Annotated in this window: 60 protein-coding genes, 1 tRNA gene and 1 pseudogene (2 of these 62 cut by a window edge); 30 read left to right on the forward strand and 32 right to left on the reverse strand. The window is 60.5% G+C overall.

What is annotated here, in order from left to right; all coding sequences use genetic code 11:
- Nucleotides 1-274, reverse strand: the 5' portion of a protein-coding gene (gene pcsA, locus EPK99_RS17140) for a phosphatidylcholine synthase (protein ID WP_342633745.1). It extends 455 nt beyond the left edge of the window; 274 of the gene's 729 nt are visible here — the first part of the coding sequence; it begins with the start codon at nt 272-274; its stop codon lies beyond the left edge, outside the window.
- Between the two features lie 189 nt (nt 275-463).
- Here pcsA and EPK99_RS17145 point away from each other — a divergent pair, with 189 nt between their 5' ends.
- A complete protein-coding gene (locus EPK99_RS17145) occupies nt 464-1666 on the forward strand; it encodes a UbiH/UbiF family hydroxylase (RefSeq protein ID WP_128444316.1) in 1203 nt (400 codons plus the stop codon).
- Here the strand turns inward: EPK99_RS17145 and EPK99_RS17150 are convergent.
- Entirely contained in the window at nt 1643-2605 is a 963-nt protein-coding gene (locus tag EPK99_RS17150; protein ID WP_128444317.1) for an AEC family transporter, read from the reverse strand. The two genes, EPK99_RS17145 and EPK99_RS17150, sit on opposite strands and share 24 nt — an antisense overlap.
- Nucleotides 2606-2642: 37 nt before the next feature.
- The gene (locus EPK99_RS17155) at nt 2643-3398 is read right to left on the reverse strand and encodes a cytochrome c biogenesis CcdA family protein (RefSeq protein WP_128444318.1); all 756 of its coding nucleotides are present in this window, start codon (nt 3396-3398) and stop codon (nt 2643-2645) included.
- A 203-nt stretch (nt 3399-3601) separates the two neighbouring features.
- On the opposite strand from EPK99_RS17155, the gene EPK99_RS17160 reads away from it, so the two are divergent.
- A tRNA-Lys gene (locus EPK99_RS17160) sits at nt 3602-3677 on the forward strand.
- A gap of 137 nt (nt 3678-3814) precedes the next feature.
- Here EPK99_RS17160 and EPK99_RS17165 read toward each other — a convergent pair.
- The 7 genes and pseudogenes from EPK99_RS17165 to EPK99_RS17190 all read right to left on the reverse strand — a co-directional run bounded on the left by EPK99_RS17165 (nt 3815) and on the right by EPK99_RS17190 (nt 10050).
- A complete protein-coding gene (locus EPK99_RS17165) occupies nt 3815-5110 on the reverse strand; it encodes a hypothetical protein (protein ID WP_128444319.1) in 1296 nt (431 codons plus the stop codon).
- A gap of 165 nt (nt 5111-5275) precedes the next feature.
- Complete coding sequence (locus EPK99_RS17170; RefSeq protein ID WP_128444320.1) at nt 5276-5995, reverse strand: anti-sigma factor; 720 nt, start codon at nt 5993-5995, stop codon at nt 5276-5278.
- Nucleotides 5996-6178: 183 nt separating this feature from the next.
- The gene (locus tag EPK99_RS17175; RefSeq protein ID WP_425374221.1) at nt 6179-6577 is read right to left on the reverse strand and encodes a DUF2177 family protein; all 399 of its coding nucleotides are present in this window, start codon (nt 6575-6577) and stop codon (nt 6179-6181) included.
- Nucleotides 6558-6656 (reverse strand): annotated as a pseudogene (locus EPK99_RS26095) (hypothetical protein); the annotation flags it as partial. The pseudogene EPK99_RS26095 and the gene EPK99_RS17175, both read right to left, overlap by 20 nt.
- A complete protein-coding gene (locus tag EPK99_RS17180) occupies nt 6619-7881 on the reverse strand; it encodes an SAM-dependent methyltransferase (RefSeq protein WP_128444321.1) in 1263 nt (420 codons plus the stop codon). The pseudogene EPK99_RS26095 and the gene EPK99_RS17180, both read right to left, overlap by 38 nt.
- Nucleotides 7868-8689 (reverse strand): DUF1365 domain-containing protein, encoded by an 822-nt coding sequence (locus EPK99_RS17185; RefSeq protein ID WP_128444322.1) that lies wholly within the window; start codon nt 8687-8689, stop codon nt 7868-7870. Before EPK99_RS17185 ends, EPK99_RS17180 begins: the two co-directional genes overlap by 14 nt.
- The gene (locus EPK99_RS17190) at nt 8686-10050 is read right to left on the reverse strand and encodes an NAD(P)/FAD-dependent oxidoreductase (RefSeq protein ID WP_128444323.1); all 1365 of its coding nucleotides are present in this window, start codon (nt 10048-10050) and stop codon (nt 8686-8688) included. Before EPK99_RS17190 ends, EPK99_RS17185 begins: the two co-directional genes overlap by 4 nt.
- Before the next feature lie 180 nt (nt 10051-10230).
- On the opposite strand from EPK99_RS17190, the gene EPK99_RS17195 reads away from it, so the two are divergent.
- A complete protein-coding gene (locus tag EPK99_RS17195) occupies nt 10231-11010 on the forward strand; it encodes a DUF1295 domain-containing protein (protein WP_128444324.1) in 780 nt (259 codons plus the stop codon).
- A 21-nt stretch (nt 11011-11031) separates the two neighbouring features.
- On the opposite strand, the gene EPK99_RS17200 is transcribed toward EPK99_RS17195, so the two are convergent.
- Nucleotides 11032-11274, reverse strand: a complete 243-nt coding sequence (locus tag EPK99_RS17200; protein ID WP_128444325.1) for a hypothetical protein — start codon at nt 11272-11274, stop codon at nt 11032-11034.
- Nucleotides 11275-11514: 240 nt separating this feature from the next.
- Between EPK99_RS17200 and EPK99_RS25930 the strand changes: the two genes are divergently transcribed.
- Together EPK99_RS25930 and EPK99_RS17205 are read left to right on the forward strand one after the other, a co-directional pair.
- The gene (locus EPK99_RS25930) at nt 11515-11640 is read left to right on the forward strand and encodes a hypothetical protein (RefSeq protein ID WP_281033478.1); all 126 of its coding nucleotides are present in this window, start codon (nt 11515-11517) and stop codon (nt 11638-11640) included.
- Between the two features lie 110 nt (nt 11641-11750).
- Nucleotides 11751-11933, forward strand: coding sequence for a hypothetical protein (locus EPK99_RS17205; RefSeq protein ID WP_128444326.1), 183 nt, complete (start codon nt 11751-11753; stop codon nt 11931-11933).
- 40 nt (nt 11934-11973) lie between these two features.
- Here EPK99_RS17205 and EPK99_RS17210 read toward each other — a convergent pair whose 3' ends face one another.
- Nucleotides 11974-12234, reverse strand: coding sequence for a DUF2171 domain-containing protein (locus EPK99_RS17210; protein ID WP_128444327.1), 261 nt, complete (start codon nt 12232-12234; stop codon nt 11974-11976).
- Between the two features lie 262 nt (nt 12235-12496).
- On the opposite strand from EPK99_RS17210, the gene EPK99_RS17215 reads away from it, so the two are divergent.
- Genes EPK99_RS17215 through EPK99_RS17225 form a run of 3 tightly spaced genes read left to right on the forward strand, consistent with a single transcriptional unit; the run spans nt 12497 to nt 15705 of the window.
- On the forward strand, nt 12497-13789 hold the full coding sequence (locus EPK99_RS17215; protein WP_128444328.1) for an efflux RND transporter periplasmic adaptor subunit: 1293 nt from the start codon (nt 12497-12499) through the stop codon (nt 13787-13789).
- Entirely contained in the window at nt 13767-14510 is a 744-nt protein-coding gene (locus tag EPK99_RS17220; protein ID WP_128444329.1) for an ABC transporter ATP-binding protein, read from the forward strand. Before EPK99_RS17215 ends, EPK99_RS17220 begins: the two co-directional genes overlap by 23 nt.
- The gene (locus EPK99_RS17225) at nt 14500-15705 is read left to right on the forward strand and encodes an ABC transporter permease (RefSeq protein WP_128444330.1); all 1206 of its coding nucleotides are present in this window, start codon (nt 14500-14502) and stop codon (nt 15703-15705) included. The genes EPK99_RS17220 and EPK99_RS17225 overlap by 11 nt, the downstream gene beginning before the upstream one ends.
- Nucleotides 15706-15749: 44 nt before the next feature.
- Here the strand turns inward: EPK99_RS17225 and sufA are convergent, their stop codons facing one another.
- From sufA to EPK99_RS17260, 7 genes are all read right to left on the reverse strand, one after another.
- Entirely contained in the window at nt 15750-16139 is a 390-nt protein-coding gene (sufA, locus tag EPK99_RS17230) for a Fe-S cluster assembly scaffold SufA (RefSeq protein ID WP_128444331.1), read from the reverse strand.
- Between the two features lie 77 nt (nt 16140-16216).
- Nucleotides 16217-16597 (reverse strand): SUF system Fe-S cluster assembly protein, encoded by a 381-nt coding sequence (locus EPK99_RS17235; RefSeq protein ID WP_128444332.1) that lies wholly within the window; start codon nt 16595-16597, stop codon nt 16217-16219.
- Between the two features lie 25 nt (nt 16598-16622).
- On the reverse strand, nt 16623-17864 hold the full coding sequence (locus EPK99_RS17240) for a cysteine desulfurase (RefSeq protein WP_128444333.1): 1242 nt from the start codon (nt 17862-17864) through the stop codon (nt 16623-16625).
- A 25-nt stretch (nt 17865-17889) separates the two neighbouring features.
- Nucleotides 17890-19176, reverse strand: coding sequence for a Fe-S cluster assembly protein SufD (sufD, locus tag EPK99_RS17245; RefSeq protein WP_128444334.1), 1287 nt, complete (start codon nt 19174-19176; stop codon nt 17890-17892).
- Between the two features lie 18 nt (nt 19177-19194).
- A complete protein-coding gene (gene sufC, locus EPK99_RS17250) occupies nt 19195-19950 on the reverse strand; it encodes a Fe-S cluster assembly ATPase SufC (protein WP_128444335.1) in 756 nt (251 codons plus the stop codon).
- Nucleotides 19951-20208: 258 nt separating this feature from the next.
- Entirely contained in the window at nt 20209-21678 is a 1470-nt protein-coding gene (gene sufB / locus EPK99_RS17255; protein WP_128444336.1) for a Fe-S cluster assembly protein SufB, read from the reverse strand.
- 145 nt (nt 21679-21823) lie between these two features.
- On the reverse strand, nt 21824-22990 hold the full coding sequence (locus EPK99_RS17260) for a cysteine desulfurase family protein (RefSeq protein WP_128444337.1): 1167 nt from the start codon (nt 22988-22990) through the stop codon (nt 21824-21826).
- Between the two features lie 226 nt (nt 22991-23216).
- On the opposite strand from EPK99_RS17260, the gene EPK99_RS17265 reads away from it, so the two are divergent.
- Complete coding sequence (locus EPK99_RS17265) at nt 23217-23894, forward strand: alpha/beta hydrolase (RefSeq protein WP_128444338.1); 678 nt, start codon at nt 23217-23219, stop codon at nt 23892-23894.
- Nucleotides 23895-23998: 104 nt separating this feature from the next.
- On the opposite strand, the gene EPK99_RS17270 is transcribed toward EPK99_RS17265, so the two are convergent.
- A complete protein-coding gene (locus EPK99_RS17270) occupies nt 23999-25156 on the reverse strand; it encodes a GGDEF domain-containing protein (RefSeq protein ID WP_128444339.1) in 1158 nt (385 codons plus the stop codon).
- A 266-nt stretch (nt 25157-25422) separates the two neighbouring features.
- On the opposite strand from EPK99_RS17270, the gene tyrS reads away from it, so the two are divergent.
- Entirely contained in the window at nt 25423-26676 is a 1254-nt protein-coding gene (tyrS, locus tag EPK99_RS17275; protein WP_128444340.1) for a tyrosine--tRNA ligase, read from the forward strand.
- A gap of 43 nt (nt 26677-26719) precedes the next feature.
- On the opposite strand, the gene EPK99_RS17280 is transcribed toward tyrS, so the two are convergent.
- Entirely contained in the window at nt 26720-30133 is a 3414-nt protein-coding gene (locus tag EPK99_RS17280; protein ID WP_128444341.1) for a YhdP family protein, read from the reverse strand.
- 127 nt (nt 30134-30260) lie between these two features.
- Here EPK99_RS17280 and bcp point away from each other — a divergent pair, with 127 nt between their 5' ends.
- The 5 genes from bcp to EPK99_RS17305 all read left to right on the forward strand — a co-directional run bounded on the left by bcp (nt 30261) and on the right by EPK99_RS17305 (nt 35175).
- A complete protein-coding gene (gene bcp, locus EPK99_RS17285) occupies nt 30261-30728 on the forward strand; it encodes a thioredoxin-dependent thiol peroxidase (RefSeq protein ID WP_128444342.1) in 468 nt (155 codons plus the stop codon).
- Nucleotides 30729-30744: 16 nt separating this feature from the next.
- Entirely contained in the window at nt 30745-31572 is an 828-nt protein-coding gene (locus EPK99_RS17290) for a ferritin-like domain-containing protein (protein WP_128444343.1), read from the forward strand.
- A 102-nt stretch (nt 31573-31674) separates the two neighbouring features.
- Complete coding sequence (locus EPK99_RS17295; protein ID WP_128444344.1) at nt 31675-32973, forward strand: M23 family metallopeptidase; 1299 nt, start codon at nt 31675-31677, stop codon at nt 32971-32973.
- Nucleotides 32974-33179: 206 nt separating this feature from the next.
- Nucleotides 33180-34754, forward strand: coding sequence for a DEAD/DEAH box helicase (locus EPK99_RS17300; protein WP_128444345.1), 1575 nt, complete (start codon nt 33180-33182; stop codon nt 34752-34754).
- Nucleotides 34755-34761: 7 nt separating this feature from the next.
- Nucleotides 34762-35175, forward strand: a complete 414-nt coding sequence (locus EPK99_RS17305) for an NUDIX domain-containing protein (protein WP_128444346.1) — start codon at nt 34762-34764, stop codon at nt 35173-35175.
- 36 nt (nt 35176-35211) lie between these two features.
- On the opposite strand, the gene EPK99_RS17310 is transcribed toward EPK99_RS17305, so the two are convergent.
- Genes EPK99_RS17310 through EPK99_RS17340 form a run of 7 tightly spaced genes read right to left on the reverse strand, consistent with a single transcriptional unit; the run spans nt 35212 to nt 40923 of the window.
- On the reverse strand, nt 35212-35535 hold the full coding sequence (locus EPK99_RS17310) for a TfoX/Sxy family protein (RefSeq protein ID WP_128444347.1): 324 nt from the start codon (nt 35533-35535) through the stop codon (nt 35212-35214).
- Between the two features lie 2 nt (nt 35536-35537).
- Nucleotides 35538-37172, reverse strand: coding sequence for an NTP transferase domain-containing protein (locus EPK99_RS17315; RefSeq protein ID WP_128444348.1), 1635 nt, complete (start codon nt 37170-37172; stop codon nt 35538-35540).
- A gap of 4 nt (nt 37173-37176) precedes the next feature.
- Entirely contained in the window at nt 37177-37872 is a 696-nt protein-coding gene (locus EPK99_RS17320; RefSeq protein ID WP_128444349.1) for an XdhC family protein, read from the reverse strand.
- Nucleotides 37872-38198 carry an XdhC family protein gene (locus EPK99_RS17325; protein ID WP_128444350.1) on the reverse strand — a complete coding sequence of 109 codons (327 nt, stop codon included), beginning with the start codon at nt 38196-38198 and terminating at the stop codon, nt 37872-37874. Before EPK99_RS17325 ends, EPK99_RS17320 begins: the two co-directional genes overlap by 1 nt.
- Entirely contained in the window at nt 38195-39475 is a 1281-nt protein-coding gene (locus EPK99_RS17330; protein ID WP_128444351.1) for a vWA domain-containing protein, read from the reverse strand. Before EPK99_RS17330 ends, EPK99_RS17325 begins: the two co-directional genes overlap by 4 nt.
- 4 nt (nt 39476-39479) lie before the next feature.
- Nucleotides 39480-40409: an AAA family ATPase gene (locus EPK99_RS17335; RefSeq protein WP_128444352.1), complete on the reverse strand. Its 930-nt coding sequence runs from the start codon at nt 40407-40409 to the stop codon at nt 39480-39482.
- 13 nt (nt 40410-40422) lie between these two features.
- Nucleotides 40423-40923, reverse strand: a complete 501-nt coding sequence (locus tag EPK99_RS17340) for a flavin reductase (RefSeq protein WP_128444353.1) — start codon at nt 40921-40923, stop codon at nt 40423-40425.
- Nucleotides 40924-41080: 157 nt separating this feature from the next.
- Between EPK99_RS17340 and EPK99_RS17345 the strand changes: the two genes are divergently transcribed.
- The 4 genes from EPK99_RS17345 to EPK99_RS17360 all read left to right on the forward strand — a co-directional run bounded on the left by EPK99_RS17345 (nt 41081) and on the right by EPK99_RS17360 (nt 44853).
- On the forward strand, nt 41081-42160 hold the full coding sequence (locus EPK99_RS17345) for a branched-chain amino acid ABC transporter substrate-binding protein (RefSeq protein WP_128444354.1): 1080 nt from the start codon (nt 41081-41083) through the stop codon (nt 42158-42160).
- Between the two features lie 59 nt (nt 42161-42219).
- Nucleotides 42220-42891 carry a ribulose-phosphate 3-epimerase gene (rpe, locus tag EPK99_RS17350; RefSeq protein WP_128444355.1) on the forward strand — a complete coding sequence of 224 codons (672 nt, stop codon included), beginning with the start codon at nt 42220-42222 and terminating at the stop codon, nt 42889-42891.
- A 68-nt stretch (nt 42892-42959) separates the two neighbouring features.
- Nucleotides 42960-44267, forward strand: a complete 1308-nt coding sequence (gene purB, locus EPK99_RS17355; protein WP_128444356.1) for an adenylosuccinate lyase — start codon at nt 42960-42962, stop codon at nt 44265-44267.
- Nucleotides 44268-44298: 31 nt separating this feature from the next.
- The gene (locus EPK99_RS17360) at nt 44299-44853 is read left to right on the forward strand and encodes an RBBP9/YdeN family alpha/beta hydrolase (RefSeq protein ID WP_128444357.1); all 555 of its coding nucleotides are present in this window, start codon (nt 44299-44301) and stop codon (nt 44851-44853) included.
- Between the two features lie 42 nt (nt 44854-44895).
- Here the strand turns inward: EPK99_RS17360 and EPK99_RS17365 are convergent, their stop codons facing one another.
- Entirely contained in the window at nt 44896-45210 is a 315-nt protein-coding gene (locus EPK99_RS17365) for a DUF1476 domain-containing protein (protein ID WP_164901808.1), read from the reverse strand.
- A 239-nt stretch (nt 45211-45449) separates the two neighbouring features.
- On the opposite strand from EPK99_RS17365, the gene purC reads away from it, so the two are divergent.
- The 11 genes from purC to EPK99_RS17420 all read left to right on the forward strand — a co-directional run bounded on the left by purC (nt 45450) and on the right by EPK99_RS17420 (nt 53364).
- Entirely contained in the window at nt 45450-46214 is a 765-nt protein-coding gene (gene purC, locus EPK99_RS17370) for a phosphoribosylaminoimidazolesuccinocarboxamide synthase (RefSeq protein ID WP_128444359.1), read from the forward strand.
- A 19-nt stretch (nt 46215-46233) separates the two neighbouring features.
- A complete protein-coding gene (gene purS, locus EPK99_RS17375; RefSeq protein ID WP_128444360.1) occupies nt 46234-46476 on the forward strand; it encodes a phosphoribosylformylglycinamidine synthase subunit PurS in 243 nt (80 codons plus the stop codon).
- Between the two features lie 16 nt (nt 46477-46492).
- Nucleotides 46493-46699: a hypothetical protein gene (locus tag EPK99_RS17380; protein ID WP_128444361.1), complete on the forward strand. Its 207-nt coding sequence runs from the start codon at nt 46493-46495 to the stop codon at nt 46697-46699.
- Nucleotide 46700: 1 nt separating this feature from the next.
- Nucleotides 46701-46949, forward strand: a complete 249-nt coding sequence (locus EPK99_RS17385) for a hypothetical protein (protein WP_245582504.1) — start codon at nt 46701-46703, stop codon at nt 46947-46949.
- Complete coding sequence (gene purQ, locus EPK99_RS17390) at nt 46946-47620, forward strand: phosphoribosylformylglycinamidine synthase subunit PurQ (RefSeq protein WP_128444363.1); 675 nt, start codon at nt 46946-46948, stop codon at nt 47618-47620. The genes EPK99_RS17385 and purQ overlap by 4 nt, the downstream gene beginning before the upstream one ends.
- 45 nt (nt 47621-47665) lie before the next feature.
- Complete coding sequence (locus EPK99_RS17395) at nt 47666-48061, forward strand: hypothetical protein (protein ID WP_128444364.1); 396 nt, start codon at nt 47666-47668, stop codon at nt 48059-48061.
- A gap of 209 nt (nt 48062-48270) precedes the next feature.
- Entirely contained in the window at nt 48271-48834 is a 564-nt protein-coding gene (locus EPK99_RS17400; protein ID WP_128444365.1) for an acyloxyacyl hydrolase, read from the forward strand.
- 141 nt (nt 48835-48975) lie between these two features.
- A complete protein-coding gene (gene purL, locus EPK99_RS17405) occupies nt 48976-51183 on the forward strand; it encodes a phosphoribosylformylglycinamidine synthase subunit PurL (RefSeq protein ID WP_128444366.1) in 2208 nt (735 codons plus the stop codon).
- A gap of 145 nt (nt 51184-51328) precedes the next feature.
- Nucleotides 51329-51565 (forward strand): BolA/IbaG family iron-sulfur metabolism protein, encoded by a 237-nt coding sequence (locus EPK99_RS17410; protein ID WP_128444367.1) that lies wholly within the window; start codon nt 51329-51331, stop codon nt 51563-51565.
- 133 nt (nt 51566-51698) lie between these two features.
- Nucleotides 51699-52034: a Grx4 family monothiol glutaredoxin gene (grxD, locus tag EPK99_RS17415; protein ID WP_128444368.1), complete on the forward strand. Its 336-nt coding sequence runs from the start codon at nt 51699-51701 to the stop codon at nt 52032-52034.
- 124 nt (nt 52035-52158) lie between these two features.
- Entirely contained in the window at nt 52159-53364 is a 1206-nt protein-coding gene (locus tag EPK99_RS17420) for a multidrug effflux MFS transporter (RefSeq protein WP_128444996.1), read from the forward strand.
- Nucleotides 53365-53447: 83 nt separating this feature from the next.
- On the opposite strand, the gene EPK99_RS17425 is transcribed toward EPK99_RS17420, so the two are convergent.
- The 3 genes in view from EPK99_RS17425 to alaS are tightly spaced (at most 26 nt apart) and all read right to left on the reverse strand, a layout consistent with a single transcriptional unit that may run on beyond the window.
- Nucleotides 53448-54272, reverse strand: coding sequence for an inositol monophosphatase family protein (locus tag EPK99_RS17425; RefSeq protein ID WP_128444369.1), 825 nt, complete (start codon nt 54270-54272; stop codon nt 53448-53450).
- 21 nt (nt 54273-54293) lie between these two features.
- On the reverse strand, nt 54294-55160 hold the full coding sequence (gene ttcA, locus EPK99_RS17430) for a tRNA 2-thiocytidine(32) synthetase TtcA (RefSeq protein ID WP_128444370.1): 867 nt from the start codon (nt 55158-55160) through the stop codon (nt 54294-54296).
- A 26-nt stretch (nt 55161-55186) separates the two neighbouring features.
- A protein-coding gene (alaS, locus tag EPK99_RS17435) for an alanine--tRNA ligase (RefSeq protein ID WP_128444371.1) crosses the window boundary here: on the reverse strand, nt 55187-55397 show its 3' end. 2444 nt of this gene lie beyond the right edge of the window; the window shows 211 of its 2655 coding nt (coding positions 2445-2655); its start codon lies beyond the right edge, outside the window — the gene reads right to left on this strand; its stop codon occupies nt 55187-55189.

The following is a 55397-nucleotide window of genomic DNA, read 5'->3' on the forward strand; positions in this document are numbered from 1 at the left end:
CATAGGTCACATAGTCGATGATATTGTCGAGCGTATCGCCTGACCAGTTCGGCAGCACTTCCTTGACCTTTACCTTGCGGGCAATCGGGCCATCGATTCCGTCCACCAACAGGGCAAGCCCAAGCCACCAGAACATATCGACGAAGCGATGTTCCGCCGCGGCGACGACCCCAAGAAAGGCAAGGAATGAGCCGGATGCGGTCAGCAGGTGGACCGAAAAGGCGCGCATTTCCGCGTAGGGAACTTTCCGATAGTTGAAGATTCGCCTTATCACGCGTCGACCCGCCTTTCCGTGAGCCTGCGAGGTATGGGACCAATCGGCCCGCTTTGCAACCGCACTGCCTGCACACAGCTGAATTAGCATGGGGAAAGACAGGAGGTCGGCAGTGACGGAACGCCCCATGGATTAGAGGCCAATTAGGCTCTACATAGCAATGCGACACATATCCTGCGGGAGAAGATCATGCAGCATTTCGAAGTAGCGGTCGTGGGCGGTGGGCTTACCGGATCGGTGGCGGCGCTGGCGCTGGCGCGCGCCGGACGCAAGGTCGTGCTTGTCGCACCCGCCGCGGAAGAAGCGGACCAGCGGACCACGGCCCTGATGGATCAGTCAATCCGTTTCCTGGAGCGTCTCGGTCTATGGGACACGATCGAACCGAGTGCCGCGCCGCTTTCGACCATGCAGATCATAGACGGTACGAAACGGCTTTTGCGCGCTCCGACCACGCAGTTCCGCGCGATGGATGTTGGGCTGTACGCCTTTGGCTACAATATTCCGAACCATGCTCTTCATGCCACGCTGAACGCCGCTGTCTCCGCCGAAGCCAACATCACTGAGGTCAACCAGCGTGTCGATCTGTTCGATTTCGGTTCGGATCGGGTGGCGCTGACGCTCACCAGAGGTGAATCTCTTACAGCCGATTTCGTGGTCGCAGCCGACGGGAAAAATTCGGCGACGCGCGAAGCCGCGGGGATCGGCGTGCGGCGTTGGTCTTACCCCCAGACGGCGCTGGTGCTGAACTTTTCGCACACCGTGCCGCACGGGAATATATCCACCGAGTTCCATACGGAAACCGGACCGTTCACGCAGGTCCCCCTGCCCGGCTCTCGTTCCAGCCTTGTCTGGGTTGTCAAACCGGAAGAGGCGCAGCGCCTCTCCGTCCTGCCGGGAGAGGAACTGGCGACCGTCATCGAGGCGCGGATGCAGTCAATGCTTGGCAAGGTCACGATCGACAGCACGCCGCAGACCTGGCCGCTTTCCAGCCTGATGGCCGAGAAGTTCGGCGGGGGGCGCCTCGCTCTGGTCGGGGAAGCCGCCCATGCGTTTCCGCCCATCGGTGCCCAGGGGCTCAACCTTTCCCTGCGGGACATCATCGAGCTTTCTCAATCGCTGCGCGCAAACCCGGATTGCCCTGTTCCCGCCGACGCAGGCGACCGGTTCAACCGCCGCCGCCGGCCTGACATCATGACACGGACATTTGGCGTGGACGTTCTCAACAGGTCGCTGCTGTCGGATTTTCTGCCGGTGCAGATGGTGCGGGCAGCAGGCCTGCATCTTCTGGCCAGCGCGCCACCTCTCCGCAATCTGGTGATGCAGGAGGGCATAGAGCCCGGCCGTGGACTTCGCTCCATCCTGCAAGCCCTAAGGCAGGAGATCCGGCGGTAAAAGGCCGGCATGGGTTGCGTATAGCACCAGCGGCAGGGTGAAGACGGAGGCGATGGTGATGACCAGGATGCTGGCCGATGCGCGCTCCTGCCAGACACCATATTGCTGGCTGATCACGAAGACGTTCGTCGCAGTCGGCAGAGCCGACAGCAGGACCGCCGAATAGACCCATACCGGCTCGAAATTGCCGATGACGGAGAGGACGGTATAGGTCGTCAGCGGCAGGAGGATGAGCTTGAACGCCATGATGTAAGTGACCTCCGCCGGGATGCGCCGCACAGGGCGAAGCGCAAGCGTAACCCCCATGGCAAACAAGGCGCAGGGCGCGGCGGCCTGGGCGAGATACTCCACCAGCCGCTGGAAAGGCTCCGGCGGGTGCAGACCGAGGGCGGCAACGCAGAAGCCGAGCGCAGTTGAGAGGATGAACGGGTGGAGCAAGACCTTGCGCGCTATCTCTCCCATGACCTCGGCGGGCGGCTTTTGATTGCCGCCGGCGGCCGCCATCATCGCAGGCGCGACGACGAAATGGGTCGCATTCTCAAAGCAGACGATCAGCGCAACCGGGACGGCGGCTGCCTCACCGAAAGCCAGCAATGCGAGGCCGGGTCCCATATAGCCGATATTGCCGTATGCGCCGGCAAATGCCTGGATGGTGGAGTCGGCAAACGAATTGCGGCGGATGAGGTAGCCGATCACGAAGATTGTCGTGAAAACGAGATAGGTCGCGGCAATTTCGCCGAGGATGAAATCCACCTGCGTCAACTGTTCGATCGGCGTACGAGACACCAGCCGGAAGAACAAGGCAGGAAGAGCCGCGTAGATGATGAAGGTGTTCATCCACCCAAGCGCCTCCGCCGGCTGGCGGGTCACCCGCGCGGCGATATACCCGATGAGGATCAGCCCGAAAAACGGCAGCAGCAATGCAATAATATCGGCCAAATCGACTCCGGCGGTTGAAGGCCAAGAATGACCTGCTCTATCCGATCTGGGTCAGAATTGGAAAGGTCTGCTGGAACCAGATTGCCGCCGAGCTGACGAAGCCGAAGATGAAGGCAAGTCCCGTCAGAATGAGAAAGAGACCCATCAGCTTTTCAACGAGGCCAAGGTGGCGCCGAAAGCGCACCAGAAAGCCCATGAAAGCGCTGGAGAAGCCGGCCGCAATCCAGAACGGAACGGCGAGGCCGAGCGAGTAGACTGCAAGAAGCCCTGCCCCTTCGGCCACCGTATCGCGCGAGGCGGCAACGCCGAGGATGGCGCCGAGGATGGGGCCGATGCAGGGCGTCCAGCCGAAAGCAAAGGCGAGACCCATGATATAGGCGCCTGACAGAGAGGCAGGCTTGCCTCCGCCCTGAAAACGGGCTTCGCGCGCCAGTAGGCCGATGCGGAAGACGCCTAGGAAATTCAGCCCCATGATGATGATCATCAGGCCGCCGATCTTCGACAGGAGATCGAGATGCTGGCGCAGCAGCATGCCGATCGAGGACGCCCCTGCCCCAAGAGCGACGAAAACCGTAGCAAAGCCCAGCGTGAACATCAGCGCCGACAGCAAAACCGCCTTGCGAACCCCTTTATCCGTATTATGGCGTGCAGAGCCTTCCTTGCGAAATTCGTCTACTGAAATCCCCGCCATGTAGCAAAGATAGGGCGGCACGAGCGGCAGGACGCAAGGCGACAGAAAGGACAGCGCGCCGGCCAGCAGAGCGCTCAGAAGGGAAATTTCGGCTATCGACACGCGATGCTCCGGATGGAAGCTGTTGGTTTTGCTCCGCTTCACCTAATTCGGTGCGGGCACGAATGCCAATCACCTTTTTCGTCGCAGCGGGTTTTATGGCAAAACCCGCCTCATAGGGCGAATTTTACCGTTTTTTCGGGTTGACCCGGAAAGGGCGCCTGCATATGTTCCGCGCACTTTCACGCGCCCTCGGCGCGCCGTGGGAGAGCGTAGCTCAGCTGGTAGAGCAACTGACTTTTAATCAGTAGGTCTCGGGTTCGAACCCCGACGCTCTCACCATAAATGCCTGATACACATGGCTTCTCGGTGATTTCCGACTTATCGTCCGACTTTTGATCCGACTTTTCCGTTTGGAAAAGTCGGATGGTCGCTTCGCTCTTGCCATAGTATCAGGCGGTCATGTTGCGAAAGCCTTTCTAGGCGACCGCCAAATGCGGCAGATCGGCGACCCGCTCGGGCTCTTTCAAGCCAAGAGTTTGGCGCATGAGTTTCTCGTATCCTGCCAGCAGGCGTTCAACGTGAAGGCCCAGCTCCTGAGGCCCGAAACTGAGGTGGCTGACTGTAAAATCGGAGAAAATTCCGACTGGCCGCTTCAAGAACGCAGGAAGATCCAGCGTAAGGGTTCTCTCATCGCTGGCGCGCCCAAAGCTCATATGCTTCAAGTCCTTGCCCAGCCAAGCGATGAAGTTGATAGAGACTCTCGCCCCCGACATTTCGATGACCTGTTTGGGCAAAGGCAATGCCTTGATCGTCTTGCTCAAGAAGAAATCGTGCAGCGCATTTGCTTTCTCGGGGCTCTGCCAGAGGCTGCCGCCGTACTCAGGCGGATATTCAAACTGTCCTAGCTCTCTGGGGATCATTCCCGCCACTTGTTGCCAGTAGGCGCATGCAACATTGTTCACCACATTGGCCGACAGCACCAGATAATGCGGGTTCAAGATCCGGAAATCTATGAAAGCGTTGAGTTTATCCAGGTCCATGTAGACGATGTCGTCATCGCATTTGAGGAATACGGTTTCCGCGTATTCCGCCTGGTGTTTGGCGTAGTAGTCGTACGACCGATAATAGGGCGCCTTTTCTTGAGGTTGCCCGATGTAGCGTCTTACGGAATCCGTGACGTCCAGAATCTCAAGATCTGCTCCGAAGCCTCCACGCACCATGACCGAAGCCTCTTCGGCTATGGTAATTTCCGGCCAGCTGCCTATGAAAACGCCGTTCACGAAAAGGGATGGCACCCCTGATGGATCGAGTTGCAGCAAAATGTCGTTTGCGGATCCATTCGAAAGTACGCCAGGCGTAGGCCTTATCCAATAAGGTTCAAACTCGCGATCGAATGTCTTCAGCCCTTCTCGCGAAAGTTTACGAAGACCACATCCCTGGTTGTCCCAGCCGCCTATTATGAACTCGAAGAAGTTATCCGGGTCTGCCGGGTTGAGCAGAGCGAGATGCAGGTCGCTTCCTATGCTTGCCCGCATCCGGAAGCTTGATGATTTGGAGAGGCTGCCCTTTGGCATATAGGGCACGTCCGCGTGCATATATCGAACAGGCCCGAACTCGTTAGAAACCCAATCATGGTCTTCCGGAGCGCGCGTGAAATCCCAGATGTGCCACTCGTCGATCAGTCCCCGCTCAAGAGCCTTTCTTACGTAACTCGTAAGAATTTCCATCCTCTGTTGGCGCCCAGCAAACGTAACCAGTACGACCGAACCCATTGCACACTCCATTATCCAAGTGAATCGCTATGGACATCTAATGCGACGTAGCTTGTGCTTGGCTGGACGTGTATTGCAGTGTCGGTACAATCTGCCTCGAAATATTTCACGCGTTAAGAGACTTGGAGGGCTTCTTCAGGGAAGATGCGTACAAACAACCCGGAGTTAAAAACCTTGCACCGGGCCGCTGGCAACGACCGGTCCTGTCGGAGCGCCGGTTGGTGAGCCACCCAAAGGCTCGAGGCTCACGGCTAGCGTTCCGCCCAACCTTAATTTGCCCTGCAACTCAACTGGAACGTCGATCTCTCCGTTTGAGCCGCGCCCGAGCATGCCGAGCGATTGCTGCCGTCCGTCGGTAGCGACCAGCCAGAGTTGCAAGGCCTTCTCTTCGGGCAGGCCCGATGCCACCGGCGCCAGACGCAAATGTCCGCTGGAGCGTTCATAGGACGCCAACAGATTGATCTGGCTCCCGGCTGCGGAAAGCTCGGCCAGCCGAGGCGGCTGTCTCTGCGGGGCGGGAGCCGATATGATATTGGGCAGAAGCGCTGCCACCGCGATCGCCACGGCGCCCAGTGCAAGACAGCGCCAGACGGACACTGAATTCCAAAGCCCTTTCAGTTGAAACGGCACTGGTGTCTTCAGCGCCACCGGCTGACGTTCGCGGTGCCGAAGCCTCACCTGGGTCGGAAGGCCTTCGACATGATCATCCTTCAGAGCTGCGATATCGGCCTGCCACCGGTTTACGATGCGGGCAAAGGCACGGTCCGTCACCATGCGTTGCTCGACGCGGCGGCGCGCTTCCAGCGGCAAAACTCCGAGCACGTATTCTCCGGCCAGAATCTCGTCCTGTGCCCGACCGCCCTGATTCTGCTCGCTTGACGTCATCCCGGCATCCGCCTTCCGCAGTTCCCAAGCCCGGCCAAAGCCACCCGACCGGCCCTAAAAAATCATCTCCGCAGATGATTATAACGCAGAGCTTCAGCATAAGCACGTCGAACTGCGGACGCCAGCACCTTGTTCGCAGCAATCGACCGAGCAACGCGTTTGCTGCGACCGATCTGCGCTTGTCTAACGATTGGCTGGGAAAAACCGGCCTGCGACAAGGCTCGCGAGAGCCGCAGCAAAGGCCGAAAGGACTGTTCCCCAGATGAGATCGGTCACAGTCAGATATGCGGACCAGTTTTTCAATGTGGCGTGGTTGGTAAGATCATAGGTTGCATAGGCGGTAAACCCAACCGCAGCACCCTGTATGGCGGAGGTGCGAACAGAGCCGGTGAGAAGCCCTGGCCGCACAGCCAGATAGGTCAGGCCCGCCGCATATCCAAGATAGAAGAGTATAGCGGGGATCATCCGCGGCTGTGCCGCCAGCATGTCGCCCAGAATAGGGCGATAGAGATAATCTGCCGTGGCCGTAAGCCAGACGAAGTCCATGCCTGCAAAAATAACCACGGTCGAAACGTAGGCAATGGCATGAACATGGAGAGGCGGCTGGCGCTGCAGCATCTGGCTCATGCCTTGTCCTCCCTCGCCCGCCCGGCAGACGCATGCTCGATCGTGTAGAAGCCGACATCGATCCGGCCTTCTTCGAAACCGGCCTCGCAATAGGCAAGGTAATAGTTCCAGAGGCGGTGGAACCGCTCGTCGAAACCAAGCGCCGCGACCCGATCCCAGTTTGCGTTGAAGCGAGCCCTCCATTCAGCCAGGGTCAGAGCATAGGACTTGCCGAAGTGCTCGATCTCCACAAGCCTCAGGCCGGATTGCTCAACCTTTGCCTTCAACGCCGCATCAGACGGAAGAAAGCCGCCGGGGAAGATGTATTTTTGGATAAAGTCGGCCTTGCACCGGTAGCGGTCGAAGTGCTGCTTGTTGATCGAGATGATTTGCAGAACGGCCCGGCCTTCCGCCTTCATGCTGCGCTTTAGGGCGGCGAAGTAATCTGGCCAATAGCGCTCGCCGACGGCTTCGAACATCTCGATCGACACGATCCGGTCGAAAGTGCCCTCGATATCGCGATAATCCCGCAGTTCGAGCGAAACGTGTTCGTTGAGCCCGCTTCGCAGCACAAGGTCTTTCGCCCATGCCAATTGGGACGGCGACAGCGTGATTCCCGTGACTTTAGCCCCGGCCCTGCCGGCCAGATCGACCGCCAGCGCTCCCCAGCCACAGCCGATCTCTAGCACGCTTGTGCCCGACGAGAGATCGAGCTTTTCCCTTATGCGGTCGAGCTTCCTCTGCTGCGCCGCTTCCAGCGTCGGTGCATCTTCGTCATACAGCGCCGAAGAATACAGCATGCTCGGATCGAGCCAGGCTGCGTAGAATTCATTGCCGAGATCGTAGTGAGCCTCGATGTTTCTGCGGCTGCCGCGCCGGGTGTTGGCATTCAGGTGATGCCGCAGGCGATTGGCGAGCCGGATGACAGCGTTTCCCTGCGCTGCTCCGGACAGAGCCTCGATATTTCGGGCTGCGAATTTCAGGAGCGACGTCAGATCGGGCGTCGTCCAGTCCTGTTCGATATAGCCTTCCGCAAAACCGATATCGCCTGCAGCAAGGAGACGGCGCAGAAGCCGCCAGCGCTTCACGACAATCGTCGCTTCCGGCCCAGGCCAAGCCCCTGCCTGCTCGATCTGTTCGCCCGACGGCAGGACTATTCTCAAGTGGCCGTATTGGACGTTCCGCAGCCATTTGCGGAACAGCCGCGCCGTCCAGCTTGTTCGTGCAGGTTGTGTGGAGGCGACAAGGCCGAGGCCGGAATATTGATCAGACTGGCTCATGCGCCTCGACCTCCTGTTTGGCTGCAAGTTTCGAGACGATCGAGATCGCCTCGCGGGGCGGCGGCGGGCGTTTGCGCAGGCGAACCCCTTTCGCCCAAATTTTCAGCGCTTCCCAATAGATCCCCGCGACCACCCGAAGCGTCAGGAGCGGGATCATGCAGAATGCCTTGAGAAGCGCTACGTCGCTCAGGTCCTGCCGGCGCGCTAGATGGCGGGCCGTCATCACCAGGCCTTCCCTGTCATGGGTGTCGATGCGGATGGCGAGCCTGTCACCGGGCGGTGAGACCTCGAACTGGTAGCGGAGGTCCAGATCCATGAAGGGCGAGACGTAGAAGTGCTTGTCGCATTGCTGCCGGATCACGGCACCCGGCGCCTGCTCCTCGACAGGAATCATGTAGCTGTGGCGTTCGCCGAAAGTGTTGTCCACTTCCCAGAGTATGGCCCGCAGCTCTCCACCCTTCGCATGGCAGAAGAAGACGCTGAGCGGGTTGAAGGCCCAGCCCAAAAGCCTTGGCATGGTCAGAAGTTGGATCGGCCCACCGTCAGGCTCCACTCCCGCCTGGCGCATGGCGCGCTCTACCTGTCCCTTCAGGTCAACGCCTGTGCGGTCGCCGCGGTCCTTGGCGTGGAAGGAGAACAGGTTGAAACGGTCGATCGAAAACAAGCGCAGCCTGGTGTCGAGCTCCTGGAGTTCGTCCAGGTCGAGCAGCAGCGAATAGATCCGGTAGCCGAGCTTGTGCACCTTCGGCTTGACTCGTGCATGCGTCACATGGCCGACGAACAGTGCGGATTTCAAAGGCGCCTTCATGCGATCTCTGCCAGTTCGACGGGATGGGCAACAGGCCTACGGATGATACGTGCGCTATCGCCTTCGACTACCCATGGACGCCGCAACCCGCCCAGATCTTCGGCCACCGCCAAGCCCGCCTGGATGCCATCCTCATGAAAGCCTGCACCGAAATGCGCGCCGCAGAACCACGTCCTGCGCTCACCCTGCAGAGACCAGATATCCTGCTGTGCTTGTTCGGTCGCCATATCGAAAACGGGATGTTCGTAGACTTCGCGGCGGATCACCGTCTCGGGTCGTGGCTCCCGCTGCGGGTTGAGCGTCACGAAGGTGGGCGGCGCATGCCCCAGCGGCTGGAGCCTGTTCATCCAATAGGTGATCGAAGGCTGGCTTGGCCCCTGCCCTGTCTCGCCCACATAGTTCCAGCTGGACCAGGCTGCCTTGCGCCTCGGCATCAGGCTGGCATCTGAATGCAGTACCGCCTCGTTACGCGAGTAGCGGAAGGCGCCAAGAATGCGCCGCTCTTCATCGCTCGCATCGGGCAGCATCCGCAGCGCCTGATCCGCATGGGTGGCGATCACCACGTCGTCGAAACCATGACGCAGGCCTTGGCCATCGATCACCTCGACACCTGCCGGGCTGCGAATGACAGCCTTGACCGGGGAGGAAAGCCGGATGCGATCGGCAAAGCCTGCTGTGAGGCGATTTACATATTCGCGACTGCCGCCCTTCACGGTGCGCCAGATCGGCCGGTTGCGCAGTTCCAGAAGGCCGTGATTGCAGCAGAACCGCACGAAGCTCGCCGCCGGATAGGAGCCGACTTCCGTGGCAGGTGTCGACCAGATGGCGGCAGCCATGGGGTAGAGGTGATCATTGCAGAAGGCGCCGCTGTACTTGTTGCGCGTCAGATATTCCCCAAGGGAAATGTTGCCCATTGAGCTAAGATCTGCCGGCGCCGACCGATAGAAGCGCAGGAGGTCACGCATCATCGACCAGAAGCGCGGGCTGACGATATTCGCCTTTTGGGCAAACAGCCCGAAAAGACCGCCGCCGCCGGCATATTCGAAGCGGCCGTCATCGAGCGACACCGCAAACGACATGTCGGAAGCAACTGTGGGAACCTGCAGAAGATCGAAGAGCGCAGTCACGTTCGGATAGGTCACCTCGTTATAGACGATGAAGCCTGTATCCACCGATACAAGGCCGTCAGGTGCCTGGAATTCAACGGTATTGCTGTGCCCGCCGATACGATCGGCGGCTTCGAAAACGGTGACGTCGTGGCGCTGGGACAGCAACCAGGCGGCAGAGAGGCCGGATATGCCGCTGCCCACAATCGCAATGCGGCGACGGTGTTCACTCGCGTTGCGTTCGTAATAGCCCATGCCGTCACCTGCCTTCCGCTACGGCCCTTTGCCGTCCTCGACATCTGCTACGACTGATTCCGGGAAGCAGTTCTCCGATCTGCGTTTTTTTCGTATTCTTTTTCTCGGCAATGAGAACCGTTTGAGTGCGTCGGGCGTAAAACCTGCCAAAGACTACGGCAACTCAGCGCGGGTAAGACGATGGATCACCGAGTTCTTCTATGGTTGGCGATTGGCCTCTCCATCAGCATGTCCTTTGCTTGGGCCGTGCAACGAAGAACCGGGTCGAGCGGCTGGATCGACACAATCTGGTCGTTCAGCGTCGGTGCGGCGGGCATTGCGTCTGCCTTGATTGTTGAGGGCGTATTGGAACGTCGGATCGCGGTTCTCGTCGTGATTGGCCTCTGGGCGGTCCGGCTCGGGACGCATATCGGCTGGCGGACCAAGGGCGGCGGCGAGGATCCACGCTATGCCAGGTTCATAGAGGACTGGGGTGCTTCCGCATCGCGGCGCCTCTTCTGGTTCCTGCAGATCCAGGCCGCCGCCGCCTTCATTCTGATTCTCGCGGTCTACCTGGCAGCGGCCAATCCGTCTCCGTTCCCCCACCTGATCGATCTGCTTGCGCTGTTGGTCGCGGTGACGGCCCTGACCGGCGAGGCCTTGTCGGACCACCAGCTTGCGCGGTTCAGGCGCAGCCCTCAGGCAAAGACGGAGGTCTGCGAGACGGGGCTATGGGCCTATTCGCGGCACCCCAACTATTTCTTCGAATGGCTTGGCTGGTGCGCCTGGCCGCTGCTTGCCATCACGGCCAGCCCCTGGACTTGGCTATCCCTTCTCGCCCCCGCCCTCATGTACTGGCTGCTCGTTTACGTGTCGGGCATTCCGCCTCTGGAAGAGCACATGCTGCGATCCCGCGGCCATAAGTTCGAGGCCTTGCAGAAGCGCGTCAACGCTTTTTTCCCCGGTCCCCGCAGGCGGTGAACGCGTCCGAACAGCCGCGCCTCAGTTGAAGTCGCCAATCAAGCCGCGCTGGAACAGGATGATGGGTTCGCCCATCTCGCCAACCGCAGGCTGAACATCCCGGCGCCAGGCCACGGCACCCGCGTGGACTTCGGCAAGCTTGTCAGCTGCATCGATCGCCTCCGCCGCGCTGGCGGCCTGAAGCGGTTCGAAGGCGGGAATGGCATCGCCACGGGCGTTTCTGTCGAAGGCGAGAAACATCAGAATTGCGTTAGTACCGGGCATTAAAAACCTCTTGCGCTGGACCCTATAGGTAATGCCGAAATGGGGAATGCCACAGAACCGACAAGGGTTCACGTCTCATTGTGCCGCGATCAGTCACGCCACTGTGAAACGACGCGATCTGGCGCAGCAAGAAAACCCACACCATCTCATTGAGGACTGACAGACGAGAATAACCCTGTGCTTTAAATTTTGGGAACTGCGCTGGGCCGAGGCCGTTGTGTTGGCCGAAGGAGATCATTTATGCGTATTATTTTCGTAGTTCTTATAGGATCGGTGCTCAGTATTGCAGCGTTCAAGTATTGGGATAAGGGCATGAACGGCGACGAGATCCTCGCTTCGCCCGCACAGCTTTCCGCTCAAAAATAATTTGGCCAAGACCGGAAGGTCTTCGCGTCAGCGTGCTCATGGCATTGAATGCTTTGCGAGGAACGTTTTCTTCTTACAGAAGTTTTACGCTCATCAAAGGAGCAACTGCCATGATTGCTAGAAATCTTCTGATTGCAGTAATGTCGGCCATCGTTGGTGGCGTCGTCACCATGTATGTTCTTCAGCCTACCGACAGCGCCACTGCCGCGTCGAAGTCCGATCGCCTGAGCGGGCCACCGACCGAAACCGCGTTCCTCCCGGAACGCTCCGGCGTCCCCGGTTCAACGCACTAGACGCCAAAAAAAATGGGCGCCTGCGGGGCGCCCATTTTCGTTAGTGGACGGGCTTGCCGTCTGCTTCCTCCTCGAAGGAAACGGCGACGTCGCCGTTGGCAGATAGCCGTACGCGATCACCTTCGACTTCAGCGACGAGCTCGATCGCGATGTAGTGGTGATGGCCTTCATGTCCACCGCCGACACTGTCCCGCTTGGTGAGCTTGATGCGGTCGCCTTCCACATGGTCCACCGTCCCGACATGTACGCCGTCCGCGCCGATGATTTCAGCATGTTCTTTGATTGTCGATACATCGATCATTGGGAAACTCCTGTTGTTTGCAGGACGATAACGCGTGAAACATCATTTCGATGCAGTGGCCTGGCAGCTTTATCCACTCTGCAATCTTCGCCGATCCGGTCGGCATGCGGTTACCTTACCGACAATTAAGTTTGTCTTCGGGGGCTTTCATGTCATTGCAACCTGGACGGCATCAACGCCATGCTCGTGGCAAGTTAGCCGGTCAAGGTTGGCAGTCTGCAGCGAAGTCCTGCACGCAAAATATCCGAACAGAGGCTAAGATTTGAACGTCCAGACCAATCCCGATCCCGCGACCAAGGCAAACACACCCGATCTCGCTGCCATCCTCGCCCAATCCGGCAAGCACCGGAAAAGCCGGCGGGTGATCTGGCCCTTGGTCATCGTGGCTCTTCTGGCGGCGGCCATCGGTGGCTACAGCTACCTCAACCAAGGCGGGCCGCAATACTCCTATACCACTGCCCCGGCAAAGCGCGGCGACCTGTCTGTCATCGTCACCGCAACGGGGTCGGTCCAGCCGACCGACCAGGTGGATATATCAAGCGAGCTCTCAGGTACGGTGCGGCGGGTCAATGTCACCTACAACAGTGCCGTCAAGAAGGGCGACATCCTTGCCGAGCTCGACACCAACAAGCAGGAGGCGGACGTACAAAGCGCGAGAGCCGAGCTTGCCTCCGCCAAAGCAAATGTGTTGAAAGCGGAGGCGGAAGCCCAATCTGCGCGGATTTCCCTCGACCGCTTGACCGGCTTGGTCAGCAACAGGATTTCCAGCCAGAAAGAACTCGACGCGGCTCAGTACACCTATGAATCGGCCATGGCCTCAAAGGATGTCAACGCGGCTTCGGTTCTTTCGGCCGAAGCCAGTTTGCGGCTCGCCGAAGTCAACCTTTCCAAGCTTACCATCGTCTCGCCGATCGACGGCATCGTGCTGACACGCGATGTGGATCCCGGTGCGACGGTTGCGTCCTCGCTCAACGCGCCCGTGCTCTTCACCATTGCCGGTGATCTGCGGCGCATGGAGCTTCAGGTTGCGGTGGACGAAGCCGACGTCGGTCAGGTGCGCGAGGGCCAGCCGGCGCGGTTCTCGGTCGATGCCTATCCGGACCGGAACTTCCCTGCGGCCATTCAGGCGGTGCGCTTTGCCTCCGAGACTGTCTCCAATGTCGTCACGTACAAGGCCATCCTGACAGTGGACAATCAGGATCTGCTGCTGCGTCCGGGTATGACCGCCACCGCCGACATCACCGTGCAGGCGGTGCATGACGCCATTCTCCTGCCCAATGCCACGCTTCGTTATTCTCCGCCGGCGACGACCCGGGCCCGCGGCGGCAGCATGCTCAGCCGGCTCTTCGCCCCTCCTCGCCCTCGTGGCAACGGTGCTCCCCGCGAGGAGAAGGGCAGTGCCACCGAACGGTCCGTATGGGTGCTGCGCGGCGGCAATCCGCAACGCGTCACGGTAGAGACGGGTCCGACAGACGGCCAGTTCACGGTGCTGAAGGCCGGCGACCTCAAGGAGGGCGACCAGCTGATCACCGATGCCGTCGCCCGCAATTCATAGGGGCGAACCAGTGCCGCCGCTCATCTCCTTTGACAAGGTATCGAAATACTACGGTCGCGGCGAAGCGACGATCCGTGCGCTCGATCAGGTTGATTTCGCCATATCGGCCGGCGAATTCGTCGCGATCATGGGGCCGTCCGGCTCGGGGAAATCGACAGCGATGAACATCATCGGCGGCCTGGATGTCCCCTCCTCCGGCGACTACCTGTTCCAAGGCGTTCCGACCAGTGGCTTCAACCGCGCGCAGCTGACGCTGCTGCGACGCCACATGCTCGGCTTCGTCTTCCAGGGCTTCAACCTGCTTGCGCGGACTTCGGCGGTCGAAAACGTGGAACTGCCGCTGGTCTATCGCGGCATGGACCCGCGTGAGCGGCGTCGGCGAGCGCTTGCCGCATTGGAGCAGGTGGGACTTGGCGGCCGGGCAGATCATACGACACAGGAGCTCTCGGGCGGCCAACAGCAACGCGTCGCCATCGCCCGCGCCATCGTCACCGATCCTGCCGTTCTCCTTGCCGACGAGCCGACCGGCAACCTGGACACCAAGACAAGCAACGAGATCATGGATCTCATTACGCGGCTGAACCGCGACAATGGCATCACCGTCATCATGGTCACCCATGAGGAAGACATCGCCGCCTACGGACGGCGGCTGCTCCGCTTCGTGGATGGCCACCTCGTCTCGGACGAGCACCGGGCAAGGGAGATGGATCATGCTGTATGAGGGAACGAAGCTCGCCTGGCGCGCCATAAGCCGCAACATGCTGCGCTCCTTTCTGACCGTGCTTGGAGTGGTTATCGGCGTTGCCGCCGTCATCGCCATGGTGACGATCGGCAATGGCACTACCGCCCAGGTGAAGAGCGAGCTTTCGCGACTCGGGACCAACACGCTGTTCGTCCGCCCCGGTCAATGGGGTCCCGGCCGCGCCAGCACCGAGGCAAAGCGCTTCACGGACAAGGACGTGCTGGCAATGCAGGACCAGGTGAGCGGTCTGCGGGCCGTCGCTCCGATCAACCGCGGCACCGCAACGGTGATCGCCGGCGGCGCCAACCACTCCACCAGCGTCATCGGCACCAACAATGACTACCTCATCGCGCAAGACTGGGATCTGTCCATCGGCCGTCAGTTTTTGCCCAATGAAGATCGCGGCAGTCAGGCGGCCTGCATCATCGGTCAGACGGTGCGCAAGGAACTGTTCGGCTCCGCCGATCCGGTCGGCCAGAACATCCGCGTCAGCAATGTCGCTTGCCCCGTCGTCGGCGTGCTTGCGGCCAAGGGACAGTCGGGTATGGGTGACGACCAGGACGACACGGTGATCATGCCGCTCAAGCTGCACCAGCGGCGGATCGGTGGGACGACGACGATCAGCAGCATCATCCTGTCGGCGCAGGACGGTGTTTCGACGGCGAAGGTTCAATCCGACGTGGAGGGCCTGTTACGTGAGCGCCGCAAGATCGCGCTCGGACGTGAAGACGACTTCTCGGTCAACGACATGTCGCAGATCGCCGCCGCCATGACTGGCACGACCATGCTGCTGACAGGCCTGCTCGGCGCTGTTGCGGCGGTCAGCCTGCTCGTCGGCGGGATCGGCATCATGAACATCATGCTCGTCTCCGTCACCGAGCGCACGCGCGAAATCGGCATACGGCTTGCCATCGGCGCGCTGGAAAACCAGGTGCTAACGCAGTTTCTGGTGGAGGCGGTGATGCTGTCGATCTTCGGAGGGGTAACAGGCATTCTGGCCGGGCTGGCGCTCGCCTACGGCGTCGTCACTCTCCTCGGCGTGCCCTTTGCCGCAAGCCCGACGATCATCCTGGTCGCCTTCGCGTTTTCGGCTGCGATCGGCATGGTGTTCGGCTATTTCCCCGCCCGCCGCGCCGCCCAACTCAACCCGATCGAGGCGCTGCGGCACGAATGAAAAAAGGGCCTTCGAGGCCCTTTTAATTGTAAGACAAACCAGGATCAGGCGTGGACCTGCGCCTCGCGCTGTTGCGCAAGCGCCGCAAGATCGGCGGGCTTCAGCTCGACCGATTCCCCGCATCCACAGGCGGATGTCTGATTCGGGTTCACGAAGATGAAGCCGGAGCGCATCTTGGTCGTCTCGAAATCCATCTGGGTTCCAAGGAGGTAGAGCACCGCGGACGGCTCGATCCAGACCTTAGCGCCATCACGCTCAACAAGGTCGTCCTTGGCATTGGGTTCGGTCACCAGATCGACCGTATATTCCATGCCGGCGCAACCGCCCTTTTTGATCCCAACGCGGATACCCTTGGCATCGGGACCGGAATTGCCGACGATCTGCTTGACGCGCTCGGCGGCGCCTTCGGTCATCGTCATCACTGCAAAGCCCATGGGCTCATTCTCCTTCCACGACCGGGTTCAAGGCCCGGCGCTTCATGATCTCAATGTAAGGCCTGTCCGTAAACGGATCAATACCAACCAACCGCCACCTGGGCCTCTTCTGACATGCGCTCCGGCGTCCACGGCGGATCGAAGGTCATCTCCACTTCCACGCCGGACACGCCCTCGACGGCGCTGACGGCGTTTTCGACCCAGGCCGGCATTTCGCCGGCAACAGGGCATCCGGGTGCGGTGAGCGTCATCATGATCTTGACCATCCGGTCGTCCTCGATATCGACCTTGTAGATAAGGCCAAGCTCGAAGATGTCGGCTGGGATTTCCGGGTCGTAGACGGTCTTCAGCGCCGAGACGATGTCGTCGCTCAGCCGGGCCAGTTCATCGGCCGGGATTGCAGACTGGATGATGCCTTCGCGGGCATCCCACTTGGGTATCGTTTCGTCGATGGCCATGGCGGGCTCCCCGGACGTTATGAGGTCAGGCAAAGAAGTTACGCGCGTAGTCGAGCGCATCGGCCAGCGCATCCACTTCGGCACGGGTATTGTACATGCCGAACGATGCCCGGCATGTGGAGGTCACGCCGAAGCGTTTCAAGAGCGGCATGGCGCAATGGGTACCTGCCCGCACCGCCACGCCCTTGCGGTCGATCACCATCGACACGTCATGGGCATGGATACCGGCAAGCTCGAAGGAGAAGATCGCCCCCTTGCCCGGCGCATTGCCGATGATGCGCAGAGAGTTGATCGCCTGCAGGCGTTGCGTGGCATAGTCCGCCAGATCCGCCTCGTGACGGGCGATAGCGTCGCGGCCGACCTTGTCCATATAGTCGAGCGCGTAGCCGAGGCCGATCGCCTGCACGATGGGCGGTGTGCCCGCCTCAAATCGGTGCGGCGGATCGTTGTAGCTCACCACGTCCTCGCCGACCTCGATGATCATCTCGCCACCGCCCTGGAAGGGCCGCATCTGCTTCAGCCGATCCGACTTGCCATAAAGCACGCCGATGCCCGAAGGCCCGTAGAGCTTGTGGCCAGTCATCACGTACCAGTCGCAGTCAAGGTCGCGCACATCCACGGGCAGGTGAACCGCCCCCTGGCTGCCATCGACCAGAACGGGAATGCCGCGCGCATGGGCGATCCGGCAGACTTCCTTGATCGGTACGATCGTGCCGAGAGCGTTCGACATATGCGTAATCGCAACCAGCTTGGTCTTTTCCGTCAGGGATTTCTCGAAATCCTCCAGATGAAAAGCGCCTTCGTCATCCACCGGCACCCAGACCAGCTTGGCGCCCTGCCGCTCGCGAATGAAGTGCCACGGAACGATATTGGAGTGATGCTCCATGATCGTCAGGACGATCTCGTCGCCCTCGCCGATATTCGGCATGCCCCAGCCATAGGCGACGGTATTGATCGCCTCGGTGGAATTCTTGGTGAAGACGATTTCATCCACCGAGCCGGCATTGAGGAAGCGTCGCACCTTCTCGCGCGCCGCCTCGTAAGCCTCGGTCGCCGTGTTCGACAGATAGTGCAAGCCGCGGTGGACATTTGCATATTCGCTGGAATAGGCATGACTGATCGCGTCGATCACCGACTGCGGTTTTTGGGCGCTGGCGCCATTGTCCAGATAAACCAGCGGCTTGCCGTGCACCATGGTCGACAGGATGGGGAAATCCCGTCTTATAGCGTCGACGTCATAGGCCGTGGTCGGCATATTCTGGTCCATGTCAGGCTCCTTGGCGCCTTTGCCGTCACGCGTGCTTTTCAAGCCAGGCCGAAACGATGTCTTCGAGCGCCTCAACCAGCTTTTCTTCTTCGAGTTCCTCGACGATCTCGGCCACGAAGGCATTGACCAGCATGGCCCGCGCCTTGTTTTCCGGAACGCCTCTGGCCATCAGGTAGAAGAGATGGGTCTTGCTGATGTCCGTCACCGTCGCGCCGTGTCCACAGATGACGTCGTCGGCAAAAATCTCGAGCTCTGGCTTGGCCGCGAAATCGGCTTCATCAGACAGGAGAAGCGTGTTGCAGGCCATCTTGGCATCGGTCTTCTGAGCGTCCGGAGCGACCCGGATCATGCCCTGGAAGACGCCGCTGGCGCGGTCGAAGACCACGTTGCGGAAGGTCTCGGTCGAGTTGGTGTGCGGCACATTATGCCCCAGCACCAGCGTCACGTCCGTATGGCTTTCGCCACCCAGAAGGTTGACGCCGCGCAGTGTCAGTTCGGCGCCCTCACCGACAACCTCGATGCGCAGTTCCTGTCGCACCAGCTTGCCGCCGGCATTGATGACGAACAGCCGGAGCTTGGCGTCCTTGCCCAGCTTCACCCGGATCTGGCCGAGATGCGTGTCGGCCAGGCCCTGCTGCTGAAGGATGATCCAGGTGATCTCAGCGCCTTCTTCCAGCACGATGTCACTGATCGAGGACACCAGTGCAGCATCCTCCGTCACCGCCTGGTGACGCTCGATCACGGTCGCCTTGGAGCCTTCCCCGAAGGAGACAGGGAAGCGCGTATGGATCTGACCGCCCGCATGGCGGGCCTGCAGCTCGATGGGTGCGGCGATCTCCGCCTGAGCCGGAAAATTCAGGACATAGCCATCGCGGACGAAGCTTCCGTTGATCCGTCCGATCGCGTCGTCCTTGTCGAGCGCCGTCAATCCTGCTGCAGCCGTTCCGTCGACCAGCCGATCCTTGAGCGATGCGATATCCACGCCATCCACGGCAGCACGGCTGTCGGCCACGCCCTGCAGCACGGAAAGCACGGTTGCGCCATCGACAAGCGGGGCAACAGCTTCGGTTGCGGCAGTCGCCTGGGCTTCCGGGATGGCGCGCAGCAGATTCTTCAAGTCTGTATAATGCCAGGCCTCGATCCGGCGGGTCGGAAGGCCTGACTTCTTCAGGTCGTCCAGGAGCCGGTCGCGGGTGCCGATCACGGCTCCATTGCCCGGCAGTTCGCCGATCTGCGCGCTGAACGCCTCGACCAGTGCGGTCTCGGCAGCCGTCAAACGGGCGGCGGGTGGGTTTGTCGTCAGCATGTTCATCACAGCCTCTCTACGCTCTCAGGCGGCCTGTCCGATGATGTCGGCATAGCCATTGGCTTCGAGCTCATGCGCCAAGGCCTTGTCGCCGGAGCGAATGATCTGGCCCTTGTAGAGAACGTGCACCGTGTCGGGGATGATGTAGTCGAGCAGGCGCTGGTAATGGGTGATGACGATGGTCGCGCGGTCAGGCGACTTCAGCGCGTTGACGCCGTCGGCGACGATCTTCAGCGCGTCGATGTCGAGGCCCGAATCGGTTTCGTCCAGAACGCAGAGGCTCGGCTCCAGAAGCGCCATCTGCAGGATCTCGGCGCGCTTCTTCTCGCCGCCGGAGAAACCGACATTCAGCGGACGGCGCAGCATGGCCTGGTCGATCTGCAGCTTCGCGGCCGCTTCCTTGACGCGCCGAATGAAGTCCGGCGTCGTCAGCTCCTCCTCGCCACGCGCCTTGCGCTGCTCGTTCATGGCAACCTTCAGGAACTGCATGGTCGCAACGCCCGGTATTTCGACCGGATACTGGAAGGCGAGGAAGATGCCCTTCGAGGCCCGCTCAGCCGGGTTCAACTCAAGAATGCTTTCGCCATTTAGGAGGATCTCGCCTTCCGTCACTTCGTAATCGTCCCGGCCGGACAGGATGTAGGACAGGGTCGACTTGCCGGAGCCGTTCGGCCCCATGATGGCGGCGACTTCGCCGGCCCTGACGGTCAGGTTCAGGCCGCGGATGATCTCGGTGCCGTCTTCGGCGATGCGGGCATGCAGGTTGCGGATTTCAAGCATTTCGTTTTCCTATTCGTCGAGCGGGTTCAAGGCCCGCCTAGTAGATCTTAAGACCCGTGAACTCAGCTTCCTGGCCGTCATCCTCGGGCTTGTCCCGAGGATCTACTGCCGTTCATTCGTACCTCGAATTCCTATGCGGCACATAAGGATTCTCGGACATCATGTAGACGAAGCCAACCATTTCTGACCCTCAGTAGATCCTCGGGACAAGCCCGAGGATGACGACAGAGAGATCAGAAAGCGGTCTCCCACCAGCCATCACCCAACGCTCCCTTCGAGCGAGATGCCGATCAGCTTCTGCGCTTCCACCGCGAACTCCATCGGCAGTTCCTGGATAACGTCCTTGACGAAGCCGTTGACGATGAGCGCAATGGCTTCCTCTTCCGGAATGCCGCGCTGCATGGCGTAGAACTTCTGGTCCTCGGAAATCTTCGAGGTGGTGGCCTCGTGCTCGATCTGCGCCGAAGCGTTCTTGACGTCGATATAGGGAACCGTATGGGCGCCGCACCGGTCGCCAATCAGAAGACTGTCGCAATTGGTAAAGTTGCGTGCATTTTCAGCCCGGCGATGGATCGAGACCTGGCCGCGATAGGTGTTGTTGGACTTGCCGGCGGAAATGCCCTTTGAGATGATGCGGCTCGACGTGTTCTTGCCGAGATGGATCATCTTCGTGCCGCTGTCGATCTGCTGGTGGCCGTTGGAGACGGCGATCGAGTAGAATTCGCCGCGGCTTTCGTCGCCGCGCAGGATGCAGCTCGGATATTTCCAGGTGATCGCCGACCCCGTCTCGACCTGCGTCCAGGAAATCTTGGAACGATGGCCACGGCAATCGCCGCGTTTGGTAACGAAGTTGTAGATGCCGCCCTTGCCCTGGGCATCGCCGGGATACCAGTTCTGGACCGTCGAATACTTGATCTCGGCGTCGTCCAGGGCAACGAGTTCGACCACGGCTGCATGCAGCTGGTTTTCGTCGCGCTGCGGTGCCGTGCAGCCTTCGAGATAGGATACGTAAGCCCCTTCCTCGGCAATGATCAGCGTGCGCTCAAACTGGCCGGTGTTCTTTTCGTTGATGCGGAAATAGGTGGAAAGCTCCATCGGGCACCGCACGCCCTTCGGCACGAAGACGAAGGAGCCATCGGTGAAGACCGCCGCGTTCAACGTCGCGTAGTAGTTGTCGGTCGTCGATACGACCGAGCCGAGATACTGCTTGATCAGGTCGGGATGCTCGCGAATGGCCTCCGAGATCGACATGAAGATCACGCCGGCCTTCTGAAGCTCCTTCTTGAAAGTCGTGACGACCGAGACGGAGTCGAAGACGGCGTCTACCGCCACCCGCGACGTCTTCACGCCGGCGAGGATCTCCTGCTCACGCAGGGGGATGCCGAGCTTTTCATAGACCCTCAGCAATTCCGGATCGACGTCCTCGATCGAGGTCGGGCCGGACGTGCCCTTTGGGGCTGCGTAGTAATAGAGGTCGTTGAAGTCGATCTTGGGGTACTCGACCCGTGCCCAGGTCGGCTCTTCCATCGTCAGCCAGCGGCGATAGGCATCGAGACGCCACTCCAGCATCCATTCCGGCTCCTGCTTCTTGGCCGAAATGAAGCGAATTATGTCTTCCGAAAGTCCCTTGGGCGCCTTGTCCACTTCGATCACAGTCTCGAAGCCGTATTTATATTGATCGATATCGATCCTCCGGACCTGATCGACTGTTTCCTGGACAGCAGGCATGTTCATACTCCAATTCTTGCCGGGTCAAATTCCGGCAATTCTTGTCATCGATGCGGGGAAAACCGTCTCCCCTATGTAAGCGTCAAAAGGCGGTTTTCCCACCTCTTGGCAAGCGGAAATTTACCTTTCCGCAAATAACTCGGATCTACGCCGCCCGCCCCACCGGCTTACGCCGGGCTGCAATTTTTGTGAAAGCGGCAAGCACTTGTGCGATGTCTTCTTCCGTCGTTTGCGGCCCCAGCGAGATCCGGAGAGCGCCGAGCTTCGGATCGCATCCCATGGCCGTCAGCACATAGCTTTCGCCGACTTTTCCCGACGAGCAGGCCGAGCCTGCCGAGAGCGCGATGCCTTCTAGATCGAAGGCGATCTGTCCCGTCTCCGCCTTCAATCCCGGAAGCGTGAAGAAGGTCGTGTTGGGAACGCGTGCGACGTCCTGGCCGTGAATGATGACGTCGGGCGCAGCAGACCGCATCTCCCGCTCCAGCAGATCGCGAAGCCTACCGATTTCGGCATTCCTCGAAGCAAGATCCTTGCCCATCGCCTCGGCTGCCGCACCGAAGCCGACCGCAGCATGAAAATTCTCCGTGCCCGACCGGTGCCCCTTCTCCTGCCCGCCGCCCGTTATCAACGGCTTCGGCATCAGGATTTCTCCGCGCGAAACAAGCGCACCAACGCCCTTCGGTCCGCCAATCTTATGGGAGGACAGGATCAGGAAGTCGGCATCCAGATCGTTGATGTCGACGCCCACCCGGCCGACCGCCTGTACGGCATCCACCACCATCAACCCGCCATGGGCGTGGACAAGCGCAGCTGCTTGGCCGACCGGCTGGATGATGCCCGTCTCGTTGTTGGCAAGCATCACCGCCACCATGGGCAGGCCCTGGCTGCGGTCATGCGCAACCAGAAGCGTCTCCAGAGCAGTCAGATCGACCGCTCCCTCAGAGGTGACCGGAATTTCCGTGATCTGGTCGCGATCGAAGCGACCACCTTCACGAATAGCCGGATGCTCGACTGCCGATATGTAAAGCCTTGACACCGTCAGCGGCGACCGGCCCATGCGGAATTCGGGCGTCAGGACATGATTGGCTGCTTCGGTGGCACCGCTCGTGAATGTCACATGGGTCGGTTCTGCGCCAACCAGAACGGCTACCTGCCGACGCGCTTTTTCAAGGGCAGCGCGGGCTGCTCGCCCCTCTGCATGCACGGAGGACGCATTGCCCGGCAGTTGCAGAGCCTCCATCATGGCGGCACGCGCCTCGGCACCCAATGGGGCCGTCGCGTTCCAGTCCAGATATCTGCGGGTGGGCGCCATTGCCGCGTCAGCTTCCGTTGCTAGATAAGGTCGAACTGCACCGGGCGCGCACCGCTGCATTTTCCTTGAAAATTCAGCCGCGCTTGCCGTATGAGACTTCGTACCGGGCGCCATGTGCGCGCCCCAATTTCGAATGGTTCTAAACTGTTGTAGAAAAGCTGAGCGGCTTCGTCAAGTCAAAGGACGGGACGACCAGTTTGGAACCGGACCAATTGACGGAGTACCGATGCCCGAAGTCATTTTCAACGGCCCAGCCGGCCGCCTGGAAGGGCGCTACCAGCCGTCCAAGGAAAAAAGTGCGCCGATCGCGATCATCCTTCATCCGCACCCGCAGTTCGGGGGCACGATGAACAACCAGATCGTCTACCAGCTGTTCTACATGTTCCAGAAGCGCGGCTTTACGACGCTACGGTTCAATTTCCGCAGCATCGGGCGCAGCCAGGGCGAATTCGACCATGGCGCCGGCGAATTGTCGGATGCAGCGTCGGCCCTCGATTGGGTCCAGAGCCTGCATCCCGATTCGAAGAGCTGTTGGGTGGCCGGTTATTCCTTCGGCGCCTGGATCGGCATGCAGTTGCTGATGCGCCGCCCCGAGATCGAAGGCTTCATGTCGATCGCGCCGCAGCCGAACATCTACGACTTCTCCTTCCTGGCCCCCTGCCCGTCATCGGGACTGATCATCAACGGCGATGCCGACAGGGTCGCGCCCGAGAAGGACGTCAATGGCCTGGTGGAAAAGCTGAAGGCGCAGAAAGGCATTCTCATCACCCACAAAATCGTGGATGGAGCCAACCACTTCTTCAACGGCAAGGTGGATGAACTGATGGGCGAGTGCGAGGATTATCTCGATCGCCGCCTCAACGGCGAACTCGTGCCGGAGCCGGCGGCCAAGCGCATTCGCTGAGCGGTTAGAGCGTTTCAGAATCACAGACGGCTGCCATTCGGGCGGCCGTTTCAGTTTCCGTCAGTAGCCCCGGCCACCTCAATGGTCGCGAGCGACGCCTGACGTCAAGCCGCCAGACCGTGAGCCTGGTGAACGCAGTCTCTGCCGCCCCTTTTGGCGCTGTAGAGTGCCGCATCGGCCTGATGCAATGCATCTTGCGCACCGTCGCTCGGCTTCGAGGCGGCTACACCGAAACTGGCGGTGACCACAAATCCGCCAGGCAGACCGGGAACCATCATCTTGCGAGCCCCAAGCCTGAGCGTTTCTGCGACTGCGACTGCGACTGCAATCGGCGTATCAGGCAGGAATACCGCAAATTCCTCGCCCCCAATTCTCCCAACGATAGCATCACCGCCTGCCTGAGCTGCGATCATCGTTCCGAAGGCATTGATGACCATATCACCGGCATGGTGACCATATGTGTCGTTGATCGCTTTGAAATGGTCGAGATCACACAGGATAACGGCATGCTGTCGATCACCGCGTTTCTTGATCGCAAGTTTCACCGCCTTATCGAAACCTATCCGATTGGCAAGACCCGACAGTCCATCCCGTTCGGCGCGACCCCTCTCGACAACCATGATGTCGAGCGTCAGCACAGCCAGCAACATCAGTCCCACAGCAACGATCAGCACTGCCGTGATGCTCTGCGACATGACAGCGTAATTGGTTGATATATATGCGCTCGGTGTCGCGCCCGGCCCCATGATGGCGGCAAGCGCCGCCTTCAGGAGGAAGTGCAGGCCGCTAACTGCCAATACAATCGCAAGCACAATATCGATGGGCTTTTTACGGTCAGACAGTAAAACCCTCGCTGTTGCGGCGAAAGTCACCAATGCATAAGGCCCCTGATATAAAAAGCCATAGCCCCACCAAGATCTTGGAAGGTCACGGATCACAATGAAGACCGCCATGCCGGCCAGGAAGGTCGAGATAGCTACCCAGGCTGGAAAAGGCCTGCCGTAGAGCTCCGCAATGCCTCGATGCAACAGGACCAGTCCGGCCAGAACCGTGCCATAGGCCGCGGTCGCCCAAAGCCTGGGATTGTTCGAGTATGCCACCGCCAGCTCGAACGCCATAGTAAGTGAGGCGATGAAGAGCCCCGCCGAAAACAACAGAGCCGCCGAGCGCCACCGACTGTAAATGGATACGACTGCAAATACGGCACTAAAACATAGGCCGATGAGGAAGTTCACCACCAAAAACAGAACGGCAGCCGACATAATGATGAAACATGTGAAATGGATTGAAAGAATGGATGCGAAGCTGCTCTATCTTATTTCCAGTGTACCAACAAAATATTAAAGGCAGTCATGCGCTCCCGCATGAGGTGGTCCTTTCGGACGGACGTAATAGCCCAAGCCCGGCTCGGTCACGCTCGTGGCCGGTTGATCTCTAGGAGTGAAATCAACAGTCACTTTTGGAGTGATTCTGCCTTAGAAGAGTGCTAGAGGCGGCCTCAATCAGTACCCTTGCTCAGAGATTGATCATGTCCAGGTTCAAGTCCGATTTCCTCCGTACGCTCGACGAGCGTGGTTTCATTCATCAGATTTCCGACGAGTCGGGCCTCGATGCGCTTTTCTCCAAGGAAACAGTGACTGCCTATATCGGCTTCGACCCGACTGCTCCCAGCCTGCATGCGGGCAGCCTGATCCAGATCATGATGCTGCACTGGATGCAGCAGACCGGTCATCGGCCGATCTCGCTGATGGGCGGCGGCACCGGCATGGTCGGCGACCCCTCGTTCAAGGATGAGGCACGCCAGCTGATGACCCTTGACACGATCGAGAGCAACATCGCCTCCATCAAGCGCGTCTTTTCCAATTACCTTGGTTACGGCGATGGCGCCAAGGACGCGTTGATGATCAACAACGGCGACTGGCTGCGCGGCCTCAACTATCTGGAATTCCTGCGCGATGTCGGCCGTCACTTCTCCGTCAACCGGATGCTGTCCTTCGAAAGCGTCAAGACGAGGCTGGACCGCGAGCAGTCGCTATCCTTCCTGGAATTCAACTACATGATCCTGCAGGCCTACGACTTTGTCGAACTGGCCAGGCGCTATGACTGCCGCCTGCAGATGGGCGGTTCGGATCAATGGGGCAACATCGTCAACGGCATCGACCTTGGTCACCGCATGGGGACGCCACAGCTCTACGCGCTGACCTCGCCACTGCTGACTACCTCCTCCGGCGCAAAGATGGGCAAGTCTGCCAACGGCGCGGTCTGGCTGAACCCGGACATGCTGTCGGCCTATGACTTCTGGCAGTATTGGCGCAATACGGAAGACGCGGACGTCGGACGCTTCCTGAAGCTCTACACGACCCTGCCCATGGACGAAATCGGACGCCTTTCCGCGCTCGGCGGTTCGGAATTGAACGAGGTCAAGAAGATCCTCGCCACCGAGGTGACCGCAATCCTGCATGGCCGCGCCGCGGCTGAGGAAGCCGCGGAAACGGCCCGCCAGACTTTCGAGGAAGGGGCGATTGCCGACAATCTGCCATCGGTCGAAATTCCTGGCGCAGAACTTCAAGCGGGCCTCGGACTGCTGACTCTGCTTGTGCGCGCTGGCCTTGCCGGATCGAACGGTGAAGCCCGGCGGCATGTCCAAGGCGGCGCGGTCAGGATCAACGATCAGCCGGTCACGGACGAGCGGAAGACAATCGGTGCGGACGCCGTGACAGAAGCTGGCGTCATCAAGATCTCGCTCGGCAAGAAGAAGCACATCCTAGTGCGACCGGCCTGAGATTCCTCAAGCAGTCTGATAGAGGCCGTGCGTGCGGCCTCTATCACTGGAATTCGAAGATCTGTCGGAAAACGCCGGGCGCGATCAGGGAAAGCGGGTTGATCGAAAGCTTCGGCTTCTCGAAGGGCCCCTGCAGCTTGAAGGTGATGCCCAGCAGGCCACGGTCATTGCCGTTGCCGAGGATGGCGCCGATCAGAGGCAATTCCCCGAACAGCCGGTTGAGGCCGTAAGCGGGCATGAAGGTGCCGGTCATCTCCATATTGCCGGCGGCATCGCGAATCATGCCTTGGAACGTCGCGCCGATCTGCTCTCCGCGCACGACGCCGTTCTCTATCGACAATGCCTGATCCTTATAGGCGAGCGACGCAAAGGCGCGCTGGAACTTCGCGGCGCTGACGTCGATATTCTTCTTCACCGCCGTGTTCAGGCTCTCGCCGTCCCGGCCCACCGGCGTCGAAACGAGCGACTGAAGCCGCGACTCGTTAACCAGCGAGAAGCTGCGGATATCGACGGAGCCGAGCCAATCGTTTCCCTGCGCCTTCAGCCGCAGGTTCAACAGCCCGCCGCGCATGTTCGAATAGAGGTTAACGAACCTTACGATCGCTCCCGCGTCCCCGCTCGTGACGGAGATCACGTCCCCACGAACCATCTCGCTGACAACCGCCTGACCGCTGCCGGTGACTGCCGAAAGGTCCGCAGAAGAAATCTTGCCGTCCCGAACAGAAAACAGCATCGATACGTTGCCGAGGTTTTCGTCGTTGAAGCCAATGGCACGATCAAGCTTCGCGTGGAGCGTCGCCCCGCCTTTGTCCTTGCTGCCGGCGCCGGGCCCGGAACTCTTACCCTCCGTGCTCGCACGCAGCTTGGTGATGATCGGCCGCAAATCCGCTGCCGCACCGCCGATCGAGATATCGTAGATGCCCTTGGTCTTTTTCACGGACAGACTGTAATTGTCGGCAGGCGACAGTTGCACGTTGGAAAACTCGGCCGAGGACAGCCCCCCACTTGCGAGGGAAATATTGCCGCTTGCGCCAAATCCGTCCCCATCCAGCACGAAATTGCGGAGGTCGCTCGGTTGGTCGCCCTCGCCCGCGATTTCGAACTGGGCCTTGGCGCGGATACCGCTTCCCTTGGTCCAGCCTACCCATGGTACCGACAACGACGCCTTGCTGAGGTCGAGCGATACACCCTGCCGGTTCTCGTCGATACGAGTCAGTTCCACCCCGATGGTGCCATCGACGATATCCGACAAACCCGGCACCAGCTTCTCGCGCTGGTCGTTGCTGAGCGAGGCTTTGATGATGCGCTCGCGCTTCACCGGCGAAGCGCTATCCAGCGGCTCGACCAGCGTCACATCCGCAGGCACGCTGTCGATCAACGCCTTTCCAGACAGATGAGCAGCTTGCGGATCTATGTTCAACATACCGGTGACATCGGCAATCTTTCGGCCGGCAACAGGTGGCACCAGATCGACATCGGATAGTTCCACATGCGCATCCCAGACCGGTTTTGGAGGTTTCTGGTCGGAGATGAGCCCCATTCGGGCCGTTACCCTAGCCGTGGCCTCCCCATGAAAATCATCGGGTTTGTAGCCGGTGTTCTTCAGCGCATTGACCGGACGGAAGTTGGCAAGCTCTGTTACCGCATCGGCAGATCCGGAAATCTGCAGCGACATTTCCGCCATCAAGGGTTTGGTATAGGTCGCCGGAAGCGCAAACCGGCTGTTTTCAACCACGACCGAGCGGCCGGATGGAAGGAAGGATGTGGCCTTGGCGATATCGACCTGCAGCACTTCGCCCTTGAGGTCGAGATGCGCGGCGATGTCACGCAAGGGGGGCACGTCGCCCGGCATGTTCAGGCGAGAATTCGACAGGTCGAAAGCGATCTGCAATTCATTACGGTTCAGCTCCATCGGGATGCCCGGCCCCTTCATCCGGCCTTGCGGAATGAAGACGCTGATCGACCCGTTGGTCAGCGTGCCGGTGAACAGGTTCTGCATGATCCAGTCGCGCGGCTTACGGGCCATCCAGAAGGGCCATAGCTGCTTGACGGTCGTGACTTCCATCTGCGGCAATTGTGCCCCGAAACTGACTTCGGGCGATTTTTCACCGAACCTGACACGTAGCGCGCCGGCCATCCGCCCGGTGGGAGTGGAAACGCCCATCTGGTCGAATTGCAGTTCCCTATCTGCGGTGAGGTAGCGCCCAACTGCCTTCATGTCAAAATGCGCCGGCTGCTCGCCATCCGTTGCGCCGACAGCCGTACCGCCACTGATAAGGAGGTCGAGCCCGACGCCAAGGCGTTTATCATTGGGATCGAGGCGGTTGAGGTCGATAATCGCGCCTGTCAGGGGCAGAATGGTCGGGCCGAAACGGGCCTCCGACTGGCGGATCTCGATGGAGTCCTTTCCGAAGTCATAGGCGATATTGATATTCGCGCCGCTGAATACCTGCGGAATGCCGTCGAAATAGAAGTGGCCAGGAGACTGGTGCAGTGTCGCGGTCATGGCAGGCTGGGTTGCCTCGCGCGCTCTTGTCGCTGCAAGGTCAAGATCGAGCGCGCCCTCTATCCCTTCCCTCGGCGTGCCGTCCTCTGCCCTCTGCAAAAGGAAGGGCGTAACTTCGAGCCCGGCGAGCTTGGCGGACAGAGCCGTGGTCACCCCCTCGACCGTCGCGGAAGTGGCAACCAGCGTCGCCTTGCGCCCGTTCAGGCTGACATCGCCGTTGATCTCCACTTCTCCGTCCGACCGGAGCGCCAGATTGAGTGATTCCACTTCCAGCATCAGGGCTTCCTGACCCGGCGCCGTCGGTAGCACGATCTGAATGCCGGAGATTTTCACCGACGCAGTACCACTGCGTTCGATCAATCCTCGTGCTTCATCCAGACGCTGAAAGGTTTGCTCCAGCAGTTGCGGCGTCGCATCGACGCGCACTTTCGACAGTGGCATGGATTCGCCCGCCGGCAGTTGCGCCGTCTCGAGCCTGATATCCCGCGCTTCCATATTCTTGATAGAAACCCGGCCTGCAAGCAGCGCCAGGGGATCGATCGCCAGCCGAAGTGCCCCTGCGCGGCTCAGATGCTCGCCGCTCGCCTGTTCGACGACATCGACGTCTCGCGCTTCGATCGCCAGCCGGAAATGCGAATCGAAACGAATGACGGTCGAGCCGACGGAAGCCACATAGCGGGGGCCGATGGCATTGTTGAGCGCTGCCTGCGCGCGGGCCGACAAGGCGCCATCGACGATTCCGCCTTCGATGGCGAAGATAGCGCTGAAGACGGCGAGCAGGACCAGCATGCAGAACAGGATGATGGTCCTGCCGATACGCCTTGCACGCGAGCGCGGCGGCGGTGGGCAATGCACGATGATGGGATCTTCGACCTGGGCGGAGGGGAGTTCATGCAGCGGGACTATTTCCTTCCTGCTGAAGCTGACTTTTTCCCCGCGAATTTCCGCCATCAGGTTGAGAACTCATCTTTCTGCATGCGCAAGGGCCAAACGTTAACTGATCTGGACGACGCTCGGGCAAGTATATAGCGATTGTGGCGACTATCCACTCAAGATACCGGCAAAAGAAAGGAAATTCATGTCTGATTTGGCTGTTGGGGACTTGGCCCCGGACTTCGATCTGCCCCGTGACGGCGGTGGACAGGTTGCCCTCAAGACGTTCGCGGGCAAACCGGTCGTCATCTACTTCTACCCCAAGGACGACACGACCGGCTGCACCAAAGAGGCAATCTCCTTCACAGGACTGCTGCCCGAATTCGAAAAGGCAGGCGCCAGCGTAATCGGCATTTCCCCCGATACCGCCTTGAAGCACGACAAATTCATCAAGAAGCACTCGCTCGGGGTCATTCTGGCATCCGACGAAGATACCAGCATTGCTGATGCCTACGGCGTCTGGAAGGAAAAGAGCATGTATGGCCGCAGCTATATGGGCATCGAGCGCAGCACCTTCCTGGTTGGACCGGACGGCCGCATCGCCAAGATCTGGGCCAAGGTAAAGGTCGACGGGCATGCAGAGGATGTGCTTGAAAGCCTCCGCGATCTTTGAAGCATGGAGCATGGCGATGTCGGACGATGGGCGGATCATATCCTTGAGGGGCGGGGCGACTGCCGCCATCTCCTCGCCCGATCTCGACATCAAGACCAGCCTTGCCCAGGAAACGGCAACGCGGTGGTTCGAGCGGCGGCTTTCGCTCCGCTCGCCTCTCGACCCGCCGCTCGCAAGCAGACCAGGCCGCCCCGCCAAGCCGGAACTCGTACCACCCAAAGCAGTAGGCAAGCGCTCGCTGCATACCCGCCAAGGGCGGATAGCCCTTCTCCACTCCATCGCTCATATCGAACTCAATGCGGTGGATCTGGCACTCGATATCGTTGCGCGGTTCGCCACCGAGCCGGTTCCCCTCTCCTTCTTCGACGGCTGGATGACCGTCGCATTCGAGGAAGCCAAACACTTCCGCATGGTGAGGACCCGCCTCAACGAGATGGGCGCCGATTACGGAGACATGCCCGCTCATGACGGCCTATGGCAGGCGGCGCATTCCACCCGCAACGACCTTACCGCCCGGCTTGCGGTGGTCCCGCTGATCCTGGAGGCGCGCGGGCTGGACGTTACGCCTTCGCTGCAAGCCAAGATGCGAGAAACCGGCGACACGGAAACGGCCGCTATCCTCGACGTGATCTACAACGACGAGAAGGGCCATGTGGCGATCGGTGCCAAATGGTTCCGCTTTCTATGCGCCCGCGAACGCAAGGACCCGGCGCTGACCTTCCAGCAGCTTGTACGTGCCAATTTCCGCGGGTCGCTGAAGGCGCCTTTCAACGATATCGCTCGCGCGGAAGCCGGACTGACGCCTTCGTTTTACCGTTCGCTTACTTCCACCAGCAGCGCCTGAACCACCCCATCCACCTCCGGCGAAAAGGCTTTGTTAACCATAACCATGTGTAGTGCGGACATGGTTCGGTGATCGTTAGAGTCGCATCTTCGGAGGTAGCAGGTGACGGGCGGAACAGACAGCCGGGTGTTTGGAAAACGCAGGCATCATCATGTTCTGATTCTCGCCCATGGCGAGAACATTCGCCACATGACCATCCGCCCCTGGATGGCAGGGATCGGCCTTTCTCTTCTCTGCCTCTTTGTCGTCGGCTATCTCGCAGCCACGTCCTACCTCGTCATCCGCGACGATCTGATCGGCGCGACCATGGCGCGCCAGGCGCGGATGCAGCATGATTACGAAGACCGAATCGCGGCCTTGCGGGCACAGCTCGACCGCATTACCTCGCGCCAGCTCCTCGACCAGCAGGTTGTCGAGCAGAAGGTGGAAAAGCTCCTCCAACAGCAGAACGCGCTGTTTTCCCGGCATGGCAAGCTCGGTTCGCTGCTCGATCGTGCCGAAGAGTCCGGTCTGGCGCCGGCTGCCTCGCCTGCATCGAAGCCCTCGCCGGCTTCCAGCGGCCGGCAGGCATCGCTTGGCGGTGGGATAGAGGCGATCAGCAACCTTCTCGGCAGTGCCAATGCTGGCACGCAGACAACGGCGCCAGCGCTGGCCTATGCGCCGCTTCGTGAAAACCTCGCCGACCGTGCGGACCGCGTTTTTTCGAAAGTAACGCTGTCCCTCAAGGACATAGAGAAGCAGCAACTGGCCAAGATTGCCAATCTCACCGACGGTGCGTCGCAGACTGCGGACGCCATCAGCGACATTCTGCGTGGCACCGGCGTCGATATCGCCTCATCTGCCTCGGCCTCCGGCAATGAGGTTGACGGCATAGGCGGCCCTTTCGTCGAACCAGAAGCGACCTCGCCTGCCTTCGATGCATCCCTTGACGAACTGGATGCCGCACTCAGCCGTTTGGAGACGGTGCGGGAGACGGCCCGCGATCTTCCTTTCGGCAACCCTGCGCCCGGCCACTATGTCACCAGCCGCTTCGGCAACCGTATCGATCCGTTTCTCGGCCGCCTCGCCCTTCACGCAGGCATAGATTTCCAGGCCGATACCGGCGATGACGTGAAAGCGACAGGCGCCGGCAAGGTCATCGCGGCTGGTCCAGCCGCCGGCTATGGCAACATGGTCGAGATCGACCACGGTCAGGGCATCACCACGCGCTACGGCCACATGTCCAGGATCCTGGTGAGCATAGGCGATGTCGTCAATGCCGGAGACGTTGTCGGGCGCGCCGGAGCGACAGGCCGGGCAACGGGTCCGCATGTCCATTACGAGGTACGGCGGGACGGCAATGCGATCGATCCCGTACACTTCTTGAATGCCGGGATGAAACTTACTACCTATCTCCGGTAAGCGAGCGCCGGTTCGCAGCAGAATATTCGCAAGTGTAGTGCTTCAAGTCGTCTTGACAAAGCGGTGGATTGATTCACCTCATCACGGCTGCGCCACTTGCTTTCCTTGACTTTCCGGCGTTTTGGCCTTAAGTCGCGGCCAATTGTCGAGATTACGCTATCGACTCACGCGTTTCTCCAGGAACCGTAACGGAAACAGAATTTCCTTTGACCACTTTTGCTGACCTTGGACTGAGCCAGAAAGTCCTCTCTGCCGTCACCGACGCAGGCTACACCATACCCACGCCTATTCAGGCTGGCGCCATCCCGCATGCTCTTCAGCGCCGCGATATCTGCGGCATCGCACAGACGGGGACCGGCAAGACCGCATCCTTCGTGCTTCCGATGCTGACGCTTCTCGAAAAGGGCCGTGCCCGGGCGCGCATGCCACGCACGCTGATCCTCGAGCCAACCCGCGAACTTGCGGCACAGGTGGCCGAGAATTTCGAGAAATACGGCAAGAACCACAAGCTAAACGTCGCGCTGCTGATTGGCGGCGTGTCCTTTGAAGACCAGAACCGCAAGCTTGAGCGTGGCGCGGACGTTCTGATCTGCACCCCCGGCCGCCTGCTGGATCACTGCGAACGCGGCAAGCTGCTGATGACCGGCGTCGAAATTCTGGTGATCGACGAAGCCGACCGGATGCTCGACATGGGCTTCATCCCGGATATCGAGCGGATCGTCAAGATGATCCCCTTCACGCGCCAGACGCTGTTCTTCTCGGCCACCATGCCGCCGGAAATCCAGAAGCTGGCCGACCGCTTCCTGCAGAACCCGGAGCGGATCGAGGTCGCCAAGCCTTCATCGACCGCGCAGACGGTTACGCAGCGCCTCGTCGCCTGCCACAACAAGGATTACGAGAAGCGCGCCACCCTGCGCGATCTCATCAAGGCGCAGGACGAACTGACCAACGCGATCATCTTCTGCAACCGCAAGAAAGATGTCGCCGATCTGTTCCGGTCCCTGGAGCGCCACGGCTTCTCGGTCGGCGCCTTGCATGGCGACATGGACCAGCGCTCGCGCACGGAAATGCTGGCCGGCTTCAAGGCCAATGCAATCACGCTGCTTGTCGCATCCGATGTTGCGGCACGCGGACTCGACATTCCCGCCGTCAGCCATGTCTTCAACTTCGACGTGCCTATCCATGCGGAAGATTATGTCCACCGCATCGGACGGACCGGTCGTGCGGGTCGCTCCGGTGAAGCCTTCACGCTGGTCACGAAATCGGATGCGAAATATCTCGACGCTATCGAAAAGCTGATCGGCACAAAGATCGAGTGGCTAAATGGCGACCTGTCTTCCTTGCCAGCACCGCTGGAAAGCAAGGAGAGCGAACGCGGCGGTGCCCGCAAGGGTCGCGAGCGCGGCGGCAGGGAGCGTGGAGAACGCACGGAGCGTCCGGAACGTGCGGAGCGCAGTGACCGTCCAGACCGGGCGGAACGTGGCGCCAAAAACATCGAGACGCCTGCCCCAAAGGCCGACGTCAAGACGCAGGACAAGAAGGTCGAAAGCGAACATATGGTTGGGGAAGCTGAAGTGGCGAATGCAAGACCTGAGCGCAAGGCCGACCGCAGGCCCCCGGCCAACAACCGCGACCGCGATCTACGGCCTAACCCTGCAAACGACGACAGCCGCGAACGCCGCCGCTATCATCGCGACTATGACGACGGCCCGACGCCCGTCGGCTTCGGCGACGACGTGCCCGCTTTCATGCTGATCGGCTCGAACCTGGCCAAGGCCTGAGTTCTTCATGCTCTTGCCGGGCATTGATTTTCCTGGCGTGGGCGCCGGGCTTGTCATCCAGCGCGCCGACGGCAAGGTTCTGCTTTACCGTCGCCTGAGACCACCCGAAGCCGGGTTTTGGAATATCGTGGGCGGCAAGGTCGACCATATGGAGTCTTCCGCCGAGGCCGCGCGCCGAGAGGCGGAAGAAGAGACCGGCCTGACGATCGGTGCGGTTGAGTTTCTTTGCGTGGCGGAAGAGCGCATTGCTGCTGAAAGGCAGCACTGGATCTCGATGATCTATGTAACGCGAGATTTCTCCGGTGAGCCGCGGCTGACGGAACCCGACAAACTCTCCGAACTCGGATGGTTCGATCCCGCGAACTCACCTTCGCCGCTTTCCGTTTTCTCCGCGCATGCGTTCAGGCACCTGACTCGCTAAAGAGCTTCGGATCAGATGGCTCAAACGCCATCTGCTTCACTTCTTCGATGCCCGTAGCGCCGCCTCGAAAGCAAGCCGCGTCCATTTTCCCATAAGATCCGCATCGTCGAGGGCTTCTTCCGGAATTGTCCAATAGGGCATCAGAACCGGTTTTCCCTTCTTGCCCTCATAGGACCATTGCCGCGCACCTGCCGCGGCAAACTCGGGGGCGCTGACATTGTCAGCCTTCAGCATGATCTCGTCGCGAAGCTCGATCGCGATGATGAGCCCGCGATAATAGATCCCCTTGCCGCCGAACATGCGGCGAATCGAGACCGGCCCCAGACCCTCGAACATCTCCTCTATGGCCGCGTTGTCCAATGTCATCCCCTCAATATGCCGCCTGCGGCCGTCACGGCCTCGGGCGTATCCACATCCAGATGGGCAGCAGGGCCGATATCGACATCGACCACCGGCAGCCCTGAGCTTTCGATGATCGCGCGCGCGCCCACATCGCCATCCAGTCGGAGAATGGCCGGATAGGCGGCACGCGGAATGATGATCGGGTTGCCGCGTTTGCCGTCCGAGACGGAACGGACCACAACACCGCCACCCGCGTCACGGAAGGCGGCAATCAGGCTGTCGACGTGTTCGGTTGTAATGGCCGGCATGTCGGCCAGCATGACGAGGATACCGTCAAGCCCTGCAAGAGCCGGCAGCGAAAAGCCCGAGACCAGAGAAGAGGCCATGCCGGACGCAAAATCCGCATTGAACGCAAGCTCGATGTTCAGGCCGGCCAAGGCAGCATTGATGTCCTGGCGCCGGTGGCCCGTGACGGCAACGACCCGCGATGCCTGTGAGGCAAGCAGCATCTGCGCCGTCCGGCGCACCAGCGGTAGCCCGTCGAATTCGGAGAGCAGCTTGTGCGGCCCGTCCTTGCCCATGCGGCGTGCCTGGCCGGCCGCCAGCATCAGCGCTCCCACGGTAACGGTCGGCTTGTCAGGCTTGGCAGCCTCCCGCGGAAGGGGCCGTGTCGGTATCTCCATCAGCAGGCCTCCCACTCCCATGCCGGTAATGTCGAACGAGCTTGGATGCTCCCCTGCCATCAGGCGGTTCAGCACCCAGTCGAAACCGTTTTCCTTCGGCGAGCGGGCGCAGCCGGGCGCGCCGAGAACGGGAATATCGCCGATCCAACCGAGCACCAGAAGATTGCCAGGATCGACCGGCATGCCGACCTGCTCCACATGTCCTCCTGCGGCACGGATAGCAGCGGGAATCACGTCGTCGACATCGGCAACCGCCGAGGCTCCAAATACGATTATCATAGCCGGCTCATGAGTCTCTGAGCCCGCAACCTGCTGAAGAACCTCAGCTAGATCTTCCATTGCGTGCGGAATTCGTATCTCTTTCTTTAGCCGACTACCTGACTGCGATAGCCTGCGCTCCAGAAGCCGGGCGGTGCGATCCATGACCGATGTTTTCAGCGAAGGAAGCTCGGTCGCCACTAGCGTTACGGCTCGCGGCTGGTAGGCTTTGACCTCGAAAGCAACCGATTGTTTAAGAAGGGCTGCGGCTTCGGCCACTTTCACACCCTGCACTGCAAGCGGGATGATCTTGACGGTCGCCACCATATCGCCCGCCCGCACCGGAACATGGTCCGCAAGACAGGCCAGCGTGATCGCCGGATCGATCCGGTTGACGCAATCCACCACTTCGCGGCTCGCAACGAAGAGACCATCCACTTTCGCGTAAATGTTCACCCGACCCGTCGAAGCCTCTGAAAAATTCAGATTATCTGGTGCAATAGACGCTGCAACAGCTTGTGCAGCGGCGTCTTCCAGCATGTCTCCATCATCCAGCCGGACGGCAGTGACCGAAGACACCCCGGCATCGGACAGACGTCGAATGTCGTCCCGGGACAGGACATGGCCTTTCGGTAGGCGACCGTCCGGCAGGCGGGCGGAATGGGCCAGCACCAGCCCTTTCGCGTTAGAGAGATCGAAGTTTCCGTATTTCAAAACGTCACCTCCCGGTGACCAGATCGCGACGACGGAAGGCCTGCACGATCTGCGCTAGTGTCGAGAGCGCGATCTCCGCCGGCGTCGCGGCTCCGATGTCGAGACCGATCGGCGCCGCAATACGGGTGATCTCCTCCTCGCTATGGCCCATCTCCATCAGCCGCTCCACGCGTTTGGCGTGGGTCTTTCTGCTTCCGAGCGCCCCTACATAAAAACAGCCGGACTTCAGCGCCTGCGACAGCGGGAAGTCGTCGATCTTCGGGTCATGCGTGACTGCGGCAAGAGCGGTATAGGCGTCCAGCGGATGCTGCTTCAGCACATCCTCCGGCCAGTCGGCAACGAGCTCCACGCCTTCGAACCGCTCTTCGGTCGCGAAGGCGGTACGGGGATCGATGATCGTCAGGTCATAGCCCGCAACAGGCGCCAGACGGGCCAGTGCTTGGCTGATATGCACAGCACCGATTACCACAATGCGCGGGGGCGGCAGGTAGACATTGAGGAAAAGTGCCTGGCCTTCGACATCCACCGCGCCTGCCTTGCCACTGCGCAAAGCCTTTGCGACCGCCTCGCCCAACGGGGCCCCGACAGAACCGCTTTCCACCAGAACCTGGGCCTCGCCGGTGGCGAGATCCGTCACCGTTACGACCGCCTTGCGGGTTGCGCGGGCTTCGTTCAGCTTTTTCAGGTCTTCAAACCGCATCAGCCGAGCCTTTCCACGAACACCTGGATGCGACCGCCACAGGACAGGCCCACCCGCCAGGCGGTCTCATCGGCCACACCGAACTCCAACATTTTCGCATTCCCGGAGGCAATCACATCCAGCGCCTCGGTAATGACGGCGCCTTCCACGCAGCCGCCCGAGACCGAGCCTTCGAAATTGCCTTCGCCATCGATCACGAGATGGCTTCCTGCTTGTCGAGGTGCCGAGCCCCATGTTTCGACAACGGTTGCGATCGCAACCTCGCGGCCGTCGCTTTTCCAGGTTTCCGCCGTCTTCAGCGGATCGAGCATATCGGGAGCAGTCATGCCACCCTCCTTGTTACTGGCCTTGTTGCTGGCGATGTTAATGGCCTGGATCGCCGATGAGCGGCGCCCGAAGTCTCATCCGACAATGCCTGAGCAAGATCGGCGATCGATTGCAGATTGTGCACGGCACGAAAATCGTCCACATGCGGCAGCATGGCCTTGACGCCCCGCGCCTTCGCCTCGAACCCGTCGAAGCGCAACAGCGGGTTCAGCCAGATCAGCCGGCGGCAGGATCGATGCAGCCGGTCCATTTCCCGTTCCAGTTCGTCCACGCCATCGCGCTCCAGACCGTCGGTGATCAACAGCACGACAGCCCCCTGACCAAGCACGCGGCGGGACCAGAGCCGGTTGAACTGCGCAAGCGTCGCCCCGATCCGCGTGCCGCCGGACCAGTCGCGAACAGCTTCGGTGCACGCGTCCAGCGCCTCGTCGGGATCACGCCGTCGCATCTGCCGGGTGACATTAGTCAGCCGAGTGCCGAACAGAAAGGTCTGCACATGGGTGCGCTTTTCCGTCAGCGCATGCAGGAATTGCAGGAAGATCCGCGTGTACTGGCTCATGGAGCCGGAAATATCGGCAAGTACGACCAGCGGCGGCGGCGCGGTCTTCCGTTGCCGGAAACGCGGGAGGATCAGGTCGCCGCCTGTTCGGAGCGCCTGGCGCATGGTCGCGCGCGGATCGATCCTCTCTCGCCGCCCTGCGGGCGTGAAGCGACGCGTTGCCCGCTCGTCGAGCGGAAGTGCAAGCCTTGCCAGTTCACGCCGTGCCAGAGCCAGTTCAGCCGCCGACATCTGGGCAAAGTCCCGGCGCTTCAGAACCTCGCTTGCGGATGTGGTGAACCGGGAATCGATCTCGACATCCGGCTTGGCGCCCGGCTTCTGCGGCTCCGGTCTTTCGGATGCGAGTGCGTCGCCGACGCGGGTCGCACCCGGCTTCTGCTTTTCCGGCTCCCGCCGGTCGGCCGCCTTCGGCGACATCATGGCGATCATCTTGCCCACCACGTCACGCGGGCGAAAGAACAGATCGAAGGCTTCATCGAACACAGCCTGATCCTCGTGTCGCTTCACGAAAACCGCCGACAGCGCCGCACGGCATTCCTCGCGGGAGCCGACGCCGATTGTTTCGACTGCGATGACTGCGTCCGCGGCAGCGCCCGGCCCCGTCTTCAGCCCTGCCCTTCGGAGAATACGGGAGAAGTAAACGATATTATCCGCCAATCGGCCTTCGCTGCCTGAGGAAATTGGCGTCGTTGCGCTTTCGACTGTCGCGTCAGCCATGGGCCTACCCCACCGCCTGGAGTTCGGCCTCGACCTCGGCCAGTACGTGACGGCCTTCGGCATGAGCGATGCGGGCGATATCGTCCTGATATTTGAGGAGGGTTCCCAAAGTATCCGCAATGGTTTCTGGATCGAGCGCCGCCCGGTCAAGCTCGGTCAGTGCCGTTGCCCAATCTATCGTTTCGGCGACGCCCGGGCTCTTGAAGAGATCGAGCTTTCGCAGCTTCTGCACATAGGCGACGACCTGCCGCGACAGCCTCTCCCCGGCCTGCGGAACCTTGCGCCGGATGATTTCCAGCTCCTGGGCCGCATCCGGGTAGTCCACCCAGTGGTAGAGACAGCGGCGCTTCAGGGCGTCATGGATTTCTCGGGTACGATTGGTGGTGATGATGACGATGGGCGGCTCGCTGGCCTTGATCGTCCCAAGTTCAGGTATCGTCACCTGAAAGTCCGACAGAACCTCCAGCAGGAAGGCTTCGAAAGCCTCGTCCGTGCGGTCGAGCTCGTCGATCAGGAAGACCGGTGCCGGCCCGCCCGCCTCGCCCAGCGCCTGCAGGACGGGCCGCCGGATCAGATGCCGCTCGGAAAAGAGGTCAGATTCGATACGGTCACGATCCTTGACGCCTGTGGCTTCCGACAGGCGGATCTCCAGCATCTGGGCGGGGTAGTTCCACTCATAGACTGCCGAGGAAATGTCGAGCCCTTCATAGCACTGCAGGCGGATCAGCTTACGGCCCAGCGCCTTGGCCAGCGTCTTGGCGATCTCCGTCTTGCCGACACCGGCTTCCCCTTCGAGAAACAGCGGGCGCTTCATCTTCAGCGCCAGGAATATCACGGTCGCCAGAGATCGGCCCGCCAGATAATCCTCTCCGGCCAGAAGAGCGATCGTCTCGTCTATCGATGCGGGCAGCGCCCCTGGTGTTTCATCCGGCATGTCGATCCCTTCCCTAAAAGCCTCGAAAGCCTCGATCGCGATACATCAGCGAAGGAGCCTCCGGGCCAAAGTGAACGCCCTTGACGCTGCCGAACAGGATAGCATGCGTCGACATCTGCTTTACCTCGACAAGCTCGCAATCGAAGCTGACCACTGCATCATCAAGGACAGGCGCGCCGGTGACAAGCGTGTGCCAGCGGCCGAGAGAGAAACGGTCTGCGGTCGTCAGTTCGTTCAGGCCCGCGAAGGCCCCAGCCAGCGCCCGATGCTGATCGCCCAGCGCATTCAGGGCGAACATGCCCGCCCTCTCGAAGATCGCATTGTTGGGATTGCTGTTGTTGAGGCAGACCAGCACGGTTGGCGGCGCATCCGAAACGGAGCAAGCGGCAGTGATGGTCACGCCGCGCAACTCATCGCCTAAAACCGTGGTTACGACCTGCACATGGCCGGCATAGCGAGCCATGCCGTTGCGATAAAGGAGCGGGTCGAGGATTGACTGATCCGTCACGTACATCTCCGGGGTCGAAACCCCTGTTATCCTTCTGATATGGTAAACCCTCGCGCCCACGTCCACGGCTCAAAACCGTTTTTGCCACTATCGGGCGATTCTCTTTGACGGCAGCCGCGGGAAGGCTAAATGTGCAAAAAATAGTTCAACCTCCAGGGGATGTATGACACTACGCCAATACCTGCTTGCCGGTTTGCTGGCTTCTCTCCTCGGGTCCACATCGGCATCTGCGGCAGTGATCGGCGTCGTTGCGCCCCGCTCAGGACCGTACGCGCTGCTTGGCTCGCAAATCCTCGACGGTGCGCGGGCTGCCGCCCAGGCCTTGGGTGACACGGTTGTGGAGATCGGGGAAAGCTGCGAGGAAAGCGGCGGTGCGGCGGTTGCAAAGGCGCTGGTCGATGCGAAAGCCGGCATGGCTATCGGCTTCCTCTGCGTCGAGACGCTGACCACTGCCCTGCCCCTTCTGAAGGCACACCAGATCCCCGCGATCACCGTCTCGGTGCGCTCCAAGATCCTGATGGAGGATGCGCTACGCAACGGTTGGCCCTTGTTCCGCATGGCGCCAGTGGAAGGCGCCGAGGCCGACAAGGCTGCATCAATCATCCTCGACATCTGGAAGGCCGAGCCGATCGGACTGATCGACGACGGCACGATCTATGGGCGTGAACTGACTGCCGCCATGCGCCAGAAGCTTGAGGCCGGCGGCATCGCGCCCGTCTTCACCGATACGTTCCGGCCCGGCCAGGAACAACAGGTCGCGCTGGTGAGGCGGTTGGCCAAGGCCGGCGCCACGCATGTCTTCATCGGCGGAGACCGGAACGACATCGCGATCATTGCCCGGGATGCTGCCGGTGAGAACAGCCCCCTTACGCTGATGGGCGGCGACACGATGCGGGCAGCCAATCGCCCGGTTCCTCTGCGTGACGGTGTTCTTGCCGTGGCGCTGCCGGATTATGCAGCGCTTCCCAGCGCGGCCGCCGCCGCCAACGCCCTGCGCGCCCGCAATATCGAGCCGGATGGCTATGTCCTGCCCGCTTATGCGGCCGTCGAGCTTGCGCATCAGGCGATTTCGCGCGCAACATCTGCCAAGACATTGCCGTTTGCGTCACTGACCGGAGACATGTTCACGACTGCTATCGGTCCGATCGCTTTCGATCAGGGGCGCGAACTGAAGCAAAATCCTTTTGCACTGCTCGAATGGCGCGGCAACGAGCTTGCACCTCTGCGTCCTGCGACCGACTAGCTGGTTGTTCCTCTCGAACGGCAATGCTAGACGGTGCTGAAAACCCGGAGATCCCTGCCATGACCCTGCCGATCCGTATCGCTCCCTCCATTCTAGCATCGGATTTTTCCAGGCTCGGGCAGGAAGTGCGGGATGTTGTGGAGGCAGGCGCGGACTGGGTGCATCTCGATGTGATGGACGGGCATTTCGTGCCCAACATCTCCTTCGGACCAGACGTCATCAAGTCGCTGCGCAAATACACGACCGCCTTCTTCGACTGCCATTTGATGATCGCGCCGGCCGACCCTTATCTGGAAGCCTTCGCCAAGGCCGGCTGCGACGGCATAACCGTGCATGTCGAAGCCGGTGCCCATCTGCACCGTTCGCTGCAGACGATCCGTTCGCTTGGCAAAAAGGTGGGCGTGACGCTCAATCCGGCAACGCCCATCTCGACGCTGGAGAACGTGCTGGACGATATCGACCTCATCCTGGTGATGAGCGTCAATCCCGGTTTCGGCGGCCAGAAATTCATCCCCGCCATGGACGACAAGATCCGCGCGGTAAAAGCGCTGATCGGCAATCGGCCGATCGAGATCGAAGTGGATGGCGGGATCACAGCCGAAACCATCGGTGCGGCAGCGGCTGCCGGCGCCAATGTTTTCGTTGCCGGTTCGGCGGTCTTCAAGGGCGATGGCCTGGACGCCTACCGCTCGAACGTTTCGGCGCTCCGGCAGGCAGCCGAAGCCCGTTAGAGTAAGCAATTGAGCTTGCCGCAGCTTCTTGCTACAGCGGCGCCGACAGTTTTTGAGGACAAGCCCCTATGATCCCGCGTTATTCTCGTCCCGATATGGTCGCCATCTGGTCGCCTGAAACCCGTTTCCGCATCTGGTTCGAGATCGAGGCGCATGCCTGCGACGCGCTGGCGGCAATCGGCGTCATTCCGAAATCAGCGGCCGAAACCATCTGGGAAAAGGGCGGCCAGGCCGTGTTCGATGTGGCGCGCATCGATGAAATCGAGGCGGTGACCAAGCATGACGTCATCGCCTTCCTGACGCATCTGGCGGAATTCGTTGGCCCGGACAGCCGCTTCATCCATCAGGGGATGACTTCGTCGGACGTGCTCGACACCTGCTTCAGCGTCCAGCTGGTGCGCGCGACCGACCTGCTGCTGGCGGATATCGACCGCGTTCTAGCCGCGCTCAAGGCCCGCGCCTTCGAGCACAAGAATACGGTCCGCATCGGCCGGAGCCACGGAATTCATGCGGAGCCGACCACAATGGGTCTGACCTTCGCCCGGTTCTATGCCGAGATGGACCGCAACAAGACGCGTCTCCTGGGAGCGCGGGAAGAGATTGCGACCTGCGCGATTTCGGGCGCCGTCGGCACCTTCGCCAATATCGACCCGCGGGTCGAAGAACATGTGGCCGCGGCGCTCGGCCTGAGGCCGGAACCAGTCTCGACGCAGGTCATCCCGCGCGACCGTCACGCCATGTATTTCGCCACGCTCGGCGTCATTGCGTCGTCCATCGAAAACGTCGCGATCGAGATCCGCCACATGCAGCGCACGGAAGTGCTGGAAGCGGAGGAGTTCTTCTCCCCGGGCCAGAAGGGCTCATCCGCCATGCCGCACAAGCGCAACCCGGTGCTGACGGAAAACCTGACCGGCCTTTCCCGTCTCGTGCGCATGTCCGTGGTTCCGGCCATGGAGAATGTCGCCCTCTGGCATGAGCGCGACATAAGCCACTCCAGCGTCGAGCGCGCCATCGGGCCGGATGCGACGATCACGCTCGATTTCGCGCTCAACCGCCTTGCTGGCGTCATCGAGAAGCTGGTGATCTACCCCGAGAATATGCTGAAGAACATGAACAAGTTCAAAGGCCTGGTCATGAGCCAGCGGGTGCTTCTGGCCTTGACGCAGGCCGGCGTGTCGCGCGAGGACGCGTACCGCCTCGTGCAGCGCAACGCCATGAAGGTCTGGGAAGAAGGCAAGGACTTCCTGGAGGAGTTGCTTTCGGACCAGGAGGTGCGCGCCGCCCTTTCCGAAGATCAGATCCTCGAGAAGTTCGATCTCGGCTATCACACCAAGCATGTCGATACGATCTTCAGCCGCGTGTTCGGCGAAGCTTGATCCCAGCAACCCGAACACCCAGATAGCCGGCATGAAAGCATCAGACGCCGAAATCCTCATCGTTCCAGGATATACCAATTCCGGACCGGAACACTGGCAGACCCGCTGGGAGCAGAAACTGACGACTGCCCGCCGCGTCGAGCAGGCCGAATGGTCGAAACCCGTGCGAGACGAATGGGTTGCTCGCGTGGCGCACGAGGTGAACGCCGCGACCCGCCCCGTCGTCATCGTCGCCCATTCGCTCGGGGTTCCGACGGTGGTTCACGCGGCTCCGCTCTTCAAGAACAAGGTCGCGGGCGCCTTTCTCGTGGCTCCGCCCGATGTGCAGAACCCCGATATAAGGCCGAAGCATCTCATGACCTTCGGACCCTATCCGCGGGATCCGTTGCCCTTTCCGTCAGTAACGATTGCCAGCCGCAACGATCCGTTCGGTGCTTATGAGCACGCGGACGACATCGCTGCGGCCTGGGGTTCGCTGCTCGTGGACGCAGGCGAATCGGGGCACATCAACGCGGAATCGGGCCATGGTCCCTGGCCTGAAGGAACCATGGTGTTTGCCCAGTTCCTGAGCCGCCTGAAGCCCTGATCTGGACATCGGCTTCGGCGACCTCAGAATGCGGCCCTCCCCTCAGGCAGCGAGATCGCGTTGTGCCTCGAACAAAAGATCCTGCATATGATGGAGCAGTTCGTCCTCTGGCAGCGTCACGCCGGCTGCGTCGAAATCATGACGCAATTTTGCGGCTATATCGGCATCCGACGTGCCGCTGAGAGCAAGAGTAACGACCTCGCGAGTATAAAGCTCTCGGTCGTTGGTGCCGAGAAGCGACGCGGCCCATAAGCCAAGCAACCTGGCGCGCCGAGCCTCGGCGCGAAAATTCAACGTCTGTTCATAGGCAAATTTATCTTCGAGTGCTCTGCCTCGGTCACGAAGGTTGTAAATCATGCTTCCCTGCCTTCTTGTTATAACTGTCCTCTCTTCCGAAGGACGTCCTTTTAGTAAGGTAGAAGCTTCAAGAAACCGTGTAATCTTAGGCTGAATGATTCGTGGTTGCGCTTTATCAAGCAATCGAGACCGAAGCGGTTGGGAACCCTGCATTGTGAAAGCGGATGTTTTCCGTTATGGGACCGCTCGAACATAATCCATTGCGCCCGCCCAGGGTGCCAACAACGAGACAAGACATCATGAACCGTCGCCGCCGTATTTACGAGGGCAAGGCCAAGATCCTTTATGAAGGTCCTGAGCCGGGCACGCTGATCCAGTTCTTCAAGGATGATGCGACCGCCTTCAACAAGAAAAAACATGGCGTCATCGACGGCAAGGGCGTACTCAACAATCGAATTTCCGAATACGTCTTCACCCACCTGAACAAGATCGGCATTCCCACGCATTTCATCCGCCGGCTGAACATGCGCGAGCAGCTGATCAAGGAAGTGGAGATGATCCCGCTCGAGATCGTCGTGCGCAATGTGGCAGCGGGTTCGCTATCGACCCGCCTCGGCATCGAAGAAGGCGTGGTCCTGCCGCGCTCGATCATCGAGTTCTACTACAAGTCGGACGCGCTTGCCGATCCCATGGTATCGGAAGAGCACATCACCGCCTTTGGATGGGCAAACCCCGCCGAACTCGACGACATCATGGCGCTCGCGATCCGCGTCAACGACTTCCTGTCGGGCCTTTTCCTAGGCGTCGGCATCCAGCTCGTGGATTTCAAGATCGAATGCGGCCGCCTGTTCGAGGGCGACATGATGCGGATCATTCTGGCCGACGAGATTTCGCCGGACAGCTGCCGTCTTTGGGACATCGAGACCAGGGAAAAGATGGACAAGGATCGGTTCCGGCAGGATCTGGGCGGTCTTGTCGAAGCCTATTCGGAAGTCGCGCGCCGGCTCGGCATCATCAACGAAAACGAACCGGTCCGTGGCACTGGCCCGGTTTTGGTGAAGTAACTTTTTGGGGGTTTAGTCAGTGATCAAGGCACGCGTGACTGTCACGCTCAAGAACGGCGTTCTCGATCCGCAGGGCAAGGCTATCGAAGGTGCGCTCGGAAGCCTGGGCTTCGAGGGCGTCCACCAGGTCCGCCAGGGCAAGGTGTTCGACCTTGAAGTGGATGGCACCGACAAGGCCGAGGCCGAGGCCAAGCTCAAGGCCATGTGCGAGAAGCTTCTGGCAAATACGGTGATCGAGAACTATACTATCGCTCTCGACTGACGGTGCGGGGCGTGTGATGGCTGAAATCACCAATGAAATGCTTTATGCAGAAATGCTGAAGCTCGACGAGCGAACCAAGGAAACTCTCCAATCGCTTCAAGATCTCGTTGGTTTCATGAAGGAAACCAACCGCGAGTTGGCAGAGGGTCAGGCAAGGACAGACGCTTTGAAGAAGAAGCTGTTCGGGGATCGTTTTGATCGCGACGGAGCTGTCTTTGGCTGAGGTGTCGCAGGATTTGCTTCATGAGCTTCTGCGGCGCCTGCATAATCGAGCAGATAAGTCCGACGCGGCTATTCGTGATCTACGCAACGAGATGAATTCTATGCGCTTGGTCATTCATGCGCATCAGAGTGATGTCAACAATCTCTACACCATGTTGCATCAACTGGATGCACGGTTGGAGAGGATCGAAAACCGCCTCGAGCTGCGCGAGCTCTCCGAGGCCCAGGCAAGGTTTGAACCACACCCATGAAGTCCGCAGTCGTTCAGCTTCCCGGCCTCAATCGCGACCGCGACATGATTGCCGCCCTCACCAAGATTTCCGGTCAGGCTCCGATCACAGTGTGGCAGACCGAAACCTCCATTCCGGATGATGTCGATCTGATCGTCATTCCCGGCGGCTTTTCATATGGCGATTACCTGCGTTGCGGGGCGATCGCAGCCCGCATGCCGGTCATGCAGGCTATCAAGGACAAGGCGGAAAAGGGCGTCAAGGTTCTCGGCGTCTGCAACGGCTTCCAGATCCTGGTCGAAGCCGGCATGCTGCCGGGCGCCCTGATGCGCAATACGACGCTTCGCTTCGTGTGCAAGGAAGTGAAGCTCGAAGTCGTCAACGCCGACACAGATTTTACCCGCGCTTACGACAAGGGGCAGATCATCCGCTGCCCGGTCGCCCATCACGACGGCAACTACTTCGTGGATGAAACGACGCTTGCCGGCATGGAAGATCGCGGAGAGATCGTGTTCCGCTATGCGGAAGGCACCAATCCCAACGGCTCGCTCGGAGACATTGCCGGCGTCATCAATCGTAAGGGCAATGTGCTCGGCATGATGCCGCACCCCGAAAACCTGATCGAAGCTGCCCACGGGGGCAAGGACGGACGTGGCATATTCGCCTCCGCCCTCGACGTCATCGCCGCCTGATTGCGCGACACCATCCTTCAGACATCACAGACCCGGGGCCTCCTCATGCCGACCCTTCGCCGTTTTTCGCCGTTCATCGCGCTCGCCATCACGGGTCTCGGCTTGTGGTCCTGCCAGTCGAAGCCAGTCGTCAAGCCGAGCTCCGCATCGGCTTTGGATGTCATGGAGAAAGTGGCAGTTTCAGCCAATCGCTGCTGGTTCAAGTCGGGCGATCCGGCCTTCAAATCCTATAGTTTTGCTCCGGAACTCACATCCTTCTCCGACCGTCCGCGCATCCTCCTGACGCGCAAGGGTTCGGCCGATATCCGTCCCCTGCTCGTCGTCCAGGCTGAAGGCCGCCCTGCCCGTCTCAGCGCCTTTGGGCCGATGATGAATGATCCGATCGGCGGACGCATCAGCAAGGATGTGCAGCGCTGGTCGGCCGGCCAGGCCAACTGCTGACGCGCCGAGAACCCGAAGCTTGCGCAAGGCTTGCGTAGCCCGTTGCAGGCCTGCATCAATCTCCGCAGAATGTCGCTTGTGGTGCGCGGGCACCGTTCGGCAGCCAAATCCGTATGGACTGGTCTGGCCCGCGGTAGTAGCTCTTGAGTGTCGAGATTCGTCGGCTGCTCCGGTCAGTTCGGACGCCCGTCTCGCAGGCGGAGCGAGCAATGGGCAGGTTAGTTTCCAGCATTTCGGCAGCAGCCATAGCCGCCCTGTCCACTCTGCTTTCTCCAGGGCTGGTTTTCGCACAAAACGACCAGCCGTTCGACGAATTGCGCTTCGGCGTATCGGCCTCCATCCAGTCGGGCGGTACACGTGAGGATGGCCTGTTCACGACCGCCACAGTCTTCTTCGATCCTTTCGGCGCGAATGAAGCTCAGGGCCTGAAGGACAAAATCCTGCATCCGCGTATCCACGCAGGCGCCATCATTTCCACATCCGGCGAGACCGACCAGATCTTTGCCGGCTTCACCTGGACGGTGGATGTCACCGACCGGCTGTTTATCGATCTCGGCTTCGGGGGCGCCCTCAACAACGGCACGCTGCACGATTCCGATGATGGCCCGAGCGTCGGCTGTCATGCACTTTTCCATGAGTCGCTTGCGGTGGGATACAAGATCACCGAGGCATGGCGTCTGATGGCAACCGTCGATCATTCGTCGAACGCCAACCTCTGCCACGACAATGACGGCCTCAGCTACGCGGGACTGGCGGTCGGGCGAAAGTTCTAAGCAATACAGCCTCCTTGAAGCGCCTAAACCGATCCCGCCGAGCGAACGCATTGTCCTTCGCGGCTGCGGAATTTTCCTGTCGCACCCCTTGCAGACATAGGGTAAAGAGCGCCATCCAGGCTCCGAAACTCAGAGACGCTCATGACCATCCCGAACAGCATTGCGATCACGCCCGAACTCGTCGCCTCGCACGGCCTGAAGCCAGATGAGTACCAGCGTATCCTTGACCTGATCGGCCGCGAACCAAGCTTCACCGAGCTTGGCATCTTCTCCGCCATGTGGAACGAGCACTGCTCTTACAAGTCTTCCAAGAAGTGGCTCCGCACGCTGCCGACCAAGGGTGCGCGGGTCATTCAGGGTCCGGGCGAAAATGCCGGCGTCGTGGATATAGACGATGGCGATTGCGTTGTATTCAAGATGGAGAGCCACAACCACCCGTCCTATATCGAGCCCTACCAGGGTGCAGCGACCGGCGTCGGCGGCATCCTGCGCGACGTCTTCACCATGGGAGCGCGGCCGATCGCCGCCATGAACGCGCTACGCTTCGGTTCGCCGGACCACCCGAAAACCAGGCATCTCGTTTCGGGCGTCGTGGCCGGCGTGGGCGGCTACGGCAATTCCTTTGGTGTGCCGACGGTCGGCGGCGAAGTGGAGTTCGACGCCCGCTACAACGGCAATATTCTGGTCAACGCCTTTGCCGCAGGCCTCGCCAAGTCTGACGCGATCTTCCTGTCGGAAGCCAAGGGCGTCGGCCTGCCGGTCGTCTATCTCGGTGCCAAGACCGGACGTGACGGTGTCGGCGGCGCGACCATGGCATCCGCCGAATTCGACGAATCGATCGAGGAGAAGCGCCCGACCGTTCAGGTCGGCGATCCCTTTACAGAAAAGTGCCTGCTGGAAGCCTGCCTGGAACTCATGCAGACCGGCGCCGTCATCGCCATCCAGGACATGGGTGCCGCCGGCCTCACCTGCTCGGCCGTTGAAATGGGAGCCAAGGGCGATCTCGGCATCGAACTCAATCTCGATCGTGTTCCTGTCCGCGAAGAGCGGATGACGGCCTATGAGATGATGCTGTCGGAAAGCCAAGAGCGCATGCTCATGGTGCTGCAGCCCGAAAAGGAAGACGAAGCCAAGGCGATCTTCGTCAAATGGGGTCTCGATTTCGCAATCGTCGGCAAGACGACGGACGACCTGCGCTTCCGTGTTTTGCACAATGGCGAAGAAGTGGCGAACCTGCCGATCAAGGATCTGGGCGACCAGGCGCCGGAATATGACCGCCCCTGGGTCCAGACCAACGGCCGGGCGCCTCTGCCCGCCTCTCAGGTTGCCGAGCCGGCCGATTACAATGACGCGCTGCTGAAGCTGGTCGGATCGCCGAACCAGTCGAGCCGTCGCTGGGTCTGGGAGCAGTATGACACGCTGATCCAGGGCAATTCGCTGCAACGGCCCGGCGGCGATGCCGGCGTCGTGCGCATCGAAGGCCATGCCAGCAAGGCACTCGCCTTCTCCTCCGACGTTACGCCGCGCTATGTGGAAGCCGACCCCTTCGAAGGCGGCAAGCAGGCCGTTGCCGAATGCTGGCGCAATCTCGTCGCCACCGGCGCAGAACCACTGGCTGCAACCGACAACCTGAATTTCGGCAATCCGGAAAAGCCCGAAATCATGGGACAGCTGGTGGGCGCCATCAAGGGCATCGGCGAGGCCTGCCGGGCACTCGACTTTCCAATCGTATCGGGCAATGTCTCGCTCTACAACGAGACGAACGGCGTCGCGATCCTGCCGACGCCGACCATTGCCGGTGTCGGCCTGTTGCCGGACTGGCAGAATATGGCCCGGATCGGCTCTGCCCGCGACGGCGACCGGCTGATCATGATCGGGCTGGACGGTAGCCATCTCGGCTCCTCGGTCTACCTGCGCGACATCCTTGACACGGTGGATGGGCCGGCTCCGGAAGTCGATCTCGCAGCCGAGCGCCGCAACGGCGAATTCGTGCGCTCCATCATCCGCAATGGCCAGGTGACCGCCTGCCATGACATCTCGTCCGGTGGTCTCGGGATTGCGCTCGCCGAAATGGCGATGGCCTCGCGCAAGGGCGCAAAGATCAGCCTGAAGCAACAGCGCGGCCCTGCACACGCGCTCCTCTTCGGGGAAGACCAGGCGCGCTATGTCATTGCGGTCGCCGCCGATCTGGCCGATTTTGTAAAGGCAAGCGCCGAAAGCGCCGGTGTTCCCTTCCGCGGGCTGGGCACGGTCGAAGGCGACAGGCTGGTGGTGGACGATATCATCGATCTGGCGGTCATCGATCTCGACGATGCCTATGAAAGCTGGTTCCCAAGCTTCATGAACTGACAAACCTGACGGCCGCAGACACCGCACCTGTGCGTAACGCTCCGGCCAAGCTGCGCCAGTCTTTGACCGAGGCGCCGCTTTGAGGCAGTGTTGGACAAAAGACGGCGCCGCATTCCAGTCCGCGGCCGAAGGAAGGATACCGACCATGCCCATGAAACCCGGCGACATCGAAGACATGATCAAGGCAGGCATTCCGGGTGCCACGGTGACGATCCGGGACCTTGCGGGAGACGGCGATCATTACGCAGCCGAAGTCGTCGCCGATGCCTTTCGTGGTAAGACCCGTGTGCAGCAGCACCAGATGGTCTATGACTCGCTCAAGGGAAACATGGGCGGCGTTCTGCATGCGCTGGCGCTCCAGACTTCAGCGCCAAAGGACTGACACGCCAACGTCCACGCAGGCCTTGTATTCACATCTTATGCCGCATTGCGCTGGATTTTGAGCCGTGACCTCGCTATCTAAACAAGGACGAAGCGCGGCGGTCCTTGAAACCGCATGTGAAAGGATGAGCGAGATGAGTGGCATTCACGATTTTATCGGCAATGAAGTCAAGACGAACGACGTGGTCCTGTTCATGAAGGGCACGCCGCAGTTTCCACAGTGTGGGTTCTCGGGTCAGGTCGTGCAGATCCTGGATTACCTCGGCGTGGACTATAAAGGCGTGAATGTGCTCGCCGACGCGGAAATCCGCCAGGGCATCAAGGACTTCTCCAACTGGCCAACCATCCCGCAGCTTTACGTGAAGGGTGAGTTCGTCGGCGGTTGCGATATCATCCGGGAGATGTTCCAGTCCGGCGAGCTTCTGACTCACTTCCAGGAGCAAGGCGTCAGCGTCCGCGGCGCGGCATAGCAACAAGGCTCCAGCCAGAAAATCTGCCCAATTTCGAAGGCGCCGCACCCACGGCGCCTTTCCCGTTGCTTAGGAAATAGCTGTGACCAGTTCTTCATCCGTAATGCCTCCACGACTTGGCGGTCTGGGCAAAGTCGAATTCATTGCCATGATGGCGGCGCTGATGGCCCTCAATGCCTTGGCCATCGACATCATGCTCCCCGGCCTCCAGCAGATCGGCGAATCGCTTGGCGTCGAGAACCCCAACCATCGGCAGTATGTGGTGTCGGCCTATCTCTTCGGTTTCGGCGTTTCGCAGCTTTTCTACGGCCCGATTTCCGATCGGTTCGGACGGCGCAAGCCTCTGCTGATTGGGCTTGGCATCTACATTCTTTCCGCCATCGCCGTCATTTTCGTGCCGTCCTTTGCGGGCCTCCTTTTTCTTCGCTTCGCCCAGGGTATCGGCTCCGCCGCCACGCGCGTCATTTCGATCTCGATCGTCCGCGACGTCTTCGGTGGGCGCGCCATGGCCGAAGTCATGTCGCTGATCATGATGGTCTTCATGGTCGTGCCTGTGGTTGCGCCGGGAACAGGGCAGGTCATCCTGCTTTTCGGCAATTGGCATCTGATCTTCGCGGTCATCGCCGTTGCGGCCCTTATCGTCACCGCATGGGTTGCAAGGCGGCTTCCTGAAACCCTCGATCCGGCCGATATGCGCCCGTTCACGGTGAAATCCGTGCTTGCCGGCTTCCTGATCGTCATGACCAACCGGCTGGCGCTCTGTTACACGATCGCCAGCACCTTCATCTTCGGCGCGCTGTTCGGATTCATAAACTCGGCTCAGCAGGTCTATGTCGGGATTTATGGGCTCGGCGCCATGTTCCCTGTCGCTTTTGCGGCTGTCGCGCTGTTCATGTCCCTGGCTGCCTTCCTGAACTCGCGCTGGGTCGGCAGGCTCGGGATGCGCCGCCTGTCCCACGCAGCCTTGCTCGGCTTCGTCACAGTGACGTTCCTCTGGCTTATGGTACAGCTTCTGTCGGATACGCCGATGCCCTTCCTGCTGTTCCTCGCCTTCTTCGCACTCGCGATGTTCCAGTTCGGCCTGATCGCCTCGAATTTCAACTCGCTGGCCATGGAACCGCTGGGGCACGTCGCCGGAACGGCCTCTTCGGTTCTTGGCTTTATGGGAACGGTTGGTGGCGCGATCATCGGTGCCTCGATTGGCCAGGCGTTCAACGGAACGGCGACGCCAATGGTGGCCAGCTTCTTCGTGGTGTCCGTCATCGGCCTGTTCTTCGTGCTGATCGCCGAAAAGGGCAAGCTCTTCCAGCCGCATAATCCCCGCGTCTGAAGCGTCTCAACCACACGGCGCTGGAATCATAAAGGCCGGAGCAATCCGGCCTTTATGATGGATGGCGTCCCGTTCGGCAGACGTCAGTGCCCGATAATTTCTTCGCGCAGCATATGCCAGCTGTCTTCGTTGGTCGCGACCAGAAGTCCGCCATCCACATGCGAGGGAAGGTATGCGGAACCGTCGAACCGCGCGACATGGCCGCCGGCTTCCTTGGCGATCAAGGTGCCCGCAAGATGATCCCACGGCATCAGCTTGTTGTAGAGCACGAACTGGACATGGCCGCCCGCAAAGGTGCGATATTCATGGGCGGAGCAGCGATAATTGGCAAAGAAGCGAACCTTTGCAAGATTGGCAAGAATACGATCCCGATCAGCGCCGAAGAAGTAGCCGGGCGAGGCCATGCCGACCATGGCGTCGAGCGGGCACGCCTCCGCGACCGACAGGCGAACCGCCTCCCCGTCCGGGCGGCGCAGGAAAGCGCCGGCGCCCTTTTCCGCCATGACCCAGTCATCGCCCATAGGGTCGTAGATGAGGCCAGCAACGGTCTCGCCCTTCCAGACCACGGAGGCCATAACGCCGAAGGCTGGAATGCCGGAGGCAAAGTTGAACGTGCCATCGACCGGATCCACGACCACGGCGAAGTCCGCATCCGCCAGCTTGCCGAGCAGGTCCGGTTCGGCGGCTACGGACTCCTCGCCAATAAAAAGCGCCGAGGGCGCAATCACCTCAAGCTCGGCCCGGATCATCCGCTCCGCCGCCTCGTCCGCCTCCGTCACGAGATCGGAAGGTTCGCTTTTGGAGCGAACGTCGCCGCTGCCCAAGCGGCGAAAGCGCGGCAGGATTTCGGCTTTGGCGGCCCGGCGCAGAAGATCGGCCAGTCGTTCAACATCAAGGGGCATGGTCATAGGGGGATCTCTTGAAAAGGGTCAGACGCTTGGGATCGCCTGAAGGCCGGAAAAATCGAAAAGTTTCGGATCGAGAAGGTGGGATGGATTCACGTGAGCCAGCGCGCGCAGCATGGCGTCCTTGCGGCCGGGCATGCGTGCCTCGATATCGCCGAGCATGGCCTTCATCGCATTGCGCTGGAGGCCATCCTGGGAGCCGCAAAGGTCACAGGGTATGATCGGGAATTCCATGGCCGTCGCAAACTTGGCAAGGTCATCCTCGGCGCAATAGGCAAGCGGCCGCAAGACCATGATATCGCCTTCGTCGTTTAGCAGCTTGGCGGGCATAGCCGCCAGCCGACCGCCGTGGAAAAAGTTCATGAAGAAGGTTTCGAGGATATCCTCACGATGGTGCCCCAGCACCAGGGCGTCACACCCCTCCTCGCGCGCAACGCGATAGAGATTGCCGCGCCGCAGCCTTGAACAGAGGGAGCAATAGGTGCCGCCTGCCGGCACCTTCTCCTTCACGATGGAGTAGGTGTCGCGATACTCGATGCGGTGTTTTACCCCGATCGACGCGAGATAATCCGGCAGCACATGCTTTGGAAAATTGGGCTGCCCCTGATCGAGATTGCAGGCGATCAGTTCCACCGGCAGCAGGCCGCGCCACTGAAGATCGAGCAGCACCGCAAGCAGGGAATAGGAATCCTTGCCGCCGGAAAGGCCGATCAGCCAGCGCTTCTGATCCTTCAGCATGCAGAAGTCTTCGAAGGCCTGCCGCACCTGGCGCAGCAGGCGCTTGCGCAGCTTGTTGAACGAGACGGAGCTCGGAGCATCGCGGAACAGGGCCGGCGCAAGGCCACTCGCGGCCTCTTCCAGTTCATCCGCGATGTCCACGTTCACGCCCATGATCCCGTCCCTAAAATCGCCGCCGCTTAGCCGGCGAGTGCCGCCGCCACAGCGTCCAGCGCATCGTTTGCCTTGGCGCCATCCGGGCCGCCGGCCTGAGCCATGTCCGGCCGCCCGCCGCCGCCTTTGCCTCCGAGCGCTACGGATGCGATGCGCACCAGATCGACAGCGCTGAAACGTGCGACCAGATCCGGCGTCACCGCGACGACAGCGCTTGCCTTGCCGTCTTCGGACACA

Source organism: Neorhizobium lilium, from assembly GCF_004053875.1.
Taxonomy (GTDB): Bacteria; Pseudomonadota; Alphaproteobacteria; order Rhizobiales; family Rhizobiaceae; genus Neorhizobium; species Neorhizobium lilii.

Bases quoted from the DNA above. Each gene is read 5' to 3' on its own strand.
- EPK99_RS17145 (WP_128444316.1), top strand. From the start codon at position 464: ATGCAGCATTTCGAAGTAGCGGTCGTGGGCGGTGGGCTTACCGGATCG.
- EPK99_RS17165 (WP_128444319.1), bottom strand. From the start codon at position 5,110: ATGGGTTCGGTCGTACTGGTTACGTTTGCTGGGCGCCAACAGAGGATG.
- EPK99_RS17170 (WP_128444320.1), bottom strand. From the start codon at position 5,995: ATGACGTCAAGCGAGCAGAATCAGGGCGGTCGGGCACAGGACGAGATT.
- EPK99_RS17180 (WP_128444321.1), bottom strand. From the start codon at position 7,881: ATGAGCCAGTCTGATCAATATTCCGGCCTCGGCCTTGTCGCCTCCACA.
- EPK99_RS17185 (WP_128444322.1), bottom strand. From the start codon at position 8,689: ATGAAGGCGCCTTTGAAATCCGCACTGTTCGTCGGCCATGTGACGCAT.
- EPK99_RS17190 (WP_128444323.1), bottom strand. From the start codon at position 10,050: ATGGGCTATTACGAACGCAACGCGAGTGAACACCGTCGCCGCATTGCG.
- EPK99_RS17195 (WP_128444324.1), top strand. From the start codon at position 10,231: ATGGATCACCGAGTTCTTCTATGGTTGGCGATTGGCCTCTCCATCAGC.
- EPK99_RS17200 (WP_128444325.1), bottom strand. From the start codon at position 11,274: ATGCCCGGTACTAACGCAATTCTGATGTTTCTCGCCTTCGACAGAAAC.
- EPK99_RS25930 (WP_281033478.1), top strand. From the start codon at position 11,515: ATGCGTATTATTTTCGTAGTTCTTATAGGATCGGTGCTCAGTATTGCA.
- EPK99_RS17205 (WP_128444326.1), top strand. From the start codon at position 11,751: ATGATTGCTAGAAATCTTCTGATTGCAGTAATGTCGGCCATCGTTGGT.
- EPK99_RS17210 (WP_128444327.1), bottom strand. From the start codon at position 12,234: ATGATCGATGTATCGACAATCAAAGAACATGCTGAAATCATCGGCGCG.
- EPK99_RS17220 (WP_128444329.1), top strand. From the start codon at position 13,767: ATGCCGTCGCCCGCAATTCATAGGGGCGAACCAGTGCCGCCGCTCATC.
- EPK99_RS17225 (WP_128444330.1), top strand. From the start codon at position 14,500: ATGCTGTATGAGGGAACGAAGCTCGCCTGGCGCGCCATAAGCCGCAAC.
- sufA (WP_128444331.1), bottom strand. From the start codon at position 16,139: ATGGGCTTTGCAGTGATGACGATGACCGAAGGCGCCGCCGAGCGCGTC.
- EPK99_RS17235 (WP_128444332.1), bottom strand. From the start codon at position 16,597: ATGGCCATCGACGAAACGATACCCAAGTGGGATGCCCGCGAAGGCATC.
- EPK99_RS17240 (WP_128444333.1), bottom strand. From the start codon at position 17,864: ATGGACCAGAATATGCCGACCACGGCCTATGACGTCGACGCTATAAGA.
- sufD (WP_128444334.1), bottom strand. From the start codon at position 19,176: ATGAACATGCTGACGACAAACCCACCCGCCGCCCGTTTGACGGCTGCC.
- sufC (WP_128444335.1), bottom strand. From the start codon at position 19,950: ATGCTTGAAATCCGCAACCTGCATGCCCGCATCGCCGAAGACGGCACC.
- sufB (WP_128444336.1), bottom strand. From the start codon at position 21,678: ATGCCTGCTGTCCAGGAAACAGTCGATCAGGTCCGGAGGATCGATATC.
- EPK99_RS17260 (WP_128444337.1), bottom strand. From the start codon at position 22,990: ATGGCGCCCACCCGCAGATATCTGGACTGGAACGCGACGGCCCCATTG.
- EPK99_RS17265 (WP_128444338.1), top strand. From the start codon at position 23,217: ATGCCCGAAGTCATTTTCAACGGCCCAGCCGGCCGCCTGGAAGGGCGC.
- EPK99_RS17270 (WP_128444339.1), bottom strand. From the start codon at position 25,156: ATGTCGGCTGCCGTTCTGTTTTTGGTGGTGAACTTCCTCATCGGCCTA.
- tyrS (WP_128444340.1), top strand. From the start codon at position 25,423: ATGTCCAGGTTCAAGTCCGATTTCCTCCGTACGCTCGACGAGCGTGGT.
- EPK99_RS17280 (WP_128444341.1), bottom strand. From the start codon at position 30,133: ATGGCGGAAATTCGCGGGGAAAAAGTCAGCTTCAGCAGGAAGGAAATA.
- bcp (WP_128444342.1), top strand. From the start codon at position 30,261: ATGTCTGATTTGGCTGTTGGGGACTTGGCCCCGGACTTCGATCTGCCC.
- EPK99_RS17290 (WP_128444343.1), top strand. From the start codon at position 30,745: ATGTCGGACGATGGGCGGATCATATCCTTGAGGGGCGGGGCGACTGCC.
- EPK99_RS17305 (WP_128444346.1), top strand. From the start codon at position 34,762: ATGCTCTTGCCGGGCATTGATTTTCCTGGCGTGGGCGCCGGGCTTGTC.
- EPK99_RS17320 (WP_128444349.1), bottom strand. From the start codon at position 37,872: ATGCGGTTTGAAGACCTGAAAAAGCTGAACGAAGCCCGCGCAACCCGC.
- EPK99_RS17325 (WP_128444350.1), bottom strand. From the start codon at position 38,198: ATGACTGCTCCCGATATGCTCGATCCGCTGAAGACGGCGGAAACCTGG.
- EPK99_RS17330 (WP_128444351.1), bottom strand. From the start codon at position 39,475: ATGGCTGACGCGACAGTCGAAAGCGCAACGACGCCAATTTCCTCAGGC.
- EPK99_RS17335 (WP_128444352.1), bottom strand. From the start codon at position 40,409: ATGCCGGATGAAACACCAGGGGCGCTGCCCGCATCGATAGACGAGACG.
- EPK99_RS17340 (WP_128444353.1), bottom strand. From the start codon at position 40,923: ATGTACGTGACGGATCAGTCAATCCTCGACCCGCTCCTTTATCGCAAC.
- EPK99_RS17345 (WP_128444354.1), top strand. From the start codon at position 41,081: ATGACACTACGCCAATACCTGCTTGCCGGTTTGCTGGCTTCTCTCCTC.
- rpe (WP_128444355.1), top strand. From the start codon at position 42,220: ATGACCCTGCCGATCCGTATCGCTCCCTCCATTCTAGCATCGGATTTT.
- purB (WP_128444356.1), top strand. From the start codon at position 42,960: ATGATCCCGCGTTATTCTCGTCCCGATATGGTCGCCATCTGGTCGCCT.
- EPK99_RS17360 (WP_128444357.1), top strand. From the start codon at position 44,299: ATGAAAGCATCAGACGCCGAAATCCTCATCGTTCCAGGATATACCAAT.
- EPK99_RS17365 (WP_164901808.1), bottom strand. From the start codon at position 45,210: ATGATTTACAACCTTCGTGACCGAGGCAGAGCACTCGAAGATAAATTT.
- purC (WP_128444359.1), top strand. From the start codon at position 45,450: ATGAACCGTCGCCGCCGTATTTACGAGGGCAAGGCCAAGATCCTTTAT.
- EPK99_RS17380 (WP_128444361.1), top strand. From the start codon at position 46,493: ATGGCTGAAATCACCAATGAAATGCTTTATGCAGAAATGCTGAAGCTC.
- purQ (WP_128444363.1), top strand. From the start codon at position 46,946: ATGAAGTCCGCAGTCGTTCAGCTTCCCGGCCTCAATCGCGACCGCGAC.
- EPK99_RS17395 (WP_128444364.1), top strand. From the start codon at position 47,666: ATGCCGACCCTTCGCCGTTTTTCGCCGTTCATCGCGCTCGCCATCACG.
- EPK99_RS17400 (WP_128444365.1), top strand. From the start codon at position 48,271: ATGGGCAGGTTAGTTTCCAGCATTTCGGCAGCAGCCATAGCCGCCCTG.
- purL (WP_128444366.1), top strand. From the start codon at position 48,976: ATGACCATCCCGAACAGCATTGCGATCACGCCCGAACTCGTCGCCTCG.
- EPK99_RS17410 (WP_128444367.1), top strand. From the start codon at position 51,329: ATGCCCATGAAACCCGGCGACATCGAAGACATGATCAAGGCAGGCATT.
- grxD (WP_128444368.1), top strand. From the start codon at position 51,699: ATGAGTGGCATTCACGATTTTATCGGCAATGAAGTCAAGACGAACGAC.
- EPK99_RS17425 (WP_128444369.1), bottom strand. From the start codon at position 54,272: ATGACCATGCCCCTTGATGTTGAACGACTGGCCGATCTTCTGCGCCGG.
- ttcA (WP_128444370.1), bottom strand. From the start codon at position 55,160: ATGGGCGTGAACGTGGACATCGCGGATGAACTGGAAGAGGCCGCGAGT.